This window comes from Deferrisoma sp. (genome assembly GCF_054681715.1).
This window is the reverse complement of record NZ_BAAHFQ010000018.1, coordinates 1-46372: the sequence shown is the minus strand read 5'-3', so window position 1 is coordinate 46372 and position 46372 is coordinate 1. Positions and strand designations below refer to the sequence as shown.

The 46372-nt window shown below is 70.6% G+C and carries 39 protein-coding genes; 7 read left to right on the top strand and 32 right to left on the bottom strand.

Annotated features, from left to right (window positions below; translation table 11 throughout):
- Positions 1 to 440: 440 nt before the first annotated feature.
- From ACY0I8_RS04890 to tilS, 20 genes are all read right to left on the bottom strand, one after another.
- Complete coding sequence (locus ACY0I8_RS04890; protein ID WP_461393836.1) at positions 441 to 1244, bottom strand: tetratricopeptide repeat protein; 804 nt, start codon at positions 1242 to 1244, stop codon at positions 441 to 443.
- Between the two features lie 319 nt (positions 1245 to 1563).
- The gene (locus tag ACY0I8_RS04885; RefSeq protein ID WP_461393835.1) at positions 1564 to 2649 is read right to left on the bottom strand and encodes a class I SAM-dependent methyltransferase; all 1086 of its coding nucleotides are present in this window, start codon (positions 2647 to 2649) and stop codon (positions 1564 to 1566) included.
- Positions 2646 to 3989: a methylenetetrahydrofolate--tRNA-(uracil(54)-C(5))-methyltransferase (FADH(2)-oxidizing) TrmFO gene (gene trmFO, locus ACY0I8_RS04880; protein WP_461393838.1), complete on the bottom strand. Its 1344-nt coding sequence runs from the start codon at positions 3987 to 3989 to the stop codon at positions 2646 to 2648. Before trmFO ends, ACY0I8_RS04885 begins: the two co-directional genes overlap by 4 nt.
- A gap of 12 nt (positions 3990 to 4001) precedes the next feature.
- Positions 4002 to 6440, bottom strand: coding sequence for a mechanosensitive ion channel domain-containing protein (locus ACY0I8_RS04875; RefSeq protein ID WP_461393834.1), 2439 nt, complete (start codon positions 6438 to 6440; stop codon positions 4002 to 4004).
- Between the two features lie 10 nt (positions 6441 to 6450).
- A complete protein-coding gene (locus ACY0I8_RS04870; RefSeq protein ID WP_461393833.1) occupies positions 6451 to 8469 on the bottom strand; it encodes a DUF748 domain-containing protein in 2019 nt (672 codons plus the stop codon).
- Between the two features lie 166 nt (positions 8470 to 8635).
- Positions 8636 to 9373 carry a rhomboid family intramembrane serine protease gene (locus ACY0I8_RS04865; RefSeq protein WP_461393832.1) on the bottom strand — a complete coding sequence of 246 codons (738 nt, stop codon included), beginning with the start codon at positions 9371 to 9373 and terminating at the stop codon, positions 8636 to 8638.
- Positions 9370 to 10980, bottom strand: coding sequence for a citramalate synthase (cimA, locus tag ACY0I8_RS04860; protein WP_461393831.1), 1611 nt, complete (start codon positions 10978 to 10980; stop codon positions 9370 to 9372). The genes ACY0I8_RS04865 and cimA overlap by 4 nt, the downstream gene beginning before the upstream one ends.
- 491 nt (positions 10981 to 11471) lie before the next feature.
- Entirely contained in the window at positions 11472 to 12704 is a 1233-nt protein-coding gene (locus tag ACY0I8_RS04855; RefSeq protein ID WP_461393830.1) for an aspartate kinase, read from the bottom strand.
- Between the two features lies 1 nt (position 12705).
- Positions 12706 to 14115 (bottom strand): dihydrolipoyl dehydrogenase, encoded by a 1410-nt coding sequence (gene lpdA / locus ACY0I8_RS04850; protein WP_461393829.1) that lies wholly within the window; start codon positions 14113 to 14115, stop codon positions 12706 to 12708.
- Positions 14102 to 14617, bottom strand: coding sequence for a tRNA (adenosine(37)-N6)-threonylcarbamoyltransferase complex ATPase subunit type 1 TsaE (gene tsaE, locus ACY0I8_RS04845; protein WP_461393828.1), 516 nt, complete (start codon positions 14615 to 14617; stop codon positions 14102 to 14104). Before tsaE ends, lpdA begins: the two co-directional genes overlap by 14 nt.
- Positions 14614 to 15069 carry a CBS domain-containing protein gene (locus ACY0I8_RS04840; protein WP_461393827.1) on the bottom strand — a complete coding sequence of 152 codons (456 nt, stop codon included), beginning with the start codon at positions 15067 to 15069 and terminating at the stop codon, positions 14614 to 14616. Before ACY0I8_RS04840 ends, tsaE begins: the two co-directional genes overlap by 4 nt.
- 100 nt (positions 15070 to 15169) lie before the next feature.
- Positions 15170 to 16807, bottom strand: a complete 1638-nt coding sequence (locus ACY0I8_RS04835) for an NAD(P)H-hydrate dehydratase (RefSeq protein ID WP_461393826.1) — start codon at positions 16805 to 16807, stop codon at positions 15170 to 15172.
- A 286-nt stretch (positions 16808 to 17093) separates the two neighbouring features.
- Positions 17094 to 17486, bottom strand: a complete 393-nt coding sequence (locus ACY0I8_RS04830) for a holo-ACP synthase (RefSeq protein WP_461393825.1) — start codon at positions 17484 to 17486, stop codon at positions 17094 to 17096.
- Positions 17483 to 18214, bottom strand: coding sequence for a pyridoxine 5'-phosphate synthase (locus ACY0I8_RS04825; protein WP_461393824.1), 732 nt, complete (start codon positions 18212 to 18214; stop codon positions 17483 to 17485). The genes ACY0I8_RS04830 and ACY0I8_RS04825 overlap by 4 nt, the downstream gene beginning before the upstream one ends.
- Entirely contained in the window at positions 18211 to 19578 is a 1368-nt protein-coding gene (glmM, locus tag ACY0I8_RS04820; RefSeq protein WP_461393823.1) for a phosphoglucosamine mutase, read from the bottom strand. Before glmM ends, ACY0I8_RS04825 begins: the two co-directional genes overlap by 4 nt.
- Positions 19579 to 19709: 131 nt before the next feature.
- Complete coding sequence (locus ACY0I8_RS04815) at positions 19710 to 20705, bottom strand: CdaR family protein (protein WP_461393822.1); 996 nt, start codon at positions 20703 to 20705, stop codon at positions 19710 to 19712.
- The gene (cdaA, locus tag ACY0I8_RS04810; RefSeq protein ID WP_461393821.1) at positions 20702 to 21517 is read right to left on the bottom strand and encodes a diadenylate cyclase CdaA; all 816 of its coding nucleotides are present in this window, start codon (positions 21515 to 21517) and stop codon (positions 20702 to 20704) included. Before cdaA ends, ACY0I8_RS04815 begins: the two co-directional genes overlap by 4 nt.
- A 3-nt stretch (positions 21518 to 21520) precedes the next feature.
- Positions 21521 to 22726: a dihydropteroate synthase gene (gene folP / locus ACY0I8_RS04805; protein WP_461393820.1), complete on the bottom strand. Its 1206-nt coding sequence runs from the start codon at positions 22724 to 22726 to the stop codon at positions 21521 to 21523.
- Positions 22727 to 22967: 241 nt separating this feature from the next.
- A complete protein-coding gene (gene ftsH, locus ACY0I8_RS04800; protein WP_461393819.1) occupies positions 22968 to 24935 on the bottom strand; it encodes an ATP-dependent zinc metalloprotease FtsH in 1968 nt (655 codons plus the stop codon).
- 104 nt (positions 24936 to 25039) lie between these two features.
- Positions 25040 to 26365 (bottom strand): tRNA lysidine(34) synthetase TilS, encoded by a 1326-nt coding sequence (gene tilS / locus ACY0I8_RS04795; RefSeq protein WP_461393818.1) that lies wholly within the window; start codon positions 26363 to 26365, stop codon positions 25040 to 25042.
- Between the two features lie 83 nt (positions 26366 to 26448).
- Here tilS and ACY0I8_RS04790 point away from each other — a divergent pair, with 83 nt between their 5' ends.
- Positions 26449 to 26733, top strand: a complete 285-nt coding sequence (locus ACY0I8_RS04790) for a PxxKW family cysteine-rich protein (RefSeq protein ID WP_459942792.1) — start codon at positions 26449 to 26451, stop codon at positions 26731 to 26733.
- Here the strand turns inward: ACY0I8_RS04790 and ACY0I8_RS04785 are convergent.
- The 4 genes from ACY0I8_RS04785 to panC form a co-directional block, all read right to left on the bottom strand.
- Positions 26730 to 27434 carry a DUF502 domain-containing protein gene (locus ACY0I8_RS04785; protein WP_459942793.1) on the bottom strand — a complete coding sequence of 235 codons (705 nt, stop codon included), beginning with the start codon at positions 27432 to 27434 and terminating at the stop codon, positions 26730 to 26732. The two genes, ACY0I8_RS04790 and ACY0I8_RS04785, sit on opposite strands and share 4 nt — an antisense overlap.
- Positions 27435 to 27806: 372 nt before the next feature.
- Positions 27807 to 28997: an amidohydrolase family protein gene (locus ACY0I8_RS04780; protein ID WP_461393817.1), complete on the bottom strand. Its 1191-nt coding sequence runs from the start codon at positions 28995 to 28997 to the stop codon at positions 27807 to 27809.
- Between the two features lies 1 nt (position 28998).
- Entirely contained in the window at positions 28999 to 29361 is a 363-nt protein-coding gene (panD, locus tag ACY0I8_RS04775; protein ID WP_461393816.1) for an aspartate 1-decarboxylase, read from the bottom strand.
- A 61-nt stretch (positions 29362 to 29422) separates the two neighbouring features.
- A complete protein-coding gene (gene panC, locus ACY0I8_RS04770; RefSeq protein WP_461393815.1) occupies positions 29423 to 30271 on the bottom strand; it encodes a pantoate--beta-alanine ligase in 849 nt (282 codons plus the stop codon).
- 225 nt (positions 30272 to 30496) lie between these two features.
- Between panC and ACY0I8_RS04765 the strand changes: the two genes are divergently transcribed.
- From ACY0I8_RS04765 to ACY0I8_RS04750, 4 genes are all read left to right on the top strand, one after another.
- Complete coding sequence (locus ACY0I8_RS04765) at positions 30497 to 31006, top strand: Mut7-C RNAse domain-containing protein (protein ID WP_461393814.1); 510 nt, start codon at positions 30497 to 30499, stop codon at positions 31004 to 31006.
- A gap of 255 nt (positions 31007 to 31261) precedes the next feature.
- Positions 31262 to 31771: a pantetheine-phosphate adenylyltransferase gene (coaD, locus tag ACY0I8_RS04760; RefSeq protein WP_461393813.1), complete on the top strand. Its 510-nt coding sequence runs from the start codon at positions 31262 to 31264 to the stop codon at positions 31769 to 31771.
- Entirely contained in the window at positions 31768 to 32964 is a 1197-nt protein-coding gene (locus tag ACY0I8_RS04755) for a pyridoxal phosphate-dependent aminotransferase (RefSeq protein ID WP_461393812.1), read from the top strand. Before coaD ends, ACY0I8_RS04755 begins: the two co-directional genes overlap by 4 nt.
- Before the next feature lie 7 nt (positions 32965 to 32971).
- Positions 32972 to 33859, top strand: a complete 888-nt coding sequence (locus tag ACY0I8_RS04750) for an SEC-C domain-containing protein (RefSeq protein ID WP_461393811.1) — start codon at positions 32972 to 32974, stop codon at positions 33857 to 33859.
- Between the two features lie 173 nt (positions 33860 to 34032).
- On the opposite strand, the gene ACY0I8_RS04745 is transcribed toward ACY0I8_RS04750, so the two are convergent.
- The 8 genes from ACY0I8_RS04745 to ACY0I8_RS04710 form a co-directional block, all read right to left on the bottom strand.
- The gene (locus ACY0I8_RS04745; protein WP_461393810.1) at positions 34033 to 34500 is read right to left on the bottom strand and encodes an NUDIX domain-containing protein; all 468 of its coding nucleotides are present in this window, start codon (positions 34498 to 34500) and stop codon (positions 34033 to 34035) included.
- Positions 34497 to 36188 carry a diguanylate cyclase domain-containing protein gene (locus ACY0I8_RS04740; RefSeq protein ID WP_461393809.1) on the bottom strand — a complete coding sequence of 564 codons (1692 nt, stop codon included), beginning with the start codon at positions 36186 to 36188 and terminating at the stop codon, positions 34497 to 34499. The genes ACY0I8_RS04745 and ACY0I8_RS04740 overlap by 4 nt, the downstream gene beginning before the upstream one ends.
- A 10-nt stretch (positions 36189 to 36198) precedes the next feature.
- On the bottom strand, positions 36199 to 37740 hold the full coding sequence (locus ACY0I8_RS04735; RefSeq protein ID WP_461393808.1) for a cytochrome c3 family protein: 1542 nt from the start codon (positions 37738 to 37740) through the stop codon (positions 36199 to 36201).
- A 2-nt stretch (positions 37741 to 37742) separates the two neighbouring features.
- Positions 37743 to 38318: a TlpA family protein disulfide reductase gene (locus ACY0I8_RS04730; protein ID WP_461393807.1), complete on the bottom strand. Its 576-nt coding sequence runs from the start codon at positions 38316 to 38318 to the stop codon at positions 37743 to 37745.
- A 33-nt stretch (positions 38319 to 38351) separates the two neighbouring features.
- On the bottom strand, positions 38352 to 39293 hold the full coding sequence (locus tag ACY0I8_RS04725) for an NHL repeat-containing protein (RefSeq protein ID WP_461393806.1): 942 nt from the start codon (positions 39291 to 39293) through the stop codon (positions 38352 to 38354).
- A gap of 24 nt (positions 39294 to 39317) precedes the next feature.
- Positions 39318 to 40073 carry a hypothetical protein gene (locus ACY0I8_RS04720; RefSeq protein WP_461393805.1) on the bottom strand — a complete coding sequence of 252 codons (756 nt, stop codon included), beginning with the start codon at positions 40071 to 40073 and terminating at the stop codon, positions 39318 to 39320.
- A gap of 75 nt (positions 40074 to 40148) precedes the next feature.
- The gene (locus tag ACY0I8_RS04715; protein WP_461393804.1) at positions 40149 to 41972 is read right to left on the bottom strand and encodes a TonB-dependent receptor; all 1824 of its coding nucleotides are present in this window, start codon (positions 41970 to 41972) and stop codon (positions 40149 to 40151) included.
- 189 nt (positions 41973 to 42161) lie between these two features.
- Positions 42162 to 43436, bottom strand: a complete 1275-nt coding sequence (locus ACY0I8_RS04710) for a lytic transglycosylase domain-containing protein (RefSeq protein ID WP_461393803.1) — start codon at positions 43434 to 43436, stop codon at positions 42162 to 42164.
- 895 nt (positions 43437 to 44331) lie between these two features.
- Here ACY0I8_RS04710 and ACY0I8_RS04705 point away from each other — a divergent pair.
- Both ACY0I8_RS04705 and ACY0I8_RS04700 read left to right on the top strand, forming a co-directional pair.
- Positions 44332 to 46221 carry a GspE/PulE family protein gene (locus ACY0I8_RS04705; protein WP_461393802.1) on the top strand — a complete coding sequence of 630 codons (1890 nt, stop codon included), beginning with the start codon at positions 44332 to 44334 and terminating at the stop codon, positions 46219 to 46221.
- Positions 46218 to 46372 (top strand): pilus assembly FimT family protein (locus tag ACY0I8_RS04700; protein ID WP_461393837.1); only part of this gene is annotated, 155 nt, incomplete at its 3' end. The genes ACY0I8_RS04705 and ACY0I8_RS04700, both read left to right, overlap by 4 nt.

Genomic DNA, 46372 nt, shown 5'->3' with positions numbered 1-46372 from the left:
GAGAAGTTGCGCCTCCCCCTCCCGTACCACTTCGGCGAGCTTCGCAAGGAACGTTTCCCTGTCCTTCTCGTCACGGAAGATCGCCGCGCCCTCGATGCCCCGCGCCATCACGTGCTGCACCACCCCCAACACGTCCAACCGGGCCATCCTCGGCATCGCCGCTCCTCTCTCCTCTCCCTCAGCGTCCCAAACTCGCAGGCAAACCTAGCAAAACCAAATAACCTGTCAACGTCCCCTCGGTCTCCCCTCGGTCTCCACAATCCCTGGGTTCCGTCGGCTTTGCGTGTATCCGGGCACGCGTGGCCGTCTGACACTGTACCCGGACGTCGGGCCGTGCAGGTCCCCGGCCAACAGCCATTGCGGCTTGGGCGCCGCTCCCACGGCCTTGGGCCACGCGGCGCGGAAAGCGGAAGGGTTGAGCCTCCCGGCGCCCCAGCCTCCTAGCGGGCACCGCCCTCCCCCGGGGCCAGGGGGATGCGTCGGTCGAGTTCGCGGGAGCGGTCTTGTCCGGCGTCGACCTGTTCGGGGCGGAGTTCGCGGCGCACAGCTTCGCGGCGGGCTTCGGCCTCGGTGGCGCCCCGGGCGGCGGCCAGGTTGAGCCAGACGTAGGCCTCCACGAGGTCCTTTTTGAGCCCCCGGCCCGCCTCGGCCATGAGGCCGAGGCGGAACATGGCCTCTGCTTCGCCGTTTTCGGCGGCCCGCCGGTACCACCGAGCCGCCTCCTCGAAGTCCTGGATGACGCCCCGGCCGTTCTCGTAGAGGGCGCCCAAAAGGAGCTGCGACCGGGGGTTTTCGGCCTCGGCGGCGGCCTTGAACCATCGCAGGGCCTCGGCCATGGTGCGGGGGTCGCCAGTTTCGCGGTAGGACTGCAGGAGATCGAGGCCCAGGCGGTGCTGGGCCTCGGGGTCGCCCCGCTCGGCCGCGGCCCGGAGGGCCTCGCCGGAGAGTTCGAGCGCCGAGGCGGGAAGGGTCACGGTTTCGGGCAGGCCCTTCACCGGGGCGGTGGTGGCCGACTCCACCCGGCCCCCCTCGGGCCACAGGGCGATCGCGAGCCCCACGACCACGAGGCCGGCGGCGACGCCCCCGGCCCACCGGCCGGCCAGGGCCCAGTCGGTGCCCAGGAACCGCTTGCGGCACTCCCGGCAGCGAAACCACACCGGGAACGGCCGGCGCCAGGTGCGCTCGGCCTTGTGGCGCCGGGATTTCCGGATGTCGGCGCTGCCGCAGTGCGGGCAGGTTGTCATGGGTCCTCCCCCGGGCGGATCCTCCGGCCGTTCGGTCGTCGGCCAACGGTCGCGGCGACGCCCCCACGGGCTCTCGGAACCGGGCGCCGGATCGTTTTTCGCATTTCAGCGGGATTCTCGAACCGTGTCAACGATGGGAGCCCCGCTCCCCGGCGGGGGAGTCCGGTCGGTGGGCGGTCGCCCCCCTCTCCCCGGCCCTCTCCCCCCGGGTGGGGGGAGAGGGAGCCAGAGGGGCTGGTCCGCACGAGCGACGCCCAAACCCCGAGGCCCCGATGCTTCCCAACTTCCCAGCTTCCCAGCTTTCTAGCTTTCTAGCCTTCTAGCCTTCGAGCTTCCCCACCCCCTTCCCCTGCACCAACGCCCGGAACGTGTCGCCCATGCCCGGGCCGGGGAGGAGCAGCGGGGCCAGGGCCTGCATGGCGGCGAGGCGCTCCACCTCGGGGAGCCGCGCTTCCAGGTCCCGGACCTCGTCCTCGAGGCCCCAGGCGAACAGGAACTCCCGCTGGTTCCGGAGGTCCAGGGGTTCGAGCCCAAGGGCCCGGCCGGCCTCCACGAGGTGGGTGAAGTCCACGTGGGCCGTGAGGTCCTGCTCCCCCGGGTCGGCCAGGAGGCCCTCCACGAGCCGGTGGGCCCGGTAGGCCACGGCCGTGCCCCGGGGCCGGTGGGGCCCGTAGAGCCGGTCGGCCCGGTCGCCGTAGTCGATGGTGAGCACGTAGCCCCGGCCCAGGAGCCCCGCCACCCGGCCGAGCCAGGCCCCGGCCGCCGGCCGGATCTCCACCTCCCAGTCCCCCAGCGGCGGGGCGTACCCGTCCAGGAACCGCCGGGCGGCCTCCGAGGGCTCGGCCCAGACCTCGACAAACCCCTCGCCGTCCCGGTCCACGAAGGCCTCCCGGAGCCCGGGGCCGGCGCCCCGGAGCCGGTGCACGGGGAGGGCGTCCACGAGTTCGTTGGAGAGGTACACCCCTTCGAACCCCTCGGGCGCCGCCGCCAGGCACCGCTCGGCGTGGGGCGCGAGGAGGTCCCGGCGCCTTCGATCGAGGGCGGGGCTTGCCTCGTCGGCCGCGTACCGGAGCCGGCGGTAGAGGTCCGGGTTCCGCTCGGCCAGGGCGTCCAGGAGGTCCCGGGCGAGGCGGCCCTCGCCCGGGCCGCCCTCCACCAGCACGAAGGGGTCGGGCCGGCCGAGCGCCCGGTCGGCCGCCTCGACCCACCGGGCGAGGCACCGGCCGAAGAGCCGGCTCAGGTGGGGCGCCGTGGTGAAGTCGCCCTCGTCGGCCCCGATCCGGACCCGGCCGGCCGCGTAGTAGCCCCCCTCGGGATGGTAGAGGGCGAGTTCCATGAACCGGGCGAAGGGGATCGGCCCCCGGGCCCGGATCTCGTCGCGGATCGCCTGGGCCGCGGGCGTCATCGGGCCGCCTCCCCGCCGGCGAGCCACCGGGCCCGCCAGGCGTCCAGGGCCTCCAGGGCCCGCTGGGCCTTCGCCTCCTTGACCTTCTTCTTGTCGCGGATCCGCACCCCCAGGGGGGGCAGCAGGCCGAAGTTCATGTTCATGGGCTCGAACCGCTTGGCCGGGCTTGCGACCACGTGCTCCACCAGGGCCCCGACGGCGGTCTCGGCCGGCAGGGGGTCGGGGGTGCGGCCGGCCCGGCGCAGGGCCAGGTTGAGCCCCGCCCAGAGCCCCATGGCCGCGCTCTCCAGGTACCCCTCCACCCCGGTGATCTGGCCGGCCAGCTGGATCCAGGGGTGACGCCGGAGCCGCAGGTACCGGTCCAGGAGCCGGGGCCCGTCCACGTAGGTGTTCCGGTGCAGGCTCCCGAGCCGGTGGAACCGGGCCCGCTCGAGCCCCGGGATGAGCCGGAACACCCGCTCCTGCTCGGGGTACCGGAGCTTCGTCTGGAACCCCACCAGGTTCCAACGCTCGCCGGCCGCGTCCTCGCGCCGCAGCTGGACCACGGCGTAGGGCCGCCGGCCGGTACGGGGGTCCTCGAGCCCCACCGGCTTCATGGGGCCGAACAGCAGGGTCTTGGGCCCCTTGGCGGCCAGGGTCTCGATGGGCTGGCAGGCCTGGAACACCCGTTCCTCCTCAAAGTCCCGGGTGGGCACGGTCTCGGCCGACACCAGGGCCTCGTAGAACCGCTCGAACTCCTCCCGGGTCATGGGGCAGTTCAGGTAGTCGTCGCCCCCCTTGCCGTACCGGGAGGCCGGAAAGGCCACCGACCGGTCGATGGAGTCGCCCTCCACGATGGGGGCCATGGCGTCGTAGAAATAGAGGGATTCCGCACCCGTGATCTCGGCCAGGTCCTCGGCCAGGGCGTCCGAGGTGAGCGGCCCGGTGGCCACGACGACCTCCCGGTCCCGGGGCACCCGGGTCACCTCCTCGCGCACGATCTCGATGGCCGGGTGGGCCTCGAGCCGCTCGGTCACGGCCCGGGCGAACCGGTCCCGGTCCACGGCCAGGGCCTGGCCGGCCGGCACCCGGTGGGCCAGGGCGGCCTCGAGGATCACCGAGCCCAGGCGCCGGAGCTCCTCCTGGAGGAGGCCCGAGGCCTGGCCGAGGCCCATGGCCTTGAGCGAATTGGAGCACACGAGCTCGGCCAGGTGGGCCGTGCGGTGGGCCGGGGTGAGCCGGGCGGGGCGCATCTCGAACAGCCGCACCCGCACGCCCCGCCGGGCGAGCTGCCAGGCCGCCTCGGCCCCGGCCAGCCCGCCCCCGATGACCTCGACCGGCGCGTCCCTCTCCGCGCGAATCCCGCCCACGGCCTACCCCTCCCCGGCCGAATGGGCAGCCGGTTTGGGCGCCGCCAGGGCCGCAACCGCCCGTTCGTCCACGCTCCGCAGGTGGAGATCCCGCTGGGGGAAGGGGATCTCGACCCCGGCCTTCCGGAACTCCCGATCGATGGCCCGGTGGAGCTCGCTTCGGACCCGGAGCCGGTCGTCCACGTCGCCCACCCACACCCGAAGCTCGAAATCCAGGGAACTCTCCCCGAAGGCCAGGAAGAGGACCTGGGGCGGGGGATCCTGCCGCACCTTCGGGTGCTCCTCCCCCACGGCGCGCAAGATCTCCATCACCTTCTCCACGTCGGATCCGTAGGCCACCCCCACGGGCACCACCACCCGCACCATCCGGGTCGAGAGGGTCCAGTTCGTGACCTTCCCGGCCACGAGGTCGGCGTTGGGCACGATGACCTCCGACTGGTCGAAGGTCTCCACCACGGTGGCCCGCAGGCCGAGTTTGCGGACGATGGCCCACTCGCCATCGATCTGCACCACGTCGCCCACCTTGATCGGCCGCTCGAAAAGCAGGATCAAGCCGCTCACGAAGTTGTTCACGATGGTCTGGAGGCCGAACCCGATCCCGATCCCGAAGGCACCTGCGAGGATCGTGAGGTTCTGGAGCTCGAGCCCGAGGCTCGCCACCGCCGCCAGGAACCCCACGAGGACGAAGGCGTAGTGGACGAGCCGGTTGATGGACAGCCCCGTGCCCCGGTCCACGCCCCGCCGGGGGTAGATCTCGCTCTCCAGAACGCCCTGGACCAACCACGAGGTCAGAAGGGCCCCATACAGGACCAGGAATGCCCCCACCACGAGCCCCACCGTGATGTGGGTGGTCCCCACCGGCACCCCCAGGGAGAGGAGCACCTGTACGGCCTTCCACGGGGATTCGGAAAACCGCCACACCTCGAGGACGAGACCCCAGGTGGCGAGCGCCACCACGGTGCGCACCCCCCACAGGAGGTCGGTCCGCAGCCGTGCGGCGTGCTCCGCCCCCAGGGGGATCCGCCGCCACAGGGCAGAACCGGCCACGTAGTCCACCGCGCCGTGCGCGAGCACCTCCACGACCCAGGCGAGAAGGAGGAGAAACGTGGTCTGGATGGCGGCATCCAGCAGGTGGGCCGCCAGGTTCGCGTAGCCCGACACCTGGGCCACGGCCACCGCGGCCAGCACCGCGGCGCCGAGCCGCAGCCCCCACGGGTACCACCGCCCGCCCACCCGGGCCGCCACCCGCGCGCGCCACAGGCAAAGGGGCAGCCCCACCAGGGAGACCACGAGCACGTAGAGACGGAACAGGGGGGCCGGCACGCCGGCCACCCGTAGGGCCTGGTTGGCCAGGAACAGGCACGCCAGGAGGTAGACCAGCCTGCGGCGCCACCCGGCCGGGAGGAGGGCCGTGACCACCCGGGCCGCCGAGAACCCCACGGCGATCCAGAGGGCGAGCCTCCAGACCGGGGGCAGGACCGCATAGAGGGCCGAGGGGAGACCCACCCCCACGAGCACCGCGGCGGCCAGGGGCCTCCGGGACAGGAATCGCCACCGGTCCGAGGCCTCGAGCCGGGGCCGGTTGCGCCGCAGGACGCCGGCGACGACGGCGACCAGCACCACCTGGAGCGCCACCACCCACCCGGCCCGGGTCCAGAACCGACGGTCGGGCCATGCGAGGCCCCGGAGGCCGGCGCGCAGGGCGTCGGGGCTCAGGGCCCCCCGCAACGCCCTTCCGTACTCGGCCGACGCCATCGAAGGCGCCGACCGGCGCCAGAGTTCCGTGCGCAGGGCCTGGAGCCATCCGTCGGCCTCGGCCACCCGCTTCTGGATCCGCAGGCGCAGGTCCTCCCCCCGCCGCTGGATACCGAGAAAGGGCTTGGCCGTGCGGGTGACGATCTCGAGGGCCTCTTTGGCCGCCTTGGCGGCCGTCTTGAAGGCGTCGGCGGCCCCCTCCTTGGCGAGGTCGGCCGGGAACGCCTTCCGCCAGGCGGCCCACCGCTCGGCCTCCGCCTCCCACTCGGCCTTGCGCTTGTCCAGGGTGGCAAGGGCCTGGCGTACGGGCCCGAGGGCCTGTTCCAGGGCCTCCCTTTCCGCCTCGAGGAGGCCCTTCAGTTCGGCCACGTCCTCGTACCCGTAGTCGGCGCCCTGGGCCAGGACGTCGAACCGCGCCTCGATCGCCGCGAGTCGGGCCTCGAGTTCCCCCAGCCGCCCCTCGACCTCCTCCGCCCGGGGGAACCCCGAAAGCTCGGCCTGGAGCCCGGCCAGCCGCTGTTCCAGCTCGGCCGCCTTGGGGATGAGGTCCGCCAGGCCCGGCACCTCGGGGGCCGCCGGGGCCGATTCGGGCACCGGCGGGGCGGGGGGCTTCGGGGCCTCCTGGGCCCGAACGGGGGCCGCGAGCCAGAGCGCGGCCGCGAGCCCGACGGAAACGATCGCGCGCACCACGGGACGCCTACCGGCCGAAGAGCTTCTTGATGAGGCCCTGGTCGATCGCGCCCTTCTCCTGTTCGCCCACCGGGAGCTTCTTGAGCACCTTCTCCTCCAGAACCTTCTGGGCCTTCTTCTCCAGGACCTTGCCGCCCATGCGGGCCAGCGCCTCGGTGTCGAGGCCGTAGGTCGGGGCGTCGGTCGTGCCGGTGAGCCGCAGGGGAACCCGGGACCAGCCCTGCTCGTCGGTGATCGCGTCCAGCACCTCGTCCCGCCGCACCAGCCGGGCGGCGATCCGGCGGGGCAGGGCCACGGCCAGCTTGAGGTCCAGGGCCTTGTCCACGAGACCCACCGTGCCCGTGCCGGTGGCCTGGACGTCGGGCCCGTTGAGCACGAAGCTCCGCACGGTGCCGACCCCCTCGGCCGCCCCGACGTCGAGCTTGAGGTTATAAAAGTTCAGGGTCTCGAGCTCCTTCACCTGAAAGAGCTCCGCGAACCGTTGGACCAGGGGGTGGTTGAGGATCTTCCCGTCCTTGGCCTCGGCCTGGAGGTCGGCCGTGAGGGCTTCCAGGTCGCCGCCCCGGCCGGATGCCTTGGCCGTGAGACCCACCACGCCCGTCATGGTGTTTTCGAGGGCCGGGGAGAGGGCGGGCAGGAGCTTGGCCAACTGGGTGCCGGCGAGCGTCAGGTCGGCCTCGAAGGCCGGGCCCGGGGTCGTGAGGTCGGCTCCCGCCGCGGCCTGGAGCTTCCCCCCGTACACCTGGGCCTCCAGGGGCTTCACCGTGAGCTTGCCCCCGAGGAGCTCCACGTGGGCCCGGAACCCCTCCAGGGCGAGCCCGCCGGCCCCGAGCTTCCCGATCTCCAGGTCGCCCACGGCATCGAGCGGCGGGGCCTCGGGTTCCCTGGCCCCGGCCGGGGCCGGGGACTCGGCCCCGGCGGGTTCCGCCGGAGCTCCCTCCCCGGCCGGGGGCAGGAGGGCCAGGAACGGGTCGGCCAGGACCTCGGGGGAGGTGAGGCGGAAGTCCACCCGGGGCGGGGCCGCCCCGTAGCGGGCCTTGGCCGTGACGTCCACGGTCTGGCCGGCCACCTCGGCCCGGAACCGGGAGAGGTCCACCACGGCCTGCGCCGGGTCGAGGGCGGCCGCGAGGTCCAGGCGGACGTCCGTGGGCTCGCCCCGCTCGTTCCCCCGGGCGAGCACGAGGCCCTTCACTCCGCCCGTTCCGGCCAGGGTCATGGGCCCGCCGGCCGTGCCCTCCACGTCGAGGTCCAGCGAGAACACCCCGGCCGCGGGCACGAGCCCCCCCTCGCCCAGCACGGGCCGGAGGGCCGGCAGGTCGAAGGAGGAGATGCCCAGTTTGGCCTTCAGTTGCCGGGTCTCGGGGTTCAGGGTGCCGGCCACCGTGAACCGGCCTTCGGCCGCCAAGGGCAGCTTGGCCGAGAGCTCGAACGGCACCGGCCGGTCGAGGGCGAACCCCCGGATGCGGCTCTCCACCTCGTCCAGGACGTAGGTGCGGGCCGGCTCGGCCGCCCGGTCCTCGAACGCGATCCGGCCGCGCTCCAGGGAAAAGAGCGCGATCGCGACGGCCACGGGAAGTTCCCCGGCCTCGGCCGCCTCGGCTTTGGGCGCCTGGGGTTCGGCGGGGGGTGTCTCCCCTTCCGCGGCCAGCAGGTCCTGGATGTCCAGGGTCCCGTCCGGGTTTCGCACCAGATGGATCCGGGGCGCCACGAGCCGGATCTCCTTCAGATCCACCCGGCGCTGGAGAAGGGCCCAGAGGTCCCACCGGATCAGGATCTTCTCGGCCGCCACCAGGGGCTCCGGGGCCCCCTCGGCCCGCACGTCGAGCCCGTCGAGGTGGATGCCCGTGAACCCGGCCCCGGCGTCGGCGATGGTGACCTTGCGGTGGAGCTTCTCCTCCAGGGGCGGCACCACCCAGGCGAGGATCCGCTCCTTCGTGAGGTACAGCTTCAGGGCCACGGTGGCGGCCACGGCCAGCACAACGAGGATCCCGACCACCCGCAGGAGGATCTTTCCACCCTTTCGCATCTCGCTCTCTCCTTTCTGCGCCCGCCCGGGGGGCCCGCGCGGGCAGACCCCACCCGGCCCCGGGGGATTTCGTCCGGCCCAATCTATCACCGAATCGGATCGGGGAAAGCGGGAAGCCCCCGGGCCATCGGGCCCGCGGCAGCGGGGAATCCGGCCGGGGAGGGCGCTACCAGTACTCGTCCACGGTGTCCCAGGGGGAGCGGAGCGTGGGGCGGGTCTTGTGGGGCCGGCGGGGCTTGCCGCCCCCGAGCACGAACACCACGGCCGCCCCGGCCACAAACCCGCCGATGTGGGCCCACCAGGCGATGCCCCCGGCCCCGCCGGCCGCGAGCGAGGCCGTTCCGCTCAGGAACTGGAGGAGAAACCAGAGCCCCAGGAAGAAATAGGCCGGAAGCTCCACGAAGGTGAAAAAGAAGAAGATGGGCAGGAGCGTCACCACCCGGGCCGTGGGGTAGAGCAGGAAGTACGCCCCCATGACCCCGGCGATGGCCCCCGAGGCCCCCACCGTGGGGATGGGGGAGCCCCAGTTGAAAAACAGGTGCAGGAGCGCCGAGGCGACGCCGCAGAACACGTAAAACAGGGCGTACCCCAGGTGACCGAACCAGTCCTCCACGTTGTCGCCGAAGATCCAGAGGGTCCACATGTTCCCCAGGATGTGCATGAACCCCCCGTGGAGGAACATGGAACTGAAGAACGGGACCACCTGCTCCAGGAACCCGAAGTGGACCCGCACCAAGGGGTCGCTGTACCGGGCCGGCACGAGGCCGTAGTGCATGAAGAACCGCTGGAGCCCGGTGGGCCCGAGGCCCAGCTCGTAGAGGAACACCAGGGCGTTCACCCCGATGATGGCGTAGGTGACGTAGGGGGTGCGGCGGTGGGGGATCGTGTCCCGGATGGGGATCACGTCTCACCCCCGGTCGCCGGGGGGCGGAGCCGGCCCGCCTCCTCCTCGCGCATGAGCTTGAACTCGATGGAGTCCACCAACGCCTGCCACGAGGCCTGGATGATGTTCTCGCTCACCCCCACCGTGCCCCAGGTGTCCACCCCGTCGCTCGACTCGATCAGGACCCGTACCTTGGACTCGGTGCCGCCCCCCGAGGTCAGGACCCGCACCTTGAAGTCCACGAGCCGCACCGACCGGATCACCGGGTAGAACTTTTCCAGCGCCTTCCGCAGGGCCGCATCCAAAGCGTTCACCGGGCCGTTCCCCAGGGCGGCCGTGTGCTCGCTCACCCCGTCCACCTTGACCAGGATCGTGGCCTCGGCGATGGGATCCTCGTCGTCCCGGCGCTTTTCGTCGATGACCCGAAACCCCACGAGGTCGAAGAACTTCCGGTGCCGGCCCATGGCCTTTTTAAGGAGCACCTCGAAGCTCCCCTCGGCGCCCTCGTACTGGTACCCTGCGGCCTCCAGGTGCTTCACCCGCTCGAGCACCTTGCGGGCGAGCTCGCTTCCCTCCTCCAGGGGAATCCCCAGCTCCTGGGCCTTGGAGAGGACGTTGGAGCGGCCCGAGAGGTCGGACACCAGGACCCTCTGGACGTTCCCCACGAGGCTCGGGTCGATGTGCTCGTAGGTCAAGGGGTTTCGCCGCACGGCCGACACGTGGACCCCGCCCTTGTGGGCAAACGCGCTGTCGCCCACGAAGGGCTGGTGCTTGTTGTGCTGGAGGTTCGCCAACTCGTCCACGAACCGCGACACCTCGCGGAGCCGCCGCAACCGGTCCATGGAGATGCACGACCGGCCCATCTTGAGGACCAGGTTCGGGATGATCGAGATCAGGTTCGCGTTACCGCACCGCTCGCCGAACCCGTTCACGGTGCCCTGCACATGGCTCACCCCGGCCGTGACCGCCGTGAGACTGTTGGCCACGGCGAGCTCGCCGTCGTTGTGGCAATGGATCCCGAGCACCGCCTCGGGAAACCGGGCCTTGACCTCCCCCACGACCCGGCCCACGTCCCAGGGCAGGGAGCCCCCGTTGGTGTCGCACAGCACCACCACGTCGGCCCCGCCCCGCACGGCCGCCTCCAGGGTCTCGAGGGCGTAGCCCGGGTTCGCCTTGTACCCGTCGAAGAAATGCTCGGCGTCGTAGACGACCTCCCGGCCCTGGGCCTTGAGGTACCGCACCGAGTCCTCGATGAGCTCCAGGTTCTCCTCCAAGGGGATCCGCAGTGCCTCCTCCACGTGGAGGTCCCAGGATTTCCCGAACACCGTCACCACCGGCGTTTCGGCCTCGAGGAGCGCCTGGATGCTCACGTCGTCCTCGGGGGCCACGCCGCTGCGGCGGGTGCTCCCGAAGGCCGTGAGTTTGGCGTTCTGGAGCCGGAGCCGCCGGGCCTCCCGGAAGAACTGGATGTCCCGGGGGTTTGAGCCGGGCCAGCCGCCCTCGATGTAGTGGATGCCCAGCTCGTCGAGTTTCTCGGCGATGCGCAGCTTGTCCTCAACCGTGAACGAGATGTCCTCGGCCTGGGTGCCGTCGCGAAGCGTCGTATCGTAGATCCGGATCATCGGCAATCCCCTCGGGGGAAAAGGCGAGGAGGCTGGGACGCTGGGAGGCTGGGATGCTAGGACGCCAAAATCCTTTGTGATTCCGGCGTCAGCGACCATCCCAACCTGTGGGAGCGGCCGCCGTATCAGGGGCCAGAATTCAGAAGTCAGAGGTCAGAGAAATCCTCTCCTCTGTCGTCTGTCCATTGACACCTGACACGGCCGCTCCGTTGTCGCGGCCTAGGGCCTCCAAGCAACTTCGGCTAGGCGGCTGGGCTGCTCGGCAGCTAGGCGGCTAAGAACATTTGGGATCCCGACGTCATCGAGCCGGCCAACCCGTGGGAGCGGCTGCCGTATCAGGGGCCAGAGTTCAGAAGTCAGAGGTCAGAGAACCCCCTGTCCTCTGTCGTCTGTCCACTGACACCTGACACGGTCTCCGGGGCGGGGTTCCGGCCCCGGTACGCGAACGGGCGGAACCCGGGGGTCCGCCCGTCGGCAGCCGCGCACGGCGCCTGGGGCTATGCCGCGCCGTTTTCCTTGTCGAGCCCGAAGGCGTTGTGGAGCACGCGCACCGCGAGCTCCGTGTACTTCTCCTCCACCACGCAGGAGACCTTGATCTCCGAGGTGGAGATCATGAGCACGTTGATGCCCTCTCGGGCCAGGGTCTCGAACATCTTGGCGGCCACGCCGGCGTGGCTCCGCATGCCCACCCCCACGATCGAGATCTTGGCGATGCCGGTGTCGGCCTCCACGTGGGTGGCGCCGAGCTCCTTGGCCACCGGCTCGATCACGGCCAGGGCCCGCTTGAGGTCGGCCTTGGGCACGGTGAACGTGATGGAGGCCCGCTCACCCTCCCCCACGTCCTGCACGATCATGTCCACCACGATGTTCCGCTCGGCCAGGGCGCCGAAGATCTTCGCCGCGATGCCGGGCCGGTCCGGAACCCCCCGCACGCTCACCTTGGCCTCGTTGCGGTCGTACGCCACACCGGCCACCACCACCTGTTCCATGTCTTCCGTCTCCTCCACCACCCAGGTGCCCTCGTCGTCCGAGAACGACGAGCGCACATGTATCGGCACCTTGTACTTCTTGGCGAACTCCACGGACCGGATCTGGAGCACCTTGGCCCCCACGCTCGCCAACTCCAACATCTCGTCGTAGGAGATGCGTTTGAGCTTCCGGGCGCGATCGCACACGTTGGGGTCCGTGGTGTACACCCCGTCCACGTCGGTGTAGATCTCGCACGCGTCCGCGTTGAGCGCCGCGGCCACGGCCACGGCGCTCGTGTCGGAGCCGCCCCGGCCCAGGGTGGTGATGTTCCCGGTGTTGGGGTCCACCCCCTGGAACCCGGCGATCACCACCACCTTGCCCTCGGCCAAGGCCCTGCGGATCCCGTCGGTTTCCACCTCGGAGATCCGGGCCTTCGTGTGGGCGGCGTCGGTGAGCACCCGGCACTGGAACCCGGTCATCGACACCGCCGGCACCCCCATGGCGTTCAGGGCCATCGAGAGGAGCGCGATGGTCACCTGTTCCCCGGTGGCCAGGAGCACGTCGAGCTCCCGCTCGTCCGGGAGTTCCGCGAGTTCGTGGGCCATCGAAAGCAGCCGGTCCGTGGTGCCCGCCATGGCCGACACCACCACGACCACGTCATGGCCCTCGGACCGGTACCGGGCCACCCGCCGGGCCACGTTGCGGATCCGGTCGAGATCGCCGACCGACGTCCCTCCGTATTTCTGGACGATCAACGCCATATCAGCCCTGCTCCCTCCTACGCCGGGCCATCCGGTGGATGGAGAGCCCCATGGTGTCCTCGCTGGCCTCCAGGATCACCTCGCTGATCGTGGGGTGAACATGGATCGTGGTCACGATGTCGCCCGGGGAGGCCTCCATGCGCATGGCCACCGCGATCTCGCCCACGATGTCGGAGGCGTGGGCCCCCACGATGGTCGCCCCGAGGATCCGGCCCGTGTCCTCGTGGGACAGGATCTTGATGAACCCCTCGGGTTCGCCCATGCACAGGGCCTTGCCGCTCGCGCCAAAGGAGAACCGGCCCACCTTGTAGGGGGTGCCGCTCGCCTTGAGCTCGTCCTCCTTCGCGCCCACCGAGGCGACCTCGGGCTTCGTGAACACGGCGTAGGGCACGATGGAGTAATCCATCCAGTACTTCTTGCCCAGGCTGTTGTGCATGGCCACCAGCGCCTCGCTCGTGGCCACGTGGGCCAGGAGATACTGGCCCACCACGTCGCCCACGGCGTACACCCCGGGCACCGTGGTTTCCATCTCGTCGTTCACCCGGATCCGGCCCCGTTCGTCGGTTTCCACCCCCAGGTCCTCGAGCCCGATCCCCTCGCTGGCCGGCACCCGGCCCACGGCCACAACGGCGCAGTCCGCGAGCACCCGGTCCCCCCCCTCCAGGGCCACGCTGACCTCGGACGAGCCCGCCTCGGCCCCGGCCACCTTGACCCCGGTTCGGATCTCCACCCCCAGGGCCTCGAGGCTCCGGTGCACCGTCCGGGACGCCTCCTTCTCCTCCGTGGCCAGGATCCGGTCCAGGGCCTCGATCACGGTCACCCGGCAACCGAAGGCCGCGAACATGTACGCGAGCTCGCACCCGATCACGCCCCCGCCCACGATCGCGAGCCGCTTGGGGAGGGTCTCGAGGTCCCAGATGGAGTCGCTCGTGTGGATGCGAACCCCGTCGGGCTGGATGCCCGGAAGGCTCGCCGGCCGCGACCCGGTGGCCACGATCACGTTGCGGGCCCGCACCACCCGGCTCGCGCCGTCGGGGGTCCGGACCTGGACGGCGTCGGCCGCGGTGAGCGTGCCCCGGCCCTGCACAACGTCCACGCCGTACCCCTGGAGGAGCTTTTGCACGCCCCCGACGAGGGTGCCCACCACCCGGTTCTTCCGGGCCACGCAGGCCCCCAGATCAAACCCCTCGAACGCCGCGCGGATCCCGAACTCGGCCCCGTTCCGGACCGCCAATACCCGCGAGGCGCTCTCGTAGAACGCCTTCGAGGGGATGCAGCCCCGGTTGAGGCAGGTGCCCCCGAGACTCGCCTCCTCCACCACGCACACCTTGGCCCCCAGCTGCCCGCCGCGGATCGCCGCCACGTACCCGCCCGGGCCTCCCCCCAACACCGCCACGTCATACATCTCCATCGAGAACCTCCCTCCGCAAACGCGCCTCGACCCGCGCCACGACCGCCCGAAGCACGGCCTCACTCGTGGAGCCGGAAGCCGTCATATCGACGTGCCGCACGTCCCCGGCCCCTCCGGGGCAATCGAGCCGCACCATGAGCCGATCCTCCGGAAATTCCGCAAGAAACAAGTCGGGCCATTCTATCACGCACACGTCCGGCCCATACAACACCTCGTCCAGGCCCGCATCGCCCAACGCTCCCCCTTCGGCCAGCCGGTAGAGATCCAGGTGGTGGAGCCCCAGCCGGCCCGCATACACGTTGTGGAGCGTAAAGGTGGGGCTCGTGACCCGTTGCCACCGGGGGCACCCCAACCCCTTGGCGATGCCCTTCGTGAAGACGGTCTTCCCGGCTCCCAGATCCCCCGAAAGCCCCACGACCAGCCCCGGCCGGGCCGCCTCGCCCACGGCCTCGCCGAGGGCCACCGTGTCTTCCGGGCCGTGGGAGACGAAGGTGGCCCTCATCCCCCGCCCATGGCCCGGATCACGTCCACCTTGCCGATCACGCCCACGAGCCGGCCCTCGGCGTCCAGCACGGGCAGGGTGTGGATGTGGCGCTCGGCCATGATCCGGGCCACCTCCTCCACCGGGGTATCCTCGGTCACGGTGACCGGGTCCGGGGTCATGATCTCCTCGACCGTGGTGGCCGCCATGCGCCGGAGCTCCTCCTCGAGCTTCTTGGAGCTTCCCAGCACGATCACCGCGTCGAAGATCGTGATGGCCGTGGGGATGTGGAGCCGCTGGTTCTGATGGAGGAGATCGCTCTCGGTCACCACCCCCCGGAGACTCCCCTTCTCGTCCACCACCGGAAACCCGCTCACCTTTTTCTCGATGAAGAGCCGGCTCAACTCCTTGAGCGGGGTGTCGGGACGCACCGTGAGCACGTCGCGGGTCATGATGTCACGAGCGGTTTTCATCGTTGCTCCTTCGTCGGCTGGGAGGCTGGGACACTGGGCGACTCCCGCGCTGCGGTCCGTCCACCCCGTGGGAGCAGCCGCGGGTATCAGGGATCAGGATTCAGAGGACGGATGTCAGCCCCCCCTGTCCTCTGTCCTCTGTCTTCTGTCTTCTGACACCTGGCACCCCGGCCGGGGGGAACCACCGGTCCCGGCCCGGCGCCGGGGCCGCGGCCGACCCGATCCGGGCCATCGCCTCGGGCAGGCGGGCCAGGAGGTCCCCAGCCATCCGGCCCTCCACGCCCGCCGCGGCGGCCGCGTCGCCGGCCGCCGCGTGGACCCAGGCCCCCAGCCGGGCCGCGTCGGACGGCGCCAATCCCCGCGCCAGGAGCGCCCCGATCACCCCGGCCAGCACGTCCCCCGTGCCGGCCGTGGCCATGCCGGGGTTCCCGGCGGCCACGAGCCAGACCCGTTCCCCGGGCGCCGCCACCAGGGTTCCCGCCCCTTTGAGCACCACCACCGCCCCCGTGCGCTCGACCAGGGCCTTGGCCGCCCCCACCCGGTCGGCCTGCACCTCGGCCGTGGACCGGCCGAGAAGCCGGGCCGCCTCCCCGGGATGGGGGGTAAGCACCCGGTCCGGGCCCAGGCGAGGCGTTCCGGCCGCGGCCAGGAGGTTCAGGGCGTCGGCGTCCACCACGCAGGGGCTCTCCGCCCGCTCCAGGAGCGCCCCCACCAGCCGCCCGGCGTTCTCCCCCGTGCCAAGGCCCGGGCCCACCACCCAGGCGTCGGCGGGCTCCCCCGCCAGCGTCTCCCAGGCCCCGGCCGGCCAGTCGGGCCCCTCGTCCACCGGGTGGGTCATGACCTCCAGGGGCAGCCGGGCCTCGATCCCGAGCCCGCCGGGGGAGGCCACGGTGGCAAGCCCGGCCCCGGCCCGCAGCGCCCCCACCGCCGCGAGCCCGGGCGCCCCGGTCTTTCCCCGACTCCCGCCGACCACCCACACGTGGCCCAGGGTGCCTTTGTGGGCGTCGGGGGGGCGGCACACGAGCCCCGCGAGATCTTCAGGGTCGATCAGGGCGACCTCGGGCCCGACCCGGCCCACCCCGGACCGGGGGATCCCGATGTCCACCACCGCGAGCTCTCCGCGCAGCCCGGCGCCGGGAAACAGGAAGTGGCCCCGCTTGGGCCAGGCGAAGGTCACCGTGAGGTCGGCCCGCACGGCCGCGCCACGAACGGCCCCGGTGTCGGAGTCGACCCCCGAGGGGATGTCCACGCTCACCACCGGCGCCGGTGCCTCGTTCATCCAGCCGATGGCCCGGGCCGCCAACCCCTGGACCTCGGCCCGAAGCCCCGTGCCCAGCACCGCGTCCACGACAAGGGCGGCGCCGCGGACCCGGGCGGCCGCCTCGGCCTCGCACCCCTCGGTCACCTCCACCAGGCACCCGCCCGAGCCCAAAAACGCCCCCAGGTGCACCGCCGCATCCCCGCCGACCCGGTCGCGGGAGCCCAGGAGCACCGCAACCGCGTCGAGGCCGTAGTTTTTCAGGCACCGGGCCACCACGAACCCGTCGCCCCCGTTGTTGCCGCGACCGCACACCACCACGACCGGGCCCCGGCCCGCCTCGGCGGCGAAGCGGTCGAGAAGCGCCCGCACCACCCCCCGGCCGGCCGTCTCCATGAGCACCGGGCCCGGCACCCCGACCTCCTGGATCGTCCAGGCGTCGAGGGCCTTCATCTCTTCGGCAGTCAGAAGTTCGAGCATGGCGTTTCCGGGCTAGGCGGCCGGGCCGCTTGGCGGCTAGGCGGCCAAAAACATTCTAGACTTCGGCGTCATCGGCCATACCACCCTGTGGGAGGGGCTTTCGAGCCGTGGCGCCCCTTCTTTCGGGCCTTCGGCCCGGGCCCCCTCACCCTGCCCCTGTCCCCCCGTGGGGGAGAAAGTGTTCGCCGATGGTACCCCGTGGGGGTGCCGAGTCCCCCCTCCCCTGGAGGGAGGGGGACAGGGGGAGGGGGAACGCGCCTTGCTCCGCCTCGGAGATGGGTCCCCGTCAGCGGCCCGGGCCGGCCTCCCCCTCCAGCACGGCGAAGGCGAGCGCCAGGCCGGCGTCGTGGCTGAGGCTCAGGTGGATCCGGGCGACCCCCAGCGCTTTGGCCCGTCGCCGGGCCCGCCCGTGGAGCCGGACCGCCGGCGGCTGGCCCCGGCCTCCGGTCACCTCCACGTCGGTCCAGCGCACCCCGGCGGACCAGCCGGTGCCCAGGGCCTTCAGCACCGCCTCCTTGGCGGCGAACCGGGCGGCCAGGGACTCGGGGGGCAGCACCGTCCCGTCCCGGCGTTCCTCCCCCGGCCGAAACACCCGCCGCAGGAACCGTTCGCCGTGGCGCTCGAGGGCCGCCGCGATCCGGCGGATCTCCACCAGGTCGGAGCCCACCCCCCGGATCACCGGCGGGCCGCCTCCTCGGCGAGGATCGCCTTCATCTCGGCCACCGCGGCCTGGAGCCCCACGAAGATGGCCCGGCCCACGAGGGAGTGGCCGATGTTGAGCTCCTCCACCTGGGGGATCCGGGCCACCGGCCGCACGTTTCGCACATTGAGGCCATGGCCCGCGTGCACCGCGAGCCCCGCCTCGGCCGCGAGCCGGGCCGCGGTCTGGAGCCGCTCGAGCTCGGCGTCGGCCGCCGGCGTGCCCCAGGCCTCGCAAAACGCCCCGGTGTGGAGCTCCACGGCCCGGGCGCCCGCGCGCACCGAGGCCTCCACCTGCCGGGGTTCCGGGTCGATGAACAGGCTCACCCGGATCCCGGCCGCGGCGAGGGTGTCCACCGCGCGGCGGACCGCCTCGGCCTGGCCGGCCACGTCGAGCCCCCCCTCCGTGGTGATCTCCTCGCGCTTCTCGGGCACCAGGGTCGCCGAGTGGGGCCGCCGGGCCGCGGCGATCCGGAGCATCTCGTCGGTGACGGCCATCTCCAGGTTCACCGGCACGCTGGCCGTGGCCAGCACCCGCTCCAGGTCCTCGTCCTGGATGTGCCGCCGGTCCTCCCGGAGGTGGAGGGTGATCTGGTCGGCCCCCCCGAGCTCGGCCAGCACCACGGCCCACACCGGGTCGGGCTCCCGGATCCGCCGGGCCTGGCGCACCGTGGCCACGTGATCGATGTTCACCCCGAGCCGGATCATGCGGCCTCCTCCCCGATCTCGCGGCGCACGGCCTCGCAGATCTCGGCCGCCATGGCCCGGATCCGGTCCTCGTCGTCCCCCTCCACCATCACCCGGAGTTTGGGCTCGGTGCCCGAGTAGCGCACCAGCACCCGACCGTCCTTGCCGAGTTCGGCCTCCACGGCCCGGATGGCCCTCTGGACCCCCGGCAGGTTTTCCACCGGCCGCTTTTCCCGCACCCGCACGTTCTGGAGCACCTGGGGCACGGCCTCCATCACCCGGGCGAGTTCGGAGAGGGGCTTCCCCGAGCCCACCGCCACCGCCAGGAGCTGGAGCGCGGCCAGAACCCCGTCGCCCGTGGTGGCGTGATCGAGGAAGATGAGGTGCCCGGACTGCTCGCCCCCGAAGTTGTACCCGTCGACCCGCATCCGTTCCACCACGTACCGGTCCCCCACCTGGGTGCGCACGAGCCCGAGGCCCACCTCGGCGAGCGACCGCTCCAGGCCCAGGTTGCTCATGACCGTGGCCACCACGGCCCCGCCCTTGAGCCGGCCCCGGGCCTGGAGGTCCCGGGCGCAGATCGCCATGATGTGGTCCCCGTCCACCTCGTTTCCGTGCTCGTCCACCACGATCACCCGGTCGGCATCCCCGTCGAGGGCGATTCCCAGGTGGGCACCCCGGGCCCGCACCTCCTGGGCCACGCATTCGGGGTGGAGACTCCCGCACCCGGCGTTGATGTTGGATCCGTCGGGATGGATCCCGATCGGGATCACCTCGGCGCCGAGCTCCTCGAACACGGCCGGGGCCACCCGGTAGGCGGCGCCGTTCGCGCAGTCCACCACGATCCGGATCCCCTCGAGGGTGAGGTGGGAGGGGAAGGTGCTTTTCAGGTACACCACGTACCGGCCCACCGCGTCGTCCACCCGGAACGCCTTGCCCACCTCCTCGGCGGTGGGGCGCACGTGATCGAGTTCCCCGTTGAAGAGGTGGGCCTCGATCTCGGCCTCCACCTCATCGGGCAACTTGAAGCCGTCGCGGTCGAAAAATTTGATGCCGTTGTCCTGATACGGGTTATGGGAGGCCGAGATCACCACCCCGGCGTCGGCCCGCATGCTCGAGGTGATGAACGCGATCCCCGGGGTGGGCAGCGGGCCCACCAGCAGAATGTCGACCCCCATCGAACAGATTCCCGAGGCGAGGGCGTTTTCGAGCATGTAGCCCGAAAGCCGCGTGTCCTTGCCGATCACGATCCGGTGGCGGCCGCTTTTGCGCTCCTTGAACACGTGGGCCGCGGCCCGGCCCAACCTGACCATCATCTCGGCGGTCATGGGCTCGATGTTGGCGACGCCCCGGATTCCGTCCGTTCCGAACAATCTCCGTCCCATTGCCCCGTCCTCCTGCACAGCCGACGGCTGGAAGGCTAGAAAACCGGAAAGCTAGAAAGCTGGAAAGCAGAACGCCTCAAACCCAAAGGGGGCACGATCGGGAGCCTGCCCCCGCCCCGTCACGGCGGACCTCATTCCGGCGCGACGGGGGGTTGTCCCTCTGCGGCGGATTCGGCCGGTGCCGAGCGTATGGTCTCCTCCTGCGGTTCCCCGGGCGCCTCCGACGGCGGTTCCACGATGCGCTCCACCGTGTTGGGGGCGACCTCCACCACCTCTACGGAGGCCGGGGCCTCCACCACCACGCGGACCGGGCCGGGGCCCCCCGGCTCGGCCCGCACCCGGATGTCCTCGGGCACGATCCGGGCCACCGCCCGGACCGGCCCCCGGATCTTGACCCGAACCGCTGGGGGCACGAGGGTGCCCCCTTCGGGCCCTGCGGAAACCGGAATCCCGAGAAACTCCCGCTCCGCCACGACCTCCCGGATCGCCACGGTGACCTTCACGCTGGTCGCGTCCAGGGGCCGGATCGTGGGATCGGGGAACGCGAGCCCCACGGGGCGGGTGAGCCCCCCGGTGGCCCCCGCGACGTCCACCGGTTCGGTGGGCACTTCTGTCAGGGCGCGAAGGGCGCGCTCGGCCCCGCTCACCCGCACCTCGGCGGGCTCGGCCTCCACGGACACGACCTCGAACCCCTCGGCCGGACTTCCCCGGAGCCGCGGCTTCACCCGCACGGTCTTCTCCACCCGGCGATCCACGTCGACCGTGATCACCGACGGGGAGATGTACGTCACGTCGACGCCCCGGGGCAGGTTGAGCCGCGAGGGCAGAATCTCGAACGAGCTGATCCCCGGCTGCACCCCCTCCAGATCGAGGGACACCCGTAGCTTCGCCGGATCAATGGCGGCCAGGAGGGTCCGGGGCCCGTTGACCCGGACCCGGATCGCCTCGGGCACGGGGCTCACGACCACCCGGTCGGAGGGGATGCCGGTGAGCTCCAGGGGAACCGTGAGGCTCACCTCGCTTCGCTTCTCCCCCACCACGAACATCCACAGGAGCACCGCAAACCCCAACGACAGGAGCTTGAGGCCCCAGTTCTCGGTCAGCCACGCCCGCCAACTGAGCCTCAAGGCCGGACCTCCGCGCGCCGGACCTTCGCCTTGGCCTTCTCGCCCCGGGCGGCCGCCTCCCCCACCCGGAACAGATTGAGGAGCACCTTGCGCAGGGTGGCGCCGTCGAGGTCCCGGGTCACCCGGCCGTTCACGGCCACGGAGATCGCCCCCCTCTCCTCGCTCACCACGATCACCACGGCGTCGGTCTCCTCGGTGAGCCCGATGGCCGCCCGGTGCCGGGTGCCGAAGTCCTTGTCCAGGTCGGACCGGGTGGTGAGCGGCAGCAAGCACCCCGCCCACAGGATCCTCCGGCCCCGGACCACCACGGCGCCGTCGTGGATCGGGGAATAGGGCAGGAAGATGGCCTGGAGCAGCTCCCGGCTTACAAGGGCGTCGAGCGCCACCCCCTTCTCCACCTGGTCGTCGAGCCGGGTGTCGCGCTCCAGCACGATCAGGGCCCCGATCCGCTTGTTCGCGAGGCTCACGGCGGCGCGCATCAACTCCTCGATCACCGCGGCCTCCTGGGCCCCCTCGCGGCCCCCCAGGAACGGGTTCATGCCCACGTGGGCCAGGGCCCGGCGGATCTCGTTTTGGAAGAGCACCACGATCACGAGGATGATGGACGAGAGGAAGGCGTTCAAAAGCCAGTGCAGGGTGAAGAGCTCGAACACCTGGCTCCCCACGTAGGCGACGACCAGGATCGCGAGCCCGACCAGGATCTGCAGCGCACGGGTCCCCTTGAGCAGGAGGAAAATCCGGTAGATCACGAACGCCACGAGCAGGATGTCCACCACATCCTGCACCCGCAGCCCGCTCAAGAGGTCGAGCAACCGTCACTCCTCTTCGGCGCTACACACCGCCCACGCCAGATCCGCCGCGCGCCGGGTGGCGCGCACATCGTGGACCCGCAGGATCCGGGCGCCCCCGGCCACCGCCAGGACCGCCGCGGCCAACGAGCCCTCCAGCCGGTCCTTGGGATCGTCGATGCCCAGGGTCTTCCCGATGAAGGATTTGCGGCTCGCGCCCACCAGAATGGGGCATCCCAGCGACCGGAACTCCCCGAGCCGTCGAAGGAGCACCAGGTTCTGGCCTGCGCTCTTCCCGAACCCGATCCCCGGATCGATCCAAACCCGGCTCCGGTCCACCCCGGCCTCGACGGCCCGGTCGACGCTTTCCTCGAGCGCCCGGAAGATCTCGCCCACGAGGTCGTCGTACGTGGTGTCGGACTGCATGGTGCGGGGATCGCCCCGCATGTGCATGACCACGAGGCCCGCCCCGGTCTCCGCCACCGCCCGGGCCATCTCGGGGTCCATCCGAAGCCCGCTCACGTCGTTGACGATGGCGGCGCCCGCGTCCACGGCCTTCCGGGCCACGGCCGCCTTATACGTGTCGACCGAGATCGGCACCCCCACCCGGTGGGCCAGGTGTTCGATCACGGGAAGGACCCGGCGCTCCTCCTCGTCCTGGGACACCAGCGGGGCGCCGGGCCGGGTGCTCTCGCCGCCCACGTCCAGGAGGTCGGCGCCCTCCTCCACCATGGCAAGGGCCCGTTCCAGGGCGGCGTCGCGGTCGAAGAACTCGCCCCCGTCCGAGAACGAATCGGGGGTGACGTTGAGGATGCCCATCACCAGGGGCCGGGCTTCGAGGCGGAGCGTCCCGCCGTGCCAGCGGAACTCCACGGGCTCCCCGGCCCCCAGCAGCGCCTGGAGCTCGTCTGCCAACCGCTTGAGCCCGAACGGTTGGGGCCGGAGCTTCCGAACGAGCCGGCGCACTTGCTTCCGGGTCCCCAGGATGATCGCGTCGGACCGCTCGGCCGAGCAGTTCACCACGCCCCGGGCCACGGCGGCATCGCCCCCCAGGGAGAGCATCTCCTGCTTCAGGATGTTCGCCGCCGGGGACCTCAGGCCCTCGACCCGGATCGCCAGGAACCCGGCCTTGTCGATCATCCGCGCCACCCCGGCCGCGTCGGCCCCCACCCGTTCCAACTCGGCCCGGGCCCGCTCGGGTTCCGTCAGATCCATGATGCGCAAGTGGTACACGGGAGACTTCCTCCTGGCTAGGCGGCTAGGCGGCTAGGCGGAAAAATCCTTTGAATACCCACAAGCGCCGGTTCGGCAACGGTCTCCCGGGGCCCGCGGCTCCGCCGACGGGGTTTCGGTCCGTGTCGGGGCCGAAGTCGCTCCCCCGCCCCGGGGCCCGCGGGAGCACGCGCCTCCAGGTGGCCCGAGCGTCCCGGTCCTCTCCGCGTCCTCCGTGGTTCCCCGACGGTTCCCTTGCCCCCTAGCCGAACAGCTCGGGCTGGCGGGGGTCCTTTGGAGGTCGTGTGCGGCCCGCTTCCTTTGTTTCGGCCGGAGACGACCCGGGCTTCTCCTCGCCGCCCCCTCCGCCGCCCGAGTCGGGCCCTCCCCCTTCCCCGCCGCCGGATCCTTGCTCCGAAGCCGGGGCGGCGCCCACGATCGCCTGGATCTCGTCGGCCACCAGCACCTCCCGCTCCAGCAGCGCTTTTGCCAGCGCGTCCAACCGATCCCGGTTTTCGGAGAGCAGGGTGCGGGCCCGCTCCAGGTTCTCCCGCACGATCCGCTTGACCTCCTCGTCGATCTCCTCGGCCGTGCGCTCCGAGTAGTCCCGGTGGGTGGCGAGCTCCTTCCCGAGAAAGATCTGCTCCTCCTCCCTGCCGAAGGTGAGCGGCCCGAGGCGGTCGCTCATGCCCCATTTGCACACCATGCGCCGGGCGATCTCGGTGGCCTTCTCGATATCGTCCCCCGCCCCCGTCGTGAGGTGCCCCACGGCGAGCTCCTCGGCGGCCCGTCCCCCGAGGAACACCGCGATGCGATCGAGCAAGTACTCCCGGGTGTAGGTGTGGCGCTCGTCGATCGGGAGCTGCTGGGTCACGCCCAGCGCCCGGCCCCGGGGGATGATCGAGACCTTGTAGATGGGATCGGCATTGGGGAGCATCATCGCCACGAGCGCGTGGCCGGCCTCGTGGTAGGCGGTGTTCCGGCGCTCCTCCTCCGAGAGCACGAGGCTCCGGCGCTCGGCCCCCATCAGCACCTTGTCCTTCGCCTTCTCGAAGTCGTCCATGCCGACCTTATCCTTGCCCTGGCGGGCGGCGGCCAGGGCGGCCTCGTTCACCAGGTTCTCCAGGTCGGCCCCGCTGAACCCCGGGGTACCCCGGGCGAGCGTCTCCAGGTCCACGTCTTCGGCCAGGGGAACGTCCTTCACGTGGACCTTGAGGATCCCCTCCCGGCCCCGCACGTCGGGCCGGGGGATCACGATCTGCCGGTCAAACCGGCCGGGCCGCAGGAGCGCCGGGTCGAGGACATCGGGCCGGTTCGTGGCGGCGATCAGGATCACCCCCTCGGACGACTCGAACCCGTCCATCTCCACCAGGAGCTGGTTGAGGGTCTGCTCGCGCTCGTCGTGGCCGCCCCCCAGGCCGGCGCCCCGGTGGCGGCCCACCGCGTCGATCTCGTCGATGAAGATGATGCAGGGGGCGTGCTTTTTAGCCTGGACAAAGAGGTCGCGGACCCGGCTTGCCCCCACCCCCACGAACATCTCCACGAAGTCCGATCCGGAGATCGAGAAGAACGGCACCCCGGCCTCGCCGGCGATGGCCTTGGCGAGCAGCGTCTTCCCCGTGCCCGGAGGGCCCATGAGGAGCACGCCCTTGGGGATGCGGCCGCCGAGCTTCGTGAACTTCTTCGGGTTCTTGAGAAACTCGATGATTTCCTCGACCTCCTCCTTGGCCTCGTCGATCCCGGCCACATCGGCGAAGGTCACCTTGGTCTCGTCGGGGGTGAGCATGCGGGCGCGGCTCTTGCCGAAGCTCAGGGCCTTCCCCCCACCCGCCTGCATCTGGCGCATGAAAAAGATCCACACCCCGATCAAGAGGAGCATGGGGAACCAGGAGATCAAGATCGTAACGTACCAGGGGGAGTCCTTTTCGGGCTTCGCCGTGATGGCCACCCCGTTCTCCCGAAGGATCCGCACGAGATCCGGGTCGTCCGGCCGGTAGGTCCGAAACGGGGTCTGGTCGGTCATGACCCCCTGGACCTCGCGTCCTTGGAGCACGACCTCGCTCACCTGGCCGGTTTCGACCGCCTCCAGGAAATCGGAGTAGGTGATGTTCCTCTGAACCGTCTGATTCCCGGGGAACAACTGGAACAACAGGAGCAACACGAGGAGGATGAGCAACCACAGGGCCAGGTTGCGAAAGAACGGCCGCTGGGGCCGGGTCGCGATCGACATCCGGTACGACTCCAAGTCTGCAGGAACAGGGAAAACGAATCGGGGAGAACGCTGAAACTTAGCACAGGGGCCGGCGCTCCAACAACGGATTTCGCCCTCCGGACTCAGGAAGTCACGAGACGGATCCAGGCCGGGCCGTCCTCGGCCCCGGCCCAGAACCAGGGCCCCAGGAGGCCGAAGATCCCCCCCCCATCCTCGACCACCCAGGTTTCGTCCCGGCGCCACGAAGGGATGCGCGCCTCCATGAGCAGGTCCTTGACCTTGGCGGTCCGGCCGCCCCGCTCGAACCGATCTCCCGGCAACCGGGGGCGGAGCCTCACGCCGCCGGCGCCCCGGCCGGCAGGAACGGCCACGGCTGGCGCCTCCGGCCGTGGCCCAGCGGCCCACACGACCTCGCACCGGCCGCCTGTCCAAGCGCGCGCCCCCGGCCCGGCCAACTCCAGGGTAGGAATTCTCGGCTCCGGCCGCCGGGGGAGGAACCAGAGGTCCCCGAAGCACCGGCACACGGCCGCTGGGCCCGGGACAGGGACCCACCGTTCCCGGCCGGCGGCCCCGAGAAGGCGGTCGATCGCCTCGAGGTGCCCGAGGTCCAGAAGGGCGGGATCCGCCCCGACCCGGACCCAGGCGGCGAGGTAGACGCGAAACCGGACCGCGTCGGGCAGTTCCGTCAGGTCCCCGACGGGGAACCGCCATCCCTCGGGTTCCCGAACGGCGAACCGCTCCACCCAGTCCCGGGCCCACCCCGAGAGCACCCGATCGTCCCGGGCGATGAGGCCGGCCGAACGAAGGAGCGCCCCCTTGGCCCCGGGCCGCACCGCTTCCAGGAGCGGCAGCACCTCCTGCCGCAACCGGGCCCGGGCGAACCGGGGCGAGAGGTTCGACGGGTCCTCGCGCCACCGCCATCCGCACGCGACGGCCACCCCCTCCAGGTCCCGCCGCCAGATTCCCAGGAGGGGCCGCAGGAACGGCGGGGACCATTCGGCCATCCCCCCGAGCCCCCGCGGCCCAGCGCCCCGGATCAGCCGAAACAGCACGGTCTCGGCCTGGTCGTCGGCGTGGTGCGCCAGCGCCACGCACCCGAGGCCCAGGGCCTCCCGTTCCCTCTTCAGGAACGCCCGTCGCTCGGCCCGGGCCCAGGCGTGGAGGTTTCCCCGGCGGCTCCCGGGGTCGAGCCGCCGATACCGGAACGGGAGCCCGAGCTCGGCCGCCAGGTCCCGGCAGAACGCGGCGTCCTCGGCCGACTCGGGGCGCAGGGCGTGGTCCACGTGGGCCAGTGCCACCGGCCCCAGGCCCTCGGGTGCCAACTCGGCGACCAACCGGGCCAGGCACGTCGAGTCGAGCCCCCCCGACACGGCCACCAGGGCCCCCCGGCCCCACAGACCGTGCCGCCGGAACGCCCGCTCCACGGTCTGGCGCAGAAACGTTGACACGTTCTCGCCGTCCGGAGTAGAGTTTCGCACTTTCGTGAATCCGCCGGCCGTAGGCGCCGGAACCCTAGAGGAGGTACGCCGCCATGCTCTGCCAGACGATCAAGAAGGACAAAGACTGCTTTTTCTGGGGCGCCCAGGGCTGCACCTTCCCCGGCGGGGAGTGCCGGCCCGTGGTGGAGAAGTGCGAGGGTTGCGCCCGGATCGAGGAGTGGCCCACCGGCAAATACTGCTCCGCCTACCCGGCCCCGGCCAAGCAGTGGGCCCTCGGCCTTTGCAACATGGCCACGCACATCAAGATCGAGGAAGAGAAGACCCAGAAGATGCTGAACCCCCTGAAGGCCAGCAAGCGGAAGGCCGCCGGCCGCTAGGCCGACGGGGTCGGTTCTCTGCTCGGCGCCTCAGAGGCCCGCCCGGAAGGGCGGGCTTTTGTCGTCTCAGGGGTCTCCCACCCCACCATGCCCGCGCTCATGATCAGCTTGAACGCCTGCTCCACCGTGATCTGGAGCGGCACAGCGTCCTCCTCCGGCACCAGGAGGTAGTATCCCGACGTGGGGTTCGGGGTGGTGGGCACGAACACATTGAGCACCCGCTGGGGAGTGCGGGTCTGGACCTCCCCCTTGCTCAAGCCCGTCACGAACCCGATGCTGTAGAGTCCCTTGCGGGGGTACTCCACCAGGACCACCCGGTGGAACTTGTCGCTTCGGGCGTCGATCAACTGCTGAAGAAGCTGCTTCACCGCCTGGTAGAACGCACGTACCACCGGGATCCGGTCGAGGATCCGCTCGTAGGCCCTCACCACGCTGTGCCCGAACAAGTTCGCGCTCAGGAACCCCACGACCTGGATGAAAAGGAGCGTGAGGATCACCCCCAACCCGGGGATCCGGAACCCCAGGTAGGTCTCGGGCAGGAACCGCTCCGGCACGAGCGCCAGGATCCGGTCGGCCCACCGCACGATGGCGGCCACCACGTAGAAGGTAAGCCCCAGGGGCACGATGACCAGGAACCCGGCGATGAAGTTTCGCCGGATCCGGTCCCGCAGGTATCGCACCAACCGTGCAAACCAGCCCACGCGGCCTCCGTGTCAGGGGTCAGAATTCGGAGGACAGAGGTCAGAAAACCCCTGTCCTCCGTCCTCTGTCTTCTGGCACCGGCGCATCGCCCCCGGTTCGGGGGGCAAGGGGCCTCCCGGAGAGCCGGGTGCGGCCCCCGCAAAAAGCCGCGCAGTGCCTCCGTCGCTCGCACCACGAACCCGCCGCGTCTGGGCGGCTAGGCGGTGAAACAACCGCCTGGGGCCTGGGCTGCGCGGCGGCTCGGGTGCCGGCACTCGCGCCCGGCCGGAGGGAGGCCCCTTGCCCCGCCCGCCGGCGCGTATGCCGGCCGTTGCCCAGCCGGAAACATGCGGGCACACCCGCCGGAACCGTGAGGCCCCCCGAAACTGCAGCTACACCGCCTCGCCGTCGAGCCACAGGGCCTCGACGCGGCCTCCCCCCAGCACGGTCTCCCAGGGGTCGCGGCCCTCCAAGGGGACCGCCATCATATCAGCCCGCGCCCCCGGGGAGAACCGGCCAACCCCGGCCCCCAGGCCGAGCACCTCGGCACCGCCCCGGGTGGCGACCCGGACGGCCTCCTCGGGGCTCCAGCCGTAGTCGTCCACCGCGGCGGCCGCATCGGCCCGCAGATCCAGATCCCCGGACGAAAGCACGCTGTCGGTGCCGAGGGCCACCGGGACGCCTGCGTCCAAGAACGCCCTTCCCGGCGCGGCCCGCCCCGACAGCCGGCGGTTGCTCCGGGGGCACAGCACCACCCCGGTGCCGCTCCGGGCAAGGACCTCCACGTGACGGCGCTCCACGTGGACGGCGTGCACCACGATCGCTCCCGGCCGGAGGATCCCCAGGCGGTCGAGCCAGTCCACGGGGTGGAGCCCCGGCGCGGGCGGCGGGGCGAGCCCCAGGGTCTCGTACAGGGTGTCCCGGATGGGCCCCGTTCCCTCCCGGCAAAACTCGACCTCGGCGGCGGTTTCCGCCAGGTGCACCATGAGCCGGGCCCGACCGGCCACCCGGCGGAACCCCTCGGCGCACACCGTGTACGGGGCGTGGGGCGAAACGCCCCACGCCCGACCTCCGCAGGCCGTCTCGAGCCGTTCCAGGCCCGCCCAAGCGGCCGGCAGGTGCTCGTCGTGGGCCGCGATCAGTTCGGGGAAGGCGAGGATCCGAGGACCGCCCACCGGGTACCCCTGGGCCGTTTCCGACCGGGTCACCACGTCGGCGACCCACCCCTGGCCGGCCCCCAGGCAGGCCTCGGCGCCGGCCGCCGCCGCCCGGGCCCACCGGGCGGGGGGGGCCGCCCGTTTTTCCGCGATGACCCCGAGCACCCACTCCGCGAACCCGGGCGCCACGGGCGGCCGGAGCCCGGTCAGCTCCAGATGGGCGTGGGCGTTCACCAGGGGCGGCAGGAGTACGAATCCCGGCAGATCCACCCGCTCGGCGGCCCCGGCCTCCTGGGCGACGTCCTCGTGTTTGCCGATCTGGCGGATCGTGCCCCCCTCCACGAAAACGGCCCCGCCCTCCAGGGCGGGGCCGTCCATCGTCAGCACCCACGATGCCGAGAACACCCTCCGGTCCGAGGGGTTCATCTCAAGCGGCCTTTTGCGACGCGATCCGGTTCGCCCCGTCCACGAACACGAGTTTCGGCTGCCACGAGGCCACCTGCTCCTCCGGCACCTGGGCGAACGCGCAGATGATCACCAGGTCCCCGGGCGAGGCCTTGTGGGCCGCGGCGCCGTTCAAGCAGATCTCGCCCTCCCCGGGAGTGCCCGGGATGGCGTAGGTCTGGAACCGCTCGCCGTTGGCGATGTTGTAGATCCAGACCTCCTCGTAGGGCACGATGTCGGCCGCCTCGAGGAGAACGGGGTCGATCGTCACGCTCCCCTCGTAGTGGAGATCCGCCCCGGTCACCGTGGCCCGATGGATCTTTCCCTTCAGCATGGAACGGGTCATCGTCTCACCTCCGTTCGCCGCCCCTCGGCGTCGCGTATCCTCTCCCCCAGGCCCAAGCTCCCTACCCCCGCCGCTCGAGCACCCGGTTGTCGATGAGCCGCGTCCGGCCGGCGAACGCGGCAATTGCCAGAAGCGCCCGGTCGTCGATCGATCCGACCGGCTCGAGGGTGTCCGGGTGCCGGATCTCCACGTAGTCCACCCGGAGGCCCGCCCCCTCCAGCAACGACCGGATCTCGCCCGCCAGCGCCCCGGGGTCCCGCACCCCCGCCTCCACCTGCTCCTGGGCCCACCGGATCGCCCGGGGGATCGCCAAGGCCTGTCGGCGCTCCTCGTCCGACAGGTAGGTGTTCCGGCTCGAAAGGGCGAGCCCGTCGGCCTCCCGCACCGTGGGCACCCCGACGATGCGCACCGGCACGTTCAGGTCGCGCACCATCCGCCGAACCACCTGGAGTTGCTGGTAGTCCTTTTCCCCGAACACCGCCACGTCCGGCTCCACGGCGTGGAACAGCTTCAGGACCACCGTGGCGACACCCCGGAAATGGCCGGGGCGGGACGCCCCGCACAGGGGCTTCGAGATCTCCTCGACCGTCACGTAGGTCTGGTACCCTTCCGGATACATCTCGGCGGCGGAGGGGAAGAACACGGCGTCCACCCCGGCCTCCTCGCACAGCCGCCGGTCGCGCTCCTCGTCCCGGGGATACCGGTCGAAGTCCTCCCCCGGGCCGAACTGGGTGGGGTTCACGAAGATCGACACCACCACGCGGTCGGCGAGCTCCCGGGCCCGGGCCACCAGCCGGAGGTGCCCCTCGTGCAGGTACCCCATGGTGGGCACGAACCCCACGGTTTCCCCCCGCGCCCGGGCGGCCCGGGACCAGGCCCTCATCGCGTCGATCGTTTCCAGCCACTCCATGGGGTCGTCCTCGCACACGGCCAAAACAAAAGCGCCCGCCGGAGGTCCGGGGGCGCCAAGCCGCAAATGCGGCGAAACGACGGTTCTGTGCCTTCACGGGAATCCCGGAAGGTACATCGCGCTGGCCTCTCCCGTCCCGGTCCGGCCTCCCGGATCCAAGCGGTGCGGCATCTGGTATCATACCGGGGAAGGCCGTGTCAACGCCCGCGCCCGGAGGAACCCGGTTTGAATCGCGCAAGCGACGACCTCCCGCGCTTCCTGGTGGACGCCATGCTCGGCAACGTGGCCCGGGATCTCCGGCTCCTGGGCTACGACGCGGAGTTTCGTCCCGAACTGCCGGACCCGGCGCTCCTCCGGCTGGCCCAGCGGGAGGGCCGGGTGCTGGTCACCCGCGACCGGGGCCTGGTCCGAAGGGCCCGAAACGTCCGGTGCGTGTGGGTGGCGGCCACGTCCCCGGCGGAGCAGACCCGGGAGGTGTTGGCCGCCCTTCCGCCCCACCCGGCCCCTCCGGCGTGGAGCCGCTGCCTCGTGTGCAACGGCGTCCTCCGGCCCGCTCCCGACGACGCCGCCCTCGCCAAGGTTCCGGACCACATCGCGCTCCGGCATCGCAGGTCCCTCATCGCCTGCGACCGGTGCGGCCGGGTCTACTGGCCGGGCTCCCATGCGGCACGGCTCGCCGAGCGCCTCCGGCGCCTCCGGGGCGCCGCTTTACAGGTGGCGGGGGGTTCAGTATAAAGCAGGGCTTCCGAGTAACTTCGGCTAGGCGGCTGGGCGGCTCGGCAGCTAGGCGGCTAAGAACCTTCGGGATTCCGGCGTCATCGCGCCGGCCAACCCGTGGGAGCGGCTGCCGTATCAGGGGCCAGAATTCAGGAGTCAGAGGTCAGAGAACCCCCTGTCCTCTGTCGTCTGTCCACTGACTCCTGGCACGGACGCCGCGCCCGATCCGACCTTGGGCGCGAGAGGGACGCCGGCGCCCCCTGGAGGGACATCGTGAGCGAATCGGTGGCGGTTTACCCCGGGAGTTTCGACCCCATCACCAACGGCCACGTGGACATCATCGAGCGCACGGCCGAGGTGTTCGACAGGGTGGTGGTGCTCGTGGCCGTGAACCGGGACAAGCGCACCCTGTTCTCGGTGGAGGAGCGCATCGACCTCATCCGGCGCGTGTTCGCCGACCAGCCCAAGGTCCAGGTGGATGCGTTCCAGGGGCTGCTGGTGGAGTACCTGCGGCGCAACGGCTACCGGGTGGTGGTACGCGGGTTGCGGGCCGTCAGCGATTTCGAGTACGAGTTCCAGATGGCCCTCATGAACCGGAAGATTTACCCCGAGATGGACACCTTCTTCCTGGCCTCGAAAGAGAACTACAGTTATGTGAGCTCGAGAATCCTGAAGGAGGTGTTCGAGCTCGGGGGCTGCATCAAAGATCTGGCCCCCGACCTGGTGATCGACGCGCTTCGCGCCAAGTTTCGCCGGCCCCCCACGAACGGAGGTAACCCGTGAAGCTGAGTTCTCGCGCCAAACTGCTCAAGCCCTCCCCCACCCTGGCGATTACGGCCAAGGCGAAACAGCTTCGGGCCCAGGGGATCGACGTGATCGGGTTCGGGGCAGGGGAGCCCGACTTCGGCACCCCGGCCCACGCCGTGGAGGCCGCCGTGGAAGCCCTGCGGGCGGGGGACACGCGCTATACCCCGGCCGGCGGCACGCCGGAGCTCAAGAAGGCCGTTGGCGCCCGGATCGAGGCCGACTACGGCCTGCGGTACGGGGCGAACGAGATCACGGTGGCGTGCGGCGCCAAACACATCCTCTTCAATCTCTTCCAGGTGCTCCTCGAGCCCGGTGATGAGGTGATCGTGCCGGCGCCCTACTGGGTGAGCTACCCGGACCAGATCCAACTGGCCGGCGGTCGGGCGGTGATCCTCCCGACGGCCGAGGAGGACGGGTTCCGGATGCGGCCTGAGGCCCTCGAGGCCGCCCTCACGCCCCGCACCAAGGCCCTGGTGCTCAACAGCCCCTCGAACCCCACGGGGGCACTCTACACCAGGGAGGACCTCGCAGCGCTTGCCGAGGTACTCCGGGGCCGGGACGTGGTGATCGTGAGCGACGACATCTATCACCGGCTCGTGTACGGGGAAGCGCGGTTCACGAGCATTCTGGAGGTGGCGCCGGAACTCCGGGATCGGACCGTCATCGTGAACGGGGTGAGTAAGACCTACGCGATGACCGGGTGGCGCATCGGGTACGCGGCCGGGCCGGCCGAGGCGATCGCCGCCATGGAGGCCCTCCAGAGCCAGTCGGCTTCGAACCCCACGAGCTTCGCCCAGAAGGGCGCCGTGGCCGCCCTGACCGGCCCCCAGGACTGCGTGGAGGAGATGCGCCGGGCGTTCGAGGCCCGCCGGGACCTGATCGTGGAGACACTCAACCGGATCCCGGGGGTCACCTGCCGCTCCCCGGAGGGCGCGTTCTACGTGTTTCCCAACGTGTCGGGCCTCCTCGGACGCCGGTGGGGCGACCGGGAGATCGGATGCCCCGCGGACCTGGCCGCGTACCTTCTGGACGAGGCCCGGATCGCCGTGGTTCCCGGGGAACCCTTCGGCTCCGACCGCCACCTGCGACTCTCCTACGCGATCTCCGACGACGCGATTCGCGAAGGGCTCCGCCGGTTCGCGGAGGCGGCCGCCCGCCTCGGCGACTAGGAAACCGATGGACGACCAGAGGTTTCGGGGGCTTACGGACGACGAACTGGTGGAACTCCTCTACACCGCCGGGGACCGGTTGCCCCGGGAGGCGGTGGAGGAGTTCCTGCGCCGCGGGGACCGGATGCTGCCGCGGCTTGCCGAGATCGTGTCCGACAAGCGGGCGTGGACCCAGCAACTCCCGGAGTGGTGGGCCGTGGTTCACGCCACCTACATCCTGGGGGCGATGGAAACCGAGGATGCCCTCGTTCCCCTCCTCACGGCGCTTCGCTGGGCCGACGCCTTCGACTGCGACTGGGTGACCGAGGATCTCCCGAGCATCTTCGGCCGCATCGGCGACGTGGCCTACGTGCCCCTGATGCGGATCGTGGCCGACGTGACCGCGGGCCCGGGGGCCCGCTCGGTGGCGCTCGCCTCCGCGGTGGCCGCGGCCATCGGCCACCGTCGCCGGACCCGGGAGGTGACCGAGACGGCCGCGGCGATCCTGCGAAGCCCCCAGGAGCCCCTGTACCTTCGGCAGACCGCGGCCAACGTGCTCGTGGACCTCAAGGCGCGCCGGCACCGCGACCTCCTGCTGGCCTTCGGGCGCGAGGAGGCCGCCCGGCACCGGGACGATCCGGAGTACCAGGGCGTGTTCTACGACTGGGAGGTGGACGACCTGCTGGAGGACCGAACCGGGGACGCCGGCCTGGAATACTACCAGAGGGACTGGCTCGCGTTTTACGACCCGGAGGAGATCGAGAAACGCCAGGAGCGCTGGCGCCGGGAGGAGCAGGAGGCCGAAAGCGCCGGCGAGCCGGTTCCCTCCCATCCGGCGAGGCCCGACCTGGGGGCCCCCTGCCCCTGCGGCTCAGGCCGGCCGTTCGGCCACTGCTGCTACCTGCGGATGCACTAGAGGGGCGCGGGGGAATCGGGGCTTCCCAAGTTCCTTTAACCCGGCGTCAATAAAGGCGCGGGGGGCCGCCCCGGCGTGGGGCCTGCTTCCGGCCGTGCGTGAGTGCGGCATCCGGCCACTGTAGGAGCCACGCCCGGCGCTCCAGCAGGCCCCCCGCCCCGAATCGCTCCTCTTTAGCCGCCGGGTTGATAGCCTTTCCGCTTCCCGGCCTCCTCACCGTTCTCCAACCTTCGCCGTTCCCCCGTGGTCAGATAGCGGCGCACGTCGGCCAGGATCCGCCCGTGGTCGAAACAAAGGGGTTCGGGCAGACGATCCCACGACCATACCTTGACGTCGGCCGCGTCGCTTCCGGCCGCAGGCTCCCCGTCGGCCTCGGCCAGGTACACCGTCGTGATCGTGTGGCGGCGCGGATCTCGCCGGGGATCCGAGTAGGTGAAGAACTGCTCCCGCAACCGCACCCGAAGCCCTGTCTCCTCAAACGCCTCCCGGGCGGCCGCTGCCTCCAGGCACTCCCCCTCCTCCACGAACCCCCCGGGCAGAGCCCACCCGTGGGGCGGGTTCTTGCGGCGCACGAGAACCACCCCGTCGTCCCGGAGGATGACCACGTCCACCGTGGGCAGGGGATTGCGGTACCCCGTCACGCCCGGGCCTCTTTCGTCTGTTCGTTCACCCGGGAGAAGAACTCCTCGGCGTTCGCGGCCTCACCCCTCTGGTACTCGGCCCAGGCCGCCACGAACCGCAGGCGTCCCTCGGCCAGGGCGTCCTCGCCCGGGTAGGACTGCTCCTCCAGGGCGGCGACCAGATCCGCGGCCCGTTGGCGCGCCGCCTCGGCGTCCATCCCCGGCATCAGCACCGCAAAAGTGGAACCGAAGCACCGGCCGATCACTTCCTTTCCTCCGCTCTTCGCCCGGATCACCTCGGCCACGCGCTTTAGCACCTCGTCGCCGAATTTGTGACCCAACCGTTCGTTGTAGGCCGCGAAGTTGTCGATCCGCACGACCAGAAGCGACAGCGGCGACCCGGTCAACCGCGCCCGGTCGATCTCGCCTTGGAGGAGCTTCTTGAAGTGGAAGAACGTGAAAAGCTGCGTCAGATGGTCGGTGACCTCGAGTTCGTCCGCATAGAGCTTGAGCTGCTGGTACAGGCGCGCGTTCTCGATCGCCACGGCGGCCTGGCTCGTGAAAAGCTCGAGGGTCTCGATGACCTCGCCGGGAATCGGGCGTTTGCTGAGCTGGTTGTCCACGGCCACCACCCCGACGCAGTCGCTTTCCACGATCATCGGGATCACGATGAAGCTGCGGCTCCGAAGCGCCCGGATCTCATCGTAGGGGGGCTGGAGCCGCAGGTCCGACGGCAGTTCCCGGGCGTTTTCCACCCGGTAGGTGCGCTTCTGCAGGAACGCCTGGGCGATCACCCCACCGCCCGGCCCGAGCGGCAGGCGGATTTCCTCCGGGGGCTCGTCCTGGTTCCCGAACGCGCCCTTACACTCGAGCACCGTTTCCTCGGGGTTGGGGAGAAAGAGGAAGATCCGGTCGAGCCCCAGCACCTCGTGGGCCGCCCCGAGGATCGTACGGATCCGGTCCTCCAGGGACAGGGTTTTCTGCATGCTCACCGAAACCTCATGGAGCTTGCGGAGATTTCGGTTGGCGGCCTCCACGCGGCCGAGGAGTTCGAGGCGCTCCCGGTAGAACGGCTTGATCACGAGCGACACGGAGAGCGCCGTGCTCAGCAGGATGGCCACCCCCAGCACCGCGCAGGTCAGGAGCACGTATTTCTTGAGACTCGCGGCAATGCTGCTCGACGACGCGTAGGGCTCGTCCACCGCCACCACCCAGCCCCGGTCCTTGAGCACGCGGAACGCCACGATCCGGTCCTCGCCGAACAGGGTGGCGATCCCGATCCCGGCCTCGTACCCCTCGGCCGCAGCCGCCAGCTTCAGCCGGTTCCCCTGGGCCCGGTTCCCCAGGGCCTCCAGGGGCTTGTGGGCCGCCAGGAGCTCGACCTCCACCTCACCCAGGCTCGCGGCCTCCGGCATGCCGGCTGGCGCGGCCACGACCCGCCCCTCCCGGTCCACCACCCAGGCCCCCCCCGTGCGACGCAGGCGGTTACGCAGCACCACCCGGGACAGGTCGGCCTCCCCGGATCCCGCACCCGCCACCTCCTCCACGATCCGCGCCAGGTCGTCCGCCTCGGCCCGGAGCCGGGCCTTTACCTCGTCTTCGCTGAGTTTCGTGACCACGGCCCCGACCACCAGGGCGGCCAGCGCCACGATGGCCGCCGAGACCAGAATCAGCCGGACACCGAGCCCGGTGGGGACCTTTTCCGACATCGGGGCTTCCTCACATCTGGTGGCAGCCCGAACAGCCGCCCTGCACGGGCGCCATGCGGTCGCTGTCCGACGCGTGGGGGTCGTGGCAGCTCAGGCACATGAGCTTTCCTTCCGGATCGAGCCGCATGCCCGGCACCGTGAACTTGGGCGGTCGGCCCACGGGATGCTTATGGCGGGCCATGGTGTCCTCGTCGTGGCACAGCCGGCACAAGCCCTCCCCCTCCCCCTTCAGGAAATACTTCGGGTTGTCCGACGAGTGGGGATCGTGGCACCCAGAACAGTTCCCGTCGGCGAAAGGTTTGTGGAGCACGAACCGGTTCATCTTCTCCTTCATGTTCTCGTGGCACGACAGGCACAGGTCCCCCTGGGGCAACCGGATCTGGAACTTGAACGGCGACCCGTGGGGGCTGTGACAAACGGTGCAAAACCCCATCACCACCGGCCCGTGGACGTACGTCCGGGTGAACTTGGCCCGGATGTCGTCGTGGCAGGTGAAACACAGGTCCGACCCCTGGGTCACCAGGTCGTACTTGTGGGGCTTGCTTGTGAAATCGTGGCAGGGGCTGCATCCACCCACCGGAATCGGCCCGTGGACCCAGGTCTGGTCGGTGAGGTACCCGTGGCACCGCAGGCAGAACGTGGTGATCACCGTCACCTCCCCGCCGCCCTCGGGCTCCATCTGGTGGCAGTTCCGGCACCGGTCCTCGTGGTCGGGCGTGTGGAACTGGTACTCCGGAAAGGGCGACTGCAGCCCCTCGCCCATCACGGGTTCCCGGAACAGCACGATCGCGAGGTTCCCTTCGCCTCCCTCGGTTTCGGGGTACCGGATCTCGATGTAGTTGGACCCGAGGCTCAGGGGGGTGCGGACCCAGAACATCTTGCCGTAGCTCTTGGCCTCCCGTTCGCTCCCGCCGTTGAGCCTTAGGACAAACGGCCCTTTCCGTCCCCCGGTGAGACCGACCACCGAGATCGAGTCCTGGTAGGTCTTCGTGAAATTGTCCGGGGCGAGGAGGACCACGTTTTCCACCGCCGCCCCCACCTGCGCGGCGGTGGCCCCCTCCTCCACGACCCGCCGCACGGTTTCCTCCAACTCGTTCCACCGCTCCTCGTTGTACCCCACCACGGTCTGCACGATCTCCCCGTTGCGGTCGATCAGCACGTAGGTGGGAAGCGTCGTGATCCCGAACGCCCGGCTGATCTTCAGGTTGAGGTCCAACACCACGGGGAACGAGAGGATGTCCTTGAACTGGCCGTAAAACCGGCGCACCCGGGCCACATTGTACGTGTCGAGGTTCACCGCCACGACCCGGAGTCGTTCGGCGCCGTACCTGTTTTGGAGATTGACAAGCTTGGGAATGGACTGGACGCAGCTCGAGCAGTAAATCGAACCGAAATCCACGAGAATCGGGACCTTGCCCAAATGATCGGCAAGATCGAAGGTGTCGCCAGGGATCGTCATCCCTGTGAAAGGTTGTACTTTCTCGGCCGAAATGGCCGGAAGGGCGGCCACCAAGAGGACCGCCCCGAAAATCGCGCGGACCGAGAGCCGCATGATCACAGCCCCAGGGCTTTCTTCACTTCGGCCTCGAGGACCTCCTTATCGGTCAAACCCACCTCCGCGAACGCGATCTTCCCGTCTTTGCCCACGAGGTACAGGGTGGGCGTGCCGGCTACGCCGTAGGGGTCGGCCACCACGAACGACTCGTCCGGCGCGAGCTTGTCGATGAACACCCGGAAGGTGTAGCCCTGCTGCTTCACCAACCCCTGGATGCTCTTTTTCATCGGCTCCCCGTCGAGGGCCACCGCGATCACCTCGAACCCCTTGTCGCGGTACTCCTCGTAGAGCCGCTCGATCATCGGCATCTCGGCCTTGCAAGGCTCGCAGAAGATCGACCAGAAAACGAGAAGGTGGACCTTGTTCGGGGCCTCCTTGGACAACTGAAACGGCCGGCCCTCGATATCCTCGAGCGCAAAGTCCGGGGCCTTGTCCCCGGGCTTCAACATCTCGATGTCCCCGATCATCGGGATGTCGAGCGGGGTCAACTTCTTTTCTTGCGCCGCGGCCCCACCCGCCCAGAGCGCGGCCACGCCCGCCACCACCATCCACGCATACAGGGATTTCCGAAGCATGTTCCCCTCTCCCGATTCCGCTAGGAAAACCGATCACTCCCTCTCGAACTTCACGATCCGGGCCCCGGCCCGGTCGGCCACATACAGATCCCAGTTGCGCTCCAAAAAAGAACCCGCAGGCCGGAACGCCCCAACGTCGTCGCCGATCTCCGCCACCCGCTCCCCCCGGCGGTTCAAGACCCAGATCCTCCCGGACCCCTCGTCCGACAGGAACATCCGGTAAAACACGGGATCCACAGCAAGGTCCACGATCCTGGCATCTTTCGGCAACCAGGCTGAGAGGTCCAGGGTCTCCTCCCAGTCGCCGTCCAGGTCGAACCGTTCGAGCCGCCGCCACCCCTCGTTGAGAACCCAGATCCCTCCCCGGCCCTCCGGGGTGTAGGCCACGGCCGCCGGCTTTTCGAGGTGGTCCCGCCGTCCCCCGGTTCTTCGATCCCAAGAGGCCAGAAACCCGCCGTCGGGCCGGAACACCTGGACCCGTTCGTTTCCCGTGTCGGCTACGTAAAGACGCCCCCGCTCGTCGAACGTTACATCGGCCGGGTGGCGGAAGCGGCCGTCCGCGCTCCCGAGACTCCCGAGCACGAACGCCTCGACCCCCTCCTCGTCCACCACCACCAGTCGATGGTTCCCGGTGTCCACCACCCACAGCCGCCCGTCGGGCCCGAGCCCCAACCGCCGCGGCCGGTCAAGCCGGACCTCTCCGGTTCCACGGCTTCCGCCCAGGGTTTTCTCCCACCGGCCGGTCCGGGAGAACCAAACCAGGGCCTCGCGCTCCCGGTCCAGGGCGACGATCTCGCCGCCGGCCGTCACCGCGACGTCCACCGGTTCCCGGAGCTCGTTTCGGCCGCGCCCCCGCTCTCCGTACGCCTCGTCGAAGCGCCACGAGAGCTCCCGGGCCAGCCCGGCCGACGCGGCCAGGGCCACCGCGAGCCCGCCCGCGACGGCTGCGCGCCAAAGGTTCGAACGGATGGTCACCAGCGTCGGTCGCCCTCTCCACCGCTACTTCGGCTTCACCTGGAGGAGGATCTCTTCGGTCTGTTTTTCCGGCGCCACCTCGGGCTCGGCCGGCTGGCCCTCCTCGGTCGTCGGCGCTGGGGCGCCCTCCTCACCGGCCAGTTCCGCGGCCTTGGCCGCCTCGAGCATCCGCTGCACCTCGGCCTCCCGGGCCGCCCGGAACTCCGCGTCGAGTCGGGCCACGAGTCTTGCCACGCCCCGGGCGGCCACATCGTTGGGCGACGGCCCCTGGTTTACCCCCAGGATCTCCCCGAGGGTCGTGCTCGACTTGGCATAGGTCCGGCCGCTCCACAGGATGTCACCGGACTCCGTATCGATCATGTTGATTTGCAGGGCGAACTCCACGATCTCGGAGTTCTCCTCCTGGCCGAACACGAGGAGGTCGCCCAGAATCAGGGCTTGGGTCTGGAGCTCTTCACCCATCTTCCGGACAATCTCCCGGTCAAGCCCCTCGGTGTTGCGGAGCTTGAGCTTCTTCATGAGCTCGTTGACGTACCGGGGCTCCTCCACGGCGTCGAAGGTGCCCCGGTTCAGGAGCTCCTGCAGGAACAGATCCCGGGCGATCCGTGGGGCCTGGGCCCCCTCCACCACGCTGTCGAAGGGCAGCACCGCCACCTTTTTCACCTTGCCGTACTGGCGCTGACCGGCCGGGGGTTTCGCGTAGGTTTTCACCGACGCCCCCGCGCATCCCATCATGGTGGCCAGCGCGATCGCGCCCACCGCCCAGAGCATCCGCCGCATGGTGTCTCCTCCTCGTGTGTCTCGGGTCCTCGGGTTACGCTGTCTGTCGGGCGCCGAGAAACCGGCGCCACCTTATCAGAACTGCCCTTCTACCTCAATCAGATACCGGTGGGTGTCCCTCGTGTCCCCCTCGAGCTGCTGGTCGAGTTCCCACTCGAAGTTGACCGTGAAGAGGCCCTCCAGGAACTCCGCCGACAGGGTCACCTGGTGGTTGCGGGTGTCCTCGGCGTCACTCTTTTTGTCGAACTGGTACTCGTAGCTCAGGTCGTACTGCTCCAGGAAGCTCCAGTCGTAGGTGATCGAATACGTGTAGTCCACCGTCGGGCCCTCGTCGTCCTCGCTCTCGTCCGAGGCCGTTCGGGTCAGGCTCAACTCCAGGCTCATCCCCGCGAAAAAGTCCGAAAACGAGAGCGTCACGTCGGTGTCGTCGTCCCGCTTGATCGTCGCCTTGCCCTCAGCCGGATCGGTACTCGTGCGGGTGTACGTGTGGTCGAGGCTCAGGGTGGTCACCTCACCCAGCGTGAGCTCGTACTGGATCCCCACCTCCCACTGGCGCTCGATGTCCGTCTGGTTCGTCAGCAGGTCCTCGTCCTCGGTGTAGGTGTAGTCGGGCTCGAAGGTCAGGTTGGGCACGCCCTCGTAGGCGATCGTGAACTCCACGTCCCACTTGCGCTCGTCGGTGGTGCGGTCGCCCTGCTCCGTGGTCTTGTTCCAGGTGCGGGTCAGCGACACCTGGACCTGGTCGTTCCAGACCGAGGCATCGGCCTGGATCTCCCAGGTGTCGTCCACCGAATCGTCCTTGGGTTCGGCCGGGTCGTCGAACCACTCCACCTTGTCGCTCCGGTCGAACGAGGGGGAGATCGTCAGGTTCTCCAGGGGGCTAAAGTCGAGCGCCGCGGAGTAGTCCCGGGTAATCGCGTAGGAGCCCGGATCGGCCCCCCGGGTGTCCTTTCGCTCGTCGGAGTAGCTCAGGTCGATGTCGATCGTCTCGGTGAGGGAGCGGCCGTAACTCACCTCCCCGGTCCAGGTATCCGTCACGTCCACCGGGGCGGCCTGCTCCAGGTCCTTGTCCCAGTCGATCTCCCGGTCGAGGCTCAACTCCAGGTCATCCAGCGGCGTGAACGTGGCTTGGACCTGGACGTTGTTTTTCAAGCTGTCGTCGCGCTCGAGAACATCACCGCCATCGGCCAAAGTCAGACTCTGCTGGCGCTCATTGGTCCACTGGGCTTCCAGCTTGAACCGGTCTCCGAACTCCCGGTCGAACGAGATGTCCAGGCTGTACTGGCGATCCTCGGTGTCCGAGTCGGGATTGATCCGGTCGTCGGTGTCGTCGCGCTGGATATCGAAGGAGAGGTCCAAGAGGTCCCAGAACGAGTAGTCCAGGCTGGCCTCGCGCGAGGTGTCCACGGTCTGGGTGACGCCCCCTTCCTTGGAGAGGCTCCGTTGGAACGTGAAGCTCAGGTCCGGCAGCGCGTCCCCTTCCGGCTCCACCGTGAGTTCCGCGTCCCAGGAGTCGTCCCGGGTGGTCTCCTCGGCCGGGTCATGGGACGATTTCTCCGAGGTTTCCCAGCTGCCGGTCAGGGTCCACCACGGCCCCTGGAGTTCCAGGTCCACGGACGGGTCGACCTGACGGGTATCGTACCCGGGTTCGTTGATCTCGTCGGTGATGTCGAGGCCGAGCTCGAGGGAAAAGGTGAGGTCGGAATGGAGGGGGAGCTCGTAGGAAATCGAGTAGGACTGGTCCACCGTCTCGGTGGACTCGCTGCCTTCGGCCGTGACCTCGGTTTTCCGCTCGTCCGAGATCGAGGCGTCCACCGACCAGGTGGCGGCCCGCACGACGGCCGGCGCCAGGGCGGCCAAGGCGCAAAGCGCAACGATGGAAAGCCGGGGCTGGGGCATGCGTCCCGTCCGTTCCTCCGCATCCTGCCGCGACCAGAACCCCAGCCGCGGTTTTGTCTAGCAGTACCGGCCCTCGGGCCGGCCCCCGAAATGAAAAAAAGATAAAGAGTGCCCCAGGCCACCCCACATGGCCGAAAGTCCGGCGTTTTCTAGCAGAACGCCGGGGCTTGTGTCAACGAGAACACCCGGTCATCCGCCGGACGCGGCCCCCGGCACCCGGACCTCGTCCCCGGGCCGAAGCATCCGATCGGGCCCCCAGCCGTTGAGATCCAGCAGATCCGAAAGCTCCACCCCGTACCGGCGGGCAATCCCCCACAGGGTGTCGCCCGGTTCCACCACGTGCACCGCGCCGGAGGCCACCCGTTCGGGCCGGACCCGAAGCACCTGCCCGGGCCGAAGAAGCGACGAGCGGCCCAACCCGTTCCACCGCCGCAACTCCTCCACCGAGGTTCCAAACCGCCGGGCGATACCCCACAGGGTGTCCCCGGGCTTCACGCGGTAGCCGTCGGCGCCGGCCACCCTATCGGCCGGACGGCGCCGGGGCTTGAATCCGCGGGGCACGGGCACGACCAACTCCTGGCCTGGGCGGAGGCTGCGGGCCGACCGGATCCGGTTCAACTCCGAGATGGCCGCCACGCGGGTGTCGAACCGCCGTGCGATGCCCCACAGGGTGTCCCCCGGTCGCACCCGGTAGCGCTCGAAGGAGAGCCGCCGTTCCGGGGGCAGGCGTTCCAACGCCTCGGCCACCGAAGCTCCCCGGCCCGGCGGCACCCGCAGGGGGTATGCGCCGGCCCCCGGCGGGGTGCAGCCCCGGAGCAGGGCGGGGTTCAGCTCTTCGAGAACCCGGCGCCCCACCCCGGCGGCCCGCGCCGCCGTCGTGAGATCCACCGGGGTGGCCACCCGGACCGTGTCGTAGGCCCAGGGCTCGACGTCCCGTCGCCACGAAAGCCCGTAGGCCTCGGGCTCCCGGGCGATGGCCACGGCCGCGTAGAACTTGGGCACGTACCGGCAGGTCTCGCTCCGGAGCTCCCCGGCCTCCACGAGCCCCCAGAAATCCCCGGCGCCGCACCGCCGCAGGGCCCGGCCCACGGCGCCCGGGCCCGCATTATACGCCGCAAGGGCGAGCTCCCAGTCCCGGAACTGCTCGTAGAGCTCCCGGAGGTGGCGGGCCGCCGCCCGGGTGGCGAACTCCGGATCGAGCCGCTCGTCCACCCACCAGTCCACCCTCAGCCCGCTCGCCCGGGCCGTGGTCTCGATGAACTGCCACATGCCCACCGCACCGGCCGGCGATCGGGCATCGGGCCGGAAATGGCTCTCCACGAGGGCCAGGTAGGCGAGTTCTTCGGGAAGCCCCTCCTCGGCCAGGATCCCCCGGATCATGGGGAGATACCGCTCGCCCCTCTCGAACGCGGTCTCCAGGCTCCGCCGCCGGGCGCCGGAGAACTCGTCCAGGAGGGCCGACACCGCCGGATGGTCGGGGATGGGAAGTCCCGGGGGAGTCTCGGGCTCGCCGACCCCGGGATCCGCAGGGGATGGGGGCGCCGGAGCCTCCAGGGCCTTGGCGGGGACGGGCTCCGTATCGGACAAAGGCCGAGCAGGGGCTACGGATTCGGCAGCCGTCACGGGTGGGGGCGCCACCTGCCCGGGGGCCGGGGGAGGGATCCTCCCCGGCCCTAAAGGCGGAACAGGCTTTACCGGCACGTCGGTCGCGGTTCCGAGCGAAGAAGGTTCGAGGCCCTCTGCCGCCCCGGCGGCAGCCTGTGGAGCCGCCGGCCGAGGGACACGGACCGAGTCTGTGGACGGAGCGGCCGCGGCGGCCCCAGGGGCAGACCGCTCCGGCCTGGCCGGGGACTCGGCGACCGGCTGCCCCCCTGCCGGTCCCGGTTTCGAAACGCCCGCATCCCGCACCGGGACCCCGCCGGCACAGGCCGCGAGCCCGATGCACAGCCCCCCGACCAGCCCGCTCCACCGCCGCAACCCGCCGACTCCTTTCTGCCCCGCCGCCTTGAGTTTTCCGTCCGCCGTGCCGATCCGTGTGGGGAACGGGAGTCCGGCCCTGGCCCCCGCCCCCCCAGGCCGGGTAGCATGCCGACGCCCCGGCCGGGAGGCGGGGAGGGGAAACGCCCCTGGAACCCGTTTCGTGGCCGGAGCGCTTCCGTTCGGTCCCGGGGCTTGCCGACCGCCTGACCGGGGCCGCCCGGTTTTCGTCCGCCCCTCCGAGACGGGTTCCCCCTAAGCGGGGAATGCCGCCGCAGGGCCCTGCGGACGTCCTAAGCGGGGAATGCCGTCGCAGGGCCCTGCGGACGTCGCCGGGGGTTACTTAGCAGACGACCCCGAACCCGGACAAGGAGATTCTCCTTTGCACGACCCGTGCCGACCCGAACCCGAGGTGCCCACCCGCGGGGTGCTGGACGTGGCGTTTCTGGTGGAAGTCTGCCTGCGCGCAGGGCTTCTCACCGAGGCCCAGGCCCGCTACGTGCGGGAGCGGGCCACGATCCAGGAGGCCGCGCTCCGCCGGCGCCTGGGGCCGGACCTGGGGGCCGACCCGGTGGAACTCTTGCTCTCGTTCGACCTCACCCCCCCGGGGGCCGACCGGCCGCTCGACGCCGACCGGGTGCTCGAGGTCGTCGCCCGGGCGGCCGGGGTGCCGCGGATCCAGATCGACCCCCTGAAGCTCGACGCCGCGGCCATCGTGCGGTGCCTGCCCCGGGCGTTTGCCCGGCGCCACGCCGTGCTCGTCTTGGACCCCAAGGCCGACCCGGTGCCCGTGGCGGTGGCCGACCCCTTCGACGTGGCGGCCCTGGACACGGTGCGCCAGCGGCTCGGCCGGCGGCTCGCGCCCCATCTCGCGGCCCGGCGGGAGATCCTCCGGCTCATCCGGGAGATCTACGGGTTCCAGACCTCGGTGGCCGCGGCCGAGCGGGACCTGGGGGAACTGCCGGACCTCCAGAACCTGGAGCAGTTCTTCCGGATGCGCCCCGAGGCCGACCTCGATTCGGCCGACAGCCACATCGTGCGGGCCGTGGACCACCTGCTCCGCTACGCGCTCGACCAGCGGGCGAGCGACATCCACATCGAGCCCAAGCGCGAGCAGTCCACGGTGCGGCTACGGATCGACGGGGTGCTCCACACCGTGCACCGGTTCTCCCGCCGGGTCCACGGGGCCATCGTGTCGCGGATCAAGACCCTGGCCCGCATGGACATCGCCGAGAAGCGGCTGCCCCAGGACGGCCGGATCAAAACCGAGCACGAGGGCCGGTCGGTGGAACTGCGGGTCTCGACCCTGCCCGTGGCCTTCGGCGAGAAGGCGGTGCTTAGGATCTTCGACCCCCAGATCCTGGAGAACGATCTGCCGGACCTGGGCCTCGAGGGCCGGGACCTCGAGGCGGTGGAGGGGTTCCTGGCCCGGCCCCATGGCCTGGTGCTCGTCACCGGTCCCACGGGCTCGGGGAAGACCACCACGCTCTACGCCGCGCTCCGGCGGCTCGCCACCGAGGCCCGAAACGTCTCCACCGTGGAGGACCCCATCGAGAACGTGGTGGAGGCGTTCAACCAGGTGGGGGTGCAGCCCCAGATCGGGCTCACCTTCGCCTCGGCCCTGAGGACGCTGCTGCGGCAGGATCCCGACGTCATCATGGTGGGGGAGATCCGCGACGCCGAGACCGCCCGCATGGCGATCCAGGCGTCCCTCACCGGGCATCTGGTGCTTTCCACGGTCCACACCAACGACGCCCCGAGCGCCGTGACCCGGCTTCTGGACATGGGGGTGGAACCCTATCTCCTGTCCTCGACCCTGCTCGGGGTCATGGCCCAGCGGCTCGTGCGCACCCCCTGCCCCCACTGCGCCGAACTCCGGCCCCTCGAGCCGGCCCACGCCGAGGCCCTGGGGCTTTCGGCCGACACCCCCGAGCGCCGGGGCGAGGGTTGCCCCCGGTGCCGCCGCACTGGGTACCTGGGCCGCACCGGGGTGTACGAGGTGCTCGAGGTCACCCCCGACCTGGCCGAGGCGATCCACCAGACCCGGCCCACGGCCCACCTTCGGGCCCTGGCCCGGGCCGCCGGCATGCGCACCCTGCGGGAGGCCGGGGCGGCGCTGGTGGCGGCCGGCCGGACCACGGCGCTCGAGGTCCTCGCGGTGACCCCGCCCGACCCCGAGGAACCGGTGCTCGGACCCGGCCTGAAACGGAACGCGGCTTGCACGGTATCCGGGGGTGAACACCCCACGGTCCGGGGAGGAACGAAGCCATGAGGGCACGCCACCGCCGGGGCTTCACCCTGGTGGAGCTCATGATCACCATCGCCGTCATCGGCATCCTGGGGCTCGTCGTGACCCCGGGCATCCTGAAGACCATCCCCACCTACCGGGTGAACCGGGCCGCCAAGGCGCTCGCCACCGAGAT

What these genes read in the sequence shown, in the direction of transcription:
- ACY0I8_RS04890 (WP_461393836.1), bottom strand. Translation starts at nt 1,244, where the DNA reads ATGACAACCTGCCCGCACTGCGGCAGCGCCGACATCCGGAAATCCCGG.
- ACY0I8_RS04885 (WP_461393835.1), bottom strand. Translation starts at nt 2,649, where the DNA reads ATGACGCCCGCGGCCCAGGCGATCCGCGACGAGATCCGGGCCCGGGGG.
- ACY0I8_RS04870 (WP_461393833.1), bottom strand. Translation starts at nt 8,469, where the DNA reads ATGCGAAAGGGTGGAAAGATCCTCCTGCGGGTGGTCGGGATCCTCGTT.
- ACY0I8_RS04855 (WP_461393830.1), bottom strand. Translation starts at nt 12,704, where the DNA reads ATGGCGTTGATCGTCCAGAAATACGGAGGGACGTCGGTCGGCGATCTC.
- lpdA (WP_461393829.1), bottom strand. Translation starts at nt 14,115, where the DNA reads ATGGAGATGTATGACGTGGCGGTGTTGGGGGGAGGCCCGGGCGGGTAC.
- tsaE (WP_461393828.1), bottom strand. Translation starts at nt 14,617, where the DNA reads ATGAGGGCCACCTTCGTCTCCCACGGCCCGGAAGACACGGTGGCCCTC.
- ACY0I8_RS04840 (WP_461393827.1), bottom strand. Translation starts at nt 15,069, where the DNA reads ATGAAAACCGCTCGTGACATCATGACCCGCGACGTGCTCACGGTGCGT.
- ACY0I8_RS04835 (WP_461393826.1), bottom strand. Translation starts at nt 16,807, where the DNA reads ATGCTCGAACTTCTGACTGCCGAAGAGATGAAGGCCCTCGACGCCTGG.
- ACY0I8_RS04825 (WP_461393824.1), bottom strand. Translation starts at nt 18,214, where the DNA reads ATGATCCGGCTCGGGGTGAACATCGATCACGTGGCCACGGTGCGCCAG.
- glmM (WP_461393823.1), bottom strand. Translation starts at nt 19,578, where the DNA reads ATGGGACGGAGATTGTTCGGAACGGACGGAATCCGGGGCGTCGCCAAC.
- ftsH (WP_461393819.1), bottom strand. Translation starts at nt 24,935, where the DNA reads ATGTCGATCGCGACCCGGCCCCAGCGGCCGTTCTTTCGCAACCTGGCC.
- ACY0I8_RS04790 (WP_459942792.1), top strand. Translation starts at nt 26,449, where the DNA reads ATGCTCTGCCAGACGATCAAGAAGGACAAAGACTGCTTTTTCTGGGGC.
- ACY0I8_RS04780 (WP_461393817.1), bottom strand. Translation starts at nt 28,997, where the DNA reads ATGAACCCCTCGGACCGGAGGGTGTTCTCGGCATCGTGGGTGCTGACG.
- panD (WP_461393816.1), bottom strand. Translation starts at nt 29,361, where the DNA reads ATGACCCGTTCCATGCTGAAGGGAAAGATCCATCGGGCCACGGTGACC.
- panC (WP_461393815.1), bottom strand. Translation starts at nt 30,271, where the DNA reads ATGGAGTGGCTGGAAACGATCGACGCGATGAGGGCCTGGTCCCGGGCC.
- ACY0I8_RS04750 (WP_461393811.1), top strand. Translation starts at nt 32,972, where the DNA reads ATGGACGACCAGAGGTTTCGGGGGCTTACGGACGACGAACTGGTGGAA.
- ACY0I8_RS04740 (WP_461393809.1), bottom strand. Translation starts at nt 36,188, where the DNA reads ATGTCGGAAAAGGTCCCCACCGGGCTCGGTGTCCGGCTGATTCTGGTC.
- ACY0I8_RS04735 (WP_461393808.1), bottom strand. Translation starts at nt 37,740, where the DNA reads ATGCGGCTCTCGGTCCGCGCGATTTTCGGGGCGGTCCTCTTGGTGGCC.
- ACY0I8_RS04730 (WP_461393807.1), bottom strand. Translation starts at nt 38,318, where the DNA reads ATGCTTCGGAAATCCCTGTATGCGTGGATGGTGGTGGCGGGCGTGGCC.
- ACY0I8_RS04720 (WP_461393805.1), bottom strand. Translation starts at nt 40,073, where the DNA reads ATGCGGCGGATGCTCTGGGCGGTGGGCGCGATCGCGCTGGCCACCATG.
- ACY0I8_RS04715 (WP_461393804.1), bottom strand. Translation starts at nt 41,972, where the DNA reads ATGCCCCAGCCCCGGCTTTCCATCGTTGCGCTTTGCGCCTTGGCCGCC.